Origin of the sequence: Paenibacillus anaericanus (assembly GCF_003994475.1) — a bacterium.
Taxonomy (GTDB): Bacteria; Bacillota; Bacilli; order Paenibacillales; family Paenibacillaceae; genus Fontibacillus; species Fontibacillus anaericanus.
Genome location: NZ_RZNY01000006.1, coordinates 115,344 through 173,014, shown reverse-complemented (window position 1 = coordinate 173,014; position 57,671 = coordinate 115,344). Strand labels below are relative to the sequence as shown.

General features: G+C 42.8%; 60 protein-coding genes and 1 pseudogene (2 of these 61 cut by a window edge). 41 read left to right on the top strand and 20 right to left on the bottom strand.

The annotated features are described in order from the left end of the window. Nucleotides 1-102, top strand: the final stretch of a protein-coding gene (locus tag EJP82_RS09775) for a class I SAM-dependent methyltransferase (RefSeq protein ID WP_127191943.1). Its footprint begins 654 nt before the window's first position; 102 of the gene's 756 nt are visible here — the last part of the coding sequence; its start codon lies beyond the left edge, outside the window; it ends in the stop codon at nt 100-102. Between the two features lie 133 nt (nt 103-235). Here the strand turns inward: EJP82_RS09775 and EJP82_RS09770 are convergent, their stop codons facing one another. The 4 genes from EJP82_RS09770 to EJP82_RS09755 form a co-directional block, all read right to left on the bottom strand. After that, complete coding sequence (locus EJP82_RS09770; protein ID WP_127191866.1) at nt 236-2,671, bottom strand: glycoside hydrolase family 94 protein; 2,436 nt, start codon at nt 2,669-2,671, stop codon at nt 236-238. 79 nt (nt 2,672-2,750) lie between these two features. Continuing rightward, nucleotides 2,751-3,803 (bottom strand): LacI family DNA-binding transcriptional regulator, encoded by a 1,053-nt coding sequence (locus EJP82_RS09765; protein WP_127191865.1) that lies wholly within the window; start codon nt 3,801-3,803, stop codon nt 2,751-2,753. Between the two features lie 141 nt (nt 3,804-3,944). Further along, nucleotides 3,945-4,853: a molecular chaperone DnaJ gene (locus tag EJP82_RS09760; protein WP_127191864.1), complete on the bottom strand. Its 909-nt coding sequence runs from the start codon at nt 4,851-4,853 to the stop codon at nt 3,945-3,947. Nucleotides 4,854-5,017: 164 nt separating this feature from the next. Continuing rightward, the gene (locus EJP82_RS09755) at nt 5,018-5,956 is read right to left on the bottom strand and encodes a C40 family peptidase (protein ID WP_127191863.1); all 939 of its coding nucleotides are present in this window, start codon (nt 5,954-5,956) and stop codon (nt 5,018-5,020) included. A 160-nt stretch (nt 5,957-6,116) separates the two neighbouring features. Between EJP82_RS09755 and EJP82_RS09750 the strand changes: the two genes are divergently transcribed. Together EJP82_RS09750 and EJP82_RS09745 are read left to right on the top strand one after the other, a co-directional pair. Beyond that, nucleotides 6,117-7,382: an MFS transporter gene (locus EJP82_RS09750; RefSeq protein WP_127191862.1), complete on the top strand. Its 1,266-nt coding sequence runs from the start codon at nt 6,117-6,119 to the stop codon at nt 7,380-7,382. Between the two features lie 101 nt (nt 7,383-7,483). After that, entirely contained in the window at nt 7,484-8,476 is a 993-nt protein-coding gene (locus EJP82_RS09745) for an aldose 1-epimerase (protein ID WP_127191861.1), read from the top strand. Between the two features lie 107 nt (nt 8,477-8,583). Here the strand turns inward: EJP82_RS09745 and EJP82_RS09740 are convergent, their stop codons facing one another. After that, nucleotides 8,584-8,940, bottom strand: coding sequence for a LytTR family transcriptional regulator DNA-binding domain-containing protein (locus EJP82_RS09740; protein WP_127191860.1), 357 nt, complete (start codon nt 8,938-8,940; stop codon nt 8,584-8,586). A 186-nt stretch (nt 8,941-9,126) separates the two neighbouring features. Between EJP82_RS09740 and EJP82_RS09735 the strand changes: the two genes are divergently transcribed. Next, nucleotides 9,127-10,215, top strand: a complete 1,089-nt coding sequence (locus EJP82_RS09735) for a lactonase family protein (protein WP_127191859.1) — start codon at nt 9,127-9,129, stop codon at nt 10,213-10,215. A 90-nt stretch (nt 10,216-10,305) separates the two neighbouring features. On the opposite strand, the gene EJP82_RS09730 is transcribed toward EJP82_RS09735, so the two are convergent. Beyond that, the gene (locus tag EJP82_RS09730; protein WP_127191858.1) at nt 10,306-11,385 is read right to left on the bottom strand and encodes a bifunctional 3-deoxy-7-phosphoheptulonate synthase/chorismate mutase; all 1,080 of its coding nucleotides are present in this window, start codon (nt 11,383-11,385) and stop codon (nt 10,306-10,308) included. 563 nt (nt 11,386-11,948) lie between these two features. Between EJP82_RS09730 and EJP82_RS09725 the strand changes: the two genes are divergently transcribed. Further along, nucleotides 11,949-13,025, top strand: a complete 1,077-nt coding sequence (locus tag EJP82_RS09725; protein WP_127191857.1) for an AI-2E family transporter — start codon at nt 11,949-11,951, stop codon at nt 13,023-13,025. Nucleotides 13,026-13,090: 65 nt separating this feature from the next. Here the strand turns inward: EJP82_RS09725 and EJP82_RS09720 are convergent, their stop codons facing one another. Then, entirely contained in the window at nt 13,091-13,612 is a 522-nt protein-coding gene (locus EJP82_RS09720; RefSeq protein WP_127191856.1) for a hypothetical protein, read from the bottom strand. A 259-nt stretch (nt 13,613-13,871) separates the two neighbouring features. Between EJP82_RS09720 and EJP82_RS09715 the strand changes: the two genes are divergently transcribed. From EJP82_RS09715 to EJP82_RS09690, 6 genes are all read left to right on the top strand, one after another. Beyond that, nucleotides 13,872-14,903, top strand: coding sequence for an FUSC family protein (locus EJP82_RS09715; RefSeq protein ID WP_127191855.1), 1,032 nt, complete (start codon nt 13,872-13,874; stop codon nt 14,901-14,903). A gap of 212 nt (nt 14,904-15,115) precedes the next feature. Next, nucleotides 15,116-17,461, top strand: coding sequence for an RNA polymerase recycling motor HelD (gene helD / locus EJP82_RS09710; RefSeq protein ID WP_127191854.1), 2,346 nt, complete (start codon nt 15,116-15,118; stop codon nt 17,459-17,461). Nucleotides 17,462-17,552: 91 nt separating this feature from the next. Beyond that, entirely contained in the window at nt 17,553-18,803 is a 1,251-nt protein-coding gene (bcbE, locus tag EJP82_RS09705) for a bacillibactin exporter BcbE (RefSeq protein WP_127191853.1), read from the top strand. A 125-nt stretch (nt 18,804-18,928) separates the two neighbouring features. Continuing rightward, nucleotides 18,929-19,615 carry a DsbA family protein gene (locus EJP82_RS09700; RefSeq protein WP_170220166.1) on the top strand — a complete coding sequence of 229 codons (687 nt, stop codon included), beginning with the start codon at nt 18,929-18,931 and terminating at the stop codon, nt 19,613-19,615. A 120-nt stretch (nt 19,616-19,735) separates the two neighbouring features. Then, complete coding sequence (gene rpiA, locus EJP82_RS09695) at nt 19,736-20,407, top strand: ribose-5-phosphate isomerase RpiA (RefSeq protein ID WP_127191851.1); 672 nt, start codon at nt 19,736-19,738, stop codon at nt 20,405-20,407. 211 nt (nt 20,408-20,618) lie between these two features. Further along, complete coding sequence (locus tag EJP82_RS09690) at nt 20,619-20,837, top strand: hypothetical protein (protein WP_127191850.1); 219 nt, start codon at nt 20,619-20,621, stop codon at nt 20,835-20,837. A gap of 119 nt (nt 20,838-20,956) precedes the next feature. Here the strand turns inward: EJP82_RS09690 and EJP82_RS09685 are convergent, their stop codons facing one another. Continuing rightward, nucleotides 20,957-21,316: a hypothetical protein gene (locus tag EJP82_RS09685; protein WP_127191849.1), complete on the bottom strand. Its 360-nt coding sequence runs from the start codon at nt 21,314-21,316 to the stop codon at nt 20,957-20,959. 170 nt (nt 21,317-21,486) lie between these two features. Between EJP82_RS09685 and EJP82_RS09680 the strand changes: the two genes are divergently transcribed. Then, nucleotides 21,487-21,921: a GNAT family N-acetyltransferase gene (locus EJP82_RS09680; RefSeq protein ID WP_127191848.1), complete on the top strand. Its 435-nt coding sequence runs from the start codon at nt 21,487-21,489 to the stop codon at nt 21,919-21,921. 115 nt (nt 21,922-22,036) lie between these two features. Here EJP82_RS09680 and EJP82_RS09675 read toward each other — a convergent pair whose 3' ends face one another. After that, nucleotides 22,037-22,711 (bottom strand): hypothetical protein, encoded by a 675-nt coding sequence (locus EJP82_RS09675; RefSeq protein WP_127191847.1) that lies wholly within the window; start codon nt 22,709-22,711, stop codon nt 22,037-22,039. Nucleotides 22,712-22,847: 136 nt separating this feature from the next. On the opposite strand from EJP82_RS09675, the gene EJP82_RS09670 reads away from it, so the two are divergent. The 3 genes from EJP82_RS09670 (at nt 22,848) to EJP82_RS09660 (ending at nt 25,044) form a co-directional block, all read left to right on the top strand. Next, nucleotides 22,848-23,444, top strand: a complete 597-nt coding sequence (locus EJP82_RS09670) for an HD domain-containing protein (RefSeq protein WP_246054027.1) — start codon at nt 22,848-22,850, stop codon at nt 23,442-23,444. Nucleotides 23,445-23,511: 67 nt separating this feature from the next. Then, the gene (gene gpmA / locus EJP82_RS09665; protein ID WP_127191942.1) at nt 23,512-24,261 is read left to right on the top strand and encodes a 2,3-diphosphoglycerate-dependent phosphoglycerate mutase; all 750 of its coding nucleotides are present in this window, start codon (nt 23,512-23,514) and stop codon (nt 24,259-24,261) included. Nucleotides 24,262-24,330: 69 nt separating this feature from the next. Then, nucleotides 24,331-25,044 (top strand): glycoside hydrolase family 73 protein, encoded by a 714-nt coding sequence (locus EJP82_RS09660; protein ID WP_127191845.1) that lies wholly within the window; start codon nt 24,331-24,333, stop codon nt 25,042-25,044. A 194-nt stretch (nt 25,045-25,238) separates the two neighbouring features. Here the strand turns inward: EJP82_RS09660 and EJP82_RS09655 are convergent, their stop codons facing one another. The 3 genes from EJP82_RS09655 to EJP82_RS09645 all read right to left on the bottom strand — a co-directional run bounded on the left by EJP82_RS09655 (nt 25,239) and on the right by EJP82_RS09645 (nt 26,235). Next, nucleotides 25,239-25,418, bottom strand: coding sequence for an aspartyl-phosphate phosphatase Spo0E family protein (locus EJP82_RS09655; RefSeq protein WP_127191844.1), 180 nt, complete (start codon nt 25,416-25,418; stop codon nt 25,239-25,241). Nucleotides 25,419-25,543: 125 nt separating this feature from the next. Further along, nucleotides 25,544-25,840 carry a phosphatidylinositol kinase gene (locus EJP82_RS09650; RefSeq protein ID WP_127191843.1) on the bottom strand — a complete coding sequence of 99 codons (297 nt, stop codon included), beginning with the start codon at nt 25,838-25,840 and terminating at the stop codon, nt 25,544-25,546. 167 nt (nt 25,841-26,007) lie between these two features. After that, nucleotides 26,008-26,235: a hypothetical protein gene (locus EJP82_RS09645; RefSeq protein WP_127191842.1), complete on the bottom strand. Its 228-nt coding sequence runs from the start codon at nt 26,233-26,235 to the stop codon at nt 26,008-26,010. 291 nt (nt 26,236-26,526) lie between these two features. On the opposite strand from EJP82_RS09645, the gene EJP82_RS09640 reads away from it, so the two are divergent. Further along, nucleotides 26,527-27,786 carry a hypothetical protein gene (locus EJP82_RS09640; protein ID WP_246054026.1) on the top strand — a complete coding sequence of 420 codons (1,260 nt, stop codon included), beginning with the start codon at nt 26,527-26,529 and terminating at the stop codon, nt 27,784-27,786. A gap of 238 nt (nt 27,787-28,024) precedes the next feature. Here the strand turns inward: EJP82_RS09640 and EJP82_RS09635 are convergent, their stop codons facing one another. The 4 genes from EJP82_RS09635 to EJP82_RS09615 all read right to left on the bottom strand — a co-directional run bounded on the left by EJP82_RS09635 (nt 28,025) and on the right by EJP82_RS09615 (nt 31,827). Continuing rightward, on the bottom strand, nt 28,025-28,468 hold the full coding sequence (locus EJP82_RS09635) for a carboxymuconolactone decarboxylase family protein (RefSeq protein WP_127191841.1): 444 nt from the start codon (nt 28,466-28,468) through the stop codon (nt 28,025-28,027). 140 nt (nt 28,469-28,608) lie between these two features. After that, on the bottom strand, nt 28,609-29,412 hold the full coding sequence (locus tag EJP82_RS09630) for an alpha/beta fold hydrolase (protein ID WP_127191840.1): 804 nt from the start codon (nt 29,410-29,412) through the stop codon (nt 28,609-28,611). An 875-nt stretch (nt 29,413-30,287) separates the two neighbouring features. Then, nucleotides 30,288-30,440 carry an aspartyl-phosphate phosphatase Spo0E family protein gene (locus EJP82_RS28630; RefSeq protein WP_127191838.1) on the bottom strand — a complete coding sequence of 51 codons (153 nt, stop codon included), beginning with the start codon at nt 30,438-30,440 and terminating at the stop codon, nt 30,288-30,290. A 718-nt stretch (nt 30,441-31,158) separates the two neighbouring features. After that, on the bottom strand, nt 31,159-31,827 hold the full coding sequence (locus EJP82_RS09615) for a site-specific integrase (RefSeq protein ID WP_170220165.1): 669 nt from the start codon (nt 31,825-31,827) through the stop codon (nt 31,159-31,161). A gap of 81 nt (nt 31,828-31,908) precedes the next feature. On the opposite strand from EJP82_RS09615, the pseudogene EJP82_RS28340 reads away from it, so the two are divergent. Both EJP82_RS28340 and EJP82_RS09605 read left to right on the top strand, forming a co-directional pair. Further along, nucleotides 31,909-32,118: pseudogene (locus EJP82_RS28340) on the top strand (M15 family metallopeptidase); the annotation flags it as partial. 287 nt (nt 32,119-32,405) lie between these two features. Continuing rightward, nucleotides 32,406-32,627 (top strand): phage holin, encoded by a 222-nt coding sequence (locus EJP82_RS09605; protein WP_127191835.1) that lies wholly within the window; start codon nt 32,406-32,408, stop codon nt 32,625-32,627. An 84-nt stretch (nt 32,628-32,711) separates the two neighbouring features. Here EJP82_RS09605 and EJP82_RS28145 read toward each other — a convergent pair whose 3' ends face one another. After that, nucleotides 32,712-32,840, bottom strand: coding sequence for a YjcZ family sporulation protein (locus EJP82_RS28145; RefSeq protein WP_211350072.1), 129 nt, complete (start codon nt 32,838-32,840; stop codon nt 32,712-32,714). A 402-nt stretch (nt 32,841-33,242) separates the two neighbouring features. Between EJP82_RS28145 and EJP82_RS09600 the strand changes: the two genes are divergently transcribed. The 4 genes from EJP82_RS09600 (at nt 33,243) to coaD (ending at nt 35,648) form a co-directional block, all read left to right on the top strand. Continuing rightward, a complete protein-coding gene (locus EJP82_RS09600) occupies nt 33,243-33,632 on the top strand; it encodes a YhjD family protein (protein ID WP_127191834.1) in 390 nt (129 codons plus the stop codon). A 21-nt stretch (nt 33,633-33,653) separates the two neighbouring features. Beyond that, nucleotides 33,654-33,923, top strand: coding sequence for a YolD-like family protein (locus EJP82_RS09595; protein ID WP_127191833.1), 270 nt, complete (start codon nt 33,654-33,656; stop codon nt 33,921-33,923). 613 nt (nt 33,924-34,536) lie between these two features. After that, nucleotides 34,537-35,133, top strand: coding sequence for a 16S rRNA (guanine(966)-N(2))-methyltransferase RsmD (gene rsmD, locus EJP82_RS09590; protein WP_127191832.1), 597 nt, complete (start codon nt 34,537-34,539; stop codon nt 35,131-35,133). Next, the gene (gene coaD / locus EJP82_RS09585; RefSeq protein ID WP_127191831.1) at nt 35,130-35,648 is read left to right on the top strand and encodes a pantetheine-phosphate adenylyltransferase; all 519 of its coding nucleotides are present in this window, start codon (nt 35,130-35,132) and stop codon (nt 35,646-35,648) included. The genes rsmD and coaD overlap by 4 nt, the downstream gene beginning before the upstream one ends. A 10-nt stretch (nt 35,649-35,658) precedes the next feature. On the opposite strand, the gene EJP82_RS09580 is transcribed toward coaD, so the two are convergent. After that, nucleotides 35,659-36,891 carry a nucleoside recognition domain-containing protein gene (locus tag EJP82_RS09580; RefSeq protein ID WP_127191830.1) on the bottom strand — a complete coding sequence of 411 codons (1,233 nt, stop codon included), beginning with the start codon at nt 36,889-36,891 and terminating at the stop codon, nt 35,659-35,661. Nucleotides 36,892-37,035: 144 nt separating this feature from the next. Between EJP82_RS09580 and EJP82_RS09575 the strand changes: the two genes are divergently transcribed. Then, nucleotides 37,036-38,061: a SepM family pheromone-processing serine protease gene (locus tag EJP82_RS09575; protein ID WP_127191829.1), complete on the top strand. Its 1,026-nt coding sequence runs from the start codon at nt 37,036-37,038 to the stop codon at nt 38,059-38,061. On the opposite strand, the gene EJP82_RS09570 is transcribed toward EJP82_RS09575, so the two are convergent. Continuing rightward, nucleotides 38,051-39,292 carry a nucleotidyltransferase gene (locus tag EJP82_RS09570; RefSeq protein ID WP_127191828.1) on the bottom strand — a complete coding sequence of 414 codons (1,242 nt, stop codon included), beginning with the start codon at nt 39,290-39,292 and terminating at the stop codon, nt 38,051-38,053. The genes EJP82_RS09575 and EJP82_RS09570 overlap by 11 nt on opposite strands. A 175-nt stretch (nt 39,293-39,467) precedes the next feature. Between EJP82_RS09570 and EJP82_RS09565 the strand changes: the two genes are divergently transcribed. From EJP82_RS09565 to rnc, 10 genes are all read left to right on the top strand, one after another. Next, nucleotides 39,468-39,983, top strand: a complete 516-nt coding sequence (locus EJP82_RS09565; RefSeq protein WP_127191827.1) for a YceD family protein — start codon at nt 39,468-39,470, stop codon at nt 39,981-39,983. A 48-nt stretch (nt 39,984-40,031) separates the two neighbouring features. Continuing rightward, nucleotides 40,032-40,205, top strand: coding sequence for a 50S ribosomal protein L32 (gene rpmF, locus EJP82_RS09560; RefSeq protein WP_127191826.1), 174 nt, complete (start codon nt 40,032-40,034; stop codon nt 40,203-40,205). A 202-nt stretch (nt 40,206-40,407) separates the two neighbouring features. After that, complete coding sequence (gene fapR, locus EJP82_RS09555; RefSeq protein ID WP_127191825.1) at nt 40,408-41,004, top strand: transcription factor FapR; 597 nt, start codon at nt 40,408-40,410, stop codon at nt 41,002-41,004. Continuing rightward, complete coding sequence (gene plsX, locus EJP82_RS09550) at nt 40,988-41,986, top strand: phosphate acyltransferase PlsX (protein ID WP_127191824.1); 999 nt, start codon at nt 40,988-40,990, stop codon at nt 41,984-41,986. Before fapR ends, plsX begins: the two co-directional genes overlap by 17 nt. Next, on the top strand, nt 41,983-42,972 hold the full coding sequence (locus EJP82_RS09545) for a beta-ketoacyl-ACP synthase III (protein WP_127191823.1): 990 nt from the start codon (nt 41,983-41,985) through the stop codon (nt 42,970-42,972). The genes plsX and EJP82_RS09545 overlap by 4 nt, the downstream gene beginning before the upstream one ends. Before the next feature lie 194 nt (nt 42,973-43,166). Next, the gene (gene fabD / locus EJP82_RS09540) at nt 43,167-44,105 is read left to right on the top strand and encodes an ACP S-malonyltransferase (RefSeq protein WP_127191822.1); all 939 of its coding nucleotides are present in this window, start codon (nt 43,167-43,169) and stop codon (nt 44,103-44,105) included. A 103-nt stretch (nt 44,106-44,208) separates the two neighbouring features. Then, nucleotides 44,209-44,958, top strand: a complete 750-nt coding sequence (gene fabG / locus EJP82_RS09535; RefSeq protein WP_127191821.1) for a 3-oxoacyl-[acyl-carrier-protein] reductase — start codon at nt 44,209-44,211, stop codon at nt 44,956-44,958. Nucleotides 44,959-45,024: 66 nt separating this feature from the next. After that, nucleotides 45,025-45,258, top strand: a complete 234-nt coding sequence (acpP, locus tag EJP82_RS09530) for an acyl carrier protein (RefSeq protein ID WP_019638123.1) — start codon at nt 45,025-45,027, stop codon at nt 45,256-45,258. 129 nt (nt 45,259-45,387) lie between these two features. Beyond that, nucleotides 45,388-46,626: a beta-ketoacyl-ACP synthase II gene (gene fabF / locus EJP82_RS09525; RefSeq protein WP_127191820.1), complete on the top strand. Its 1,239-nt coding sequence runs from the start codon at nt 45,388-45,390 to the stop codon at nt 46,624-46,626. Nucleotides 46,627-46,639: 13 nt separating this feature from the next. Further along, entirely contained in the window at nt 46,640-47,347 is a 708-nt protein-coding gene (rnc, locus tag EJP82_RS09520) for a ribonuclease III (RefSeq protein ID WP_127191819.1), read from the top strand. A 62-nt stretch (nt 47,348-47,409) separates the two neighbouring features. Here rnc and EJP82_RS09515 read toward each other — a convergent pair whose 3' ends face one another. Beyond that, nucleotides 47,410-48,834: a serine hydrolase domain-containing protein gene (locus EJP82_RS09515; protein WP_170220164.1), complete on the bottom strand. Its 1,425-nt coding sequence runs from the start codon at nt 48,832-48,834 to the stop codon at nt 47,410-47,412. Between the two features lie 190 nt (nt 48,835-49,024). Here EJP82_RS09515 and smc point away from each other — a divergent pair, with 190 nt between their 5' ends. From smc to rimM, 8 genes are all read left to right on the top strand, one after another. Beyond that, nucleotides 49,025-52,597 carry a chromosome segregation protein SMC gene (smc, locus tag EJP82_RS09510; protein ID WP_127191817.1) on the top strand — a complete coding sequence of 1,191 codons (3,573 nt, stop codon included), beginning with the start codon at nt 49,025-49,027 and terminating at the stop codon, nt 52,595-52,597. Between the two features lie 617 nt (nt 52,598-53,214). Beyond that, entirely contained in the window at nt 53,215-54,210 is a 996-nt protein-coding gene (ftsY, locus tag EJP82_RS09505) for a signal recognition particle-docking protein FtsY (protein WP_127191816.1), read from the top strand. Between the two features lie 36 nt (nt 54,211-54,246). Next, nucleotides 54,247-54,891 (top strand): PAQR family membrane homeostasis protein TrhA, encoded by a 645-nt coding sequence (gene trhA / locus EJP82_RS09500; RefSeq protein ID WP_127191815.1) that lies wholly within the window; start codon nt 54,247-54,249, stop codon nt 54,889-54,891. 126 nt (nt 54,892-55,017) lie between these two features. Then, a complete protein-coding gene (locus EJP82_RS09495) occupies nt 55,018-55,371 on the top strand; it encodes a putative DNA-binding protein (RefSeq protein WP_127191814.1) in 354 nt (117 codons plus the stop codon). Nucleotides 55,372-55,417: 46 nt separating this feature from the next. Then, nucleotides 55,418-56,797, top strand: coding sequence for a signal recognition particle protein (gene ffh, locus EJP82_RS09490; protein WP_127191813.1), 1,380 nt, complete (start codon nt 55,418-55,420; stop codon nt 56,795-56,797). A gap of 53 nt (nt 56,798-56,850) precedes the next feature. Next, nucleotides 56,851-57,123 (top strand): 30S ribosomal protein S16, encoded by a 273-nt coding sequence (gene rpsP / locus EJP82_RS09485; RefSeq protein ID WP_127191812.1) that lies wholly within the window; start codon nt 56,851-56,853, stop codon nt 57,121-57,123. A 22-nt stretch (nt 57,124-57,145) separates the two neighbouring features. Then, nucleotides 57,146-57,376, top strand: a complete 231-nt coding sequence (locus EJP82_RS09480) for a KH domain-containing protein (RefSeq protein ID WP_127191811.1) — start codon at nt 57,146-57,148, stop codon at nt 57,374-57,376. A gap of 177 nt (nt 57,377-57,553) precedes the next feature. Continuing rightward, nucleotides 57,554-57,671, top strand: partial view of a ribosome maturation factor RimM gene (gene rimM / locus EJP82_RS09475; protein WP_127191810.1) — the 5' end (the start) only. The gene runs 401 nt beyond the window's last position; the window shows 118 of its 519 coding nt (coding positions 1-118); its start codon is at nt 57,554-57,556; its stop codon lies beyond the right edge, outside the window.

Here is a 57,671-nt window from a genome sequence, read left to right as displayed (position 1 = left end):
AGTATTGGATACACAGAGGTCTCTATCAGCGCAGATTATTCATATGGAACTGCCCCAACGCATGCCGGTGGGATCATGACTTTTGAAGCAACAAAACGATAATCGGAATTATCGAAGAGTGGTATGTTCAGCATGATCTGAACTAACACAGGGAACCCCAGTTCCACTACCATCGATCGGTAGGGACTGGGGTTCCCTGTGTTAAGAAGTTTATTTACAATTTAGCGGTTGAGAGTTAACCAAGCACAACATGGACGTTATGAGTTCCGCCGTCACCAACAGGAGTAATAATGTTGCCTTCTACCAATACCCCGTCTATTGTAATACTCTTGATACCTTTAGATACATGATCAGGATTACTTACCTTGATCACGTAAGTATCGCCACGGAATACACGAGTAATTTCAAACCCATCCCACGCAGTAGGGATACATGGATCCACTTTGAGACCAGCAAAGTCTGCTTGCACCCCAAGAATGGATTGAGTAATGGCGACATAGTTCCAAGCGGCGGTACCTGTCAGCCATGAATTCTTCGCTTCCCCATGATTAACAGCATCTTTACCTGCGATCATTTGCGAATAGACGTAAGGCTCCGTCCGGTGAATTTCACTGATATCTTCCAAGTACGCAGGAGCGATTTTAGCATAGATATCAAACGCTCTATCTCCATGTCCAAGCACAGTTTCTGCAATCATGATCCATGGGTTATTGTGGCAGAAGATACCGGCATTCTCTTTGTATCCTGGTGGATACGTCGAAATTTCCCCAAGGTTTAAATAATATTTCGAATAAGGAGGCTGTTGCAGTACGATACCGTATTTTGTGTCAAGATGCTCTTCCACTGCAGTGAGTGCCTTTTGAGCTTCTCCGTTCTCCACACCGATACCAGCCATAACGCAAATACCTTGCGGTTCGATGAAGATTTGACCTTCTTCGTTTTCTTTGCTACCGATCTTATCGCCGTAATGATCATAGGCACGTAGGAACCAGTCTCCATCGAAACCATGTGTCAGTGTGATATCACGCATGTTGTCAATCTTATCTTCCGCATCAGTAGCAACATCATCAAGTCCACGCATCCGGCAAATTTCAGCATAGTCTGGGCCAACGAAGACAAACAGTCCTGCAATAAAGACAGACTCTGCCACACGACCTTCAATGTTTGCAGTTGTTTGGAAAGACTCTCCCGGTTCTTTGGAGAAGCAGTTCAGGTTCAGACAGTCATTCCAATCTGCCCGACCAATCAATGGCAAACCATGAGGTCCCAGGTTGTTAGTCACATGTTCAAATGAGCGCTTCAAATGTTCGAACAGGGTAGCCGTGTTATCTGGATTACTGTCGAACGGTACTTGTTCATCTAGAATGCTGGTATCACCTGTTTCTTTAATATAAGCAGATGTACCAAGGATGAGCCAGAGCGGATCATCGTTAAAGCCGGTTCCGACTTCATTATTACCCTTTTTCGTTAGCGGTTGATACTGGTGATAGGCACTACCGTCTTCGAACTGTGTTGCGGCGATGTCAAGAATACGTTCTTTCGCACGCTCTGGAATTTGATGTACGAATCCAAGCAGATCCTGATTGGAATCTCGGAAGCCCATACCGCGCCCAATACCGGACTCGAAGTAAGAAGCTGAACGAGACATATTGAAAGTGACCATGCATTGATACGGATTCCAGATATTGACCATCCGATTCAGCTTGTCATCTCCACTTTGAATCTGATACTTGGATAGGAGGTTATCCCAGTGAGCCGCTAGATCGGCGAGGGCAGCATCAACTTGGTCGTCAGTAGCGAACTTCTCAATCATCGCTAATGCTGGTTTCTTGTTGACAACGTTAAGGGATTCCCATTTGTCATCTTCTTCGTTCTCGATATAGCCAAGTACAAATATGAAACTTTGTTCTTCACCCGGTTCCAGCGTAATGTTCAGGGCGTGAGAGCCAATAGGGGACCATCCGCTAGCTACAGAATTGGTTGCTTCTCCGGCAGCTACAGCTTGTGGGTTGTCGAGTCCATTGTACATACCGACGAATGATTCACGGTCAGTATCAAAACCGTTGATAGGTTTGTTTACGGAATAAAAAGCATAATGATTTCTACGTTCGCGATATTCTGTTTTGTGATAAATAACGGAATCCTTCACTTCAACTTCCCCAGTGCTGAGATTGCGTTGGAAGTTGGTCATATCATCTTGCGCGTTCCACAGGCAGAACTCGGCAAAAGAGAAGAGTTTAACTGATTTCGATTCACTTCCAGTATTTTTAACGACGAGACGATGAACTTCTGCATTATGGCCAAGTGGCACAAAGGCCAATTGATTCACGGAAATCCCATTCCGTTCGCCAGTAATGGAGGTATATCCAAGACCATGACGACATTCGTAGAAATCGAGATCCCGTTTAACTGGCATCCAGCCAGGGGTCCAGAAATCACCATTATCGTAGAGATAGTAGTAACGACCGCCTGAATCTAAAGGAATATTATTATAGCGGTAACGTGTCAATCTGCGAAGTCGTGCATCTCTGTAGAAAGTGTACCCACCGGCCGTATTGGAGATCAGACCGAAAAATTGCTCGTTACCTAAATAGTTAATCCAAGGGTAAGGTGTCTTAGGGGTGTTAATAACATACTCTTTGCGAACGTCATCAAATGTACCAAATTTCATGGATAATAACTCTCCTTCCGTTTGTGAACGCGCGTTTATTTTGTTGCAAAAAATATACCTCTAACGAGGGGCCCGCATATTATATGGCGGGCGTCTTACAGGAATCCCTAACCACGAGACGAGTTGGAAAGCTAGCAGTACTGAAGGCAGACTGTCCAGACTGACATAGCTCAATGATTTTCTCGACCGCTGCTTTGGACATGTCATCAATTGGCAGTCGCACTGTGGTTAATTTCGGGCTGACATGAGAAGCAAGCAGTGCATCATCGAACCCAACGATGGAAATATCATCTGGAACGTGAACCCCATGTTCCATCAAGGCTTCCATAGCTGATACAGCCATCGCATCATTTGAACAGAATAGGGCTGTTGGTAATTTCCCAGAGTGCAGTAGATTCAAGACTTCACGATAAGCGCTTTCTTTCAGAAAGTCGCCGGCCAGAACGAAGTTATCCAGAATAGGGAGACCGTGCTTCATCATAGTGCTCTCATAAGCTAAATACCGCTCGCGTCCTGAGAATGTGCTCATTCGTCCCTTGATGATACCAATTTCGCGGTGACCTAGCTTGATCAAATACTCGATGGCTTCGACAGTACCTTCGTAGTCCCTAGAGTTAATGATCGACAAATGATTCTTATCGAGACGCTCCGCTATGATCTCGGTTATGTCATAGTCGATAAGTACCAATGGAGCGCCATGTCCCACCATATCAGACACGAAATTGATGTCTTTCTGCGTACCAACTAGAATGCCTCCGTCAATTCGCTTCTGCAAAAACGCCTGTTTTACCTTTTGGAAATCACCCGGTGAATAAATCGTATGAATCAGTACGTAGAATCCTTGGGCGTTCGCTGTATCGACGACGAGGTCGACAATAGGGGCGAAATAGCTGTTCTGGTAAATCCGGCTTGCGTCTGCATTTTCATTCATACTGATGGCGAACAAACCAATGGTGTCTGTACTTTTACCTGCTAACGCTCTAGCGAAGCTATTCGGTTCGTAATGGTGTTGCTCAATAACCTTAAGCACCTTATCCCGGGTAGCGGCTGGAACATTAGGGTAGTTGTTGATAACGCGGGATACCGTACTACGGGACACCCCGGCTAACTTAGCAATATCTTCGCTGCGCATGGTAGTCCTTCTTTCTATAAACGCGCGTTTATACCAGTATAATAGATGATGTAGTTCAATAAATCAATCACATATTTTCAGGGGAAAATAAATTATCCCAAAGCCAACTTTGGCTTTGGGATAGAAGGGATATATAAGATATTATTTCATATTCTCCAAATATCGCTGTGTGAATAGGAGAACATTATCCATTTTCTTCGGATCTACACGAACCGTAATGATCATGTTCTTATTGTTAATTGGAAGTTGGTTGGTTAGAGTGCTGTTAGTTACATCCACACCGTAAACATGATCCGAAGTGTCATCTTCTGTACGAGCTATAATTGCTGCGCCTGGAGGTAATAACGGCTTTAGGACGCCTTCGGCTTCCACATCGAGATGCTGTAAGGCACCGCTGTTGCTTAGCCATTCAAAGGAAGGCTTGTCCATAATATAAATATCTGGATCCTCAGTAGCCAACATAGCCATTGCTTTCTGTTGAAAGGCTAAGTCAGACTGACCGCCACTTTCACTAGAGGGAAGGTAGGTCAGTGTAACCTCCACCCGTTTGAATTCGGGAAATTGCGTTAGGAAGGCTTGCTCTAGCTCCTCCGTTTTCCCGCTGGAATCATTCGTCATAAAGTTACCAACATAAAGTATGGATAAATCGACTGGAGGAAGCGCCGCAAGTCTTTTTTGTTCTTCTCGGTGATCAATGAATGCATTTATTCCAAAAATAAGAACGATAATTGCTACTAGGCTAATGATGACACGAGCTTTATATATCCGGAAGAAATCATCTACTTTCTCAGCAGGACCAGCAAATTTACCCCATTTTCGATAACGCTCTCGATTCTTATCCTCTATGATTAATCGATCCTCATATTCAACAATTTGTTTATAGGCTTTGAGTTTTATGGTGTATTCACTTTCTTCTCCATCTTTCAAATTCGTCGTAGATTGGCGGTTTTTAGATTTTCTTAATTCGATTTCAAAGGCCTTCTCCACATCCGCTCTGGAAGCGTTCTCGGGAAGTCCCAGGGTTTCGTATGCCTGTTTCAAATTATCCATTATTATTCTCCTCTAGGTTCATTTCAGTATGTAATTTTATTATATAGAAAGTATTGCTTACATTCATTATACTGTGTAATTAGTAGTAAAGGAAATTTGTAATAAAAAGATAGAAAGGGGGCCAAGGGGCACAAAGCCCCCTGGTGATTAGGATTCTATCCTGATTATTTTGTTCGGCGCATGAAGAGGGTCACGTCCTTCCAATATCCAGAATCTAATGGGCTGATTTGGACTCCTGGATCTCCCCAAGTATGGATAAAATTTCCGTCGCCGATATAGATTCCGACATGACCGGGTATTTTGTCACTTTCGAATCGACCTTTAACTGTGAAGAAGATAAGATCTCCCGGAACTAGTTCGCTTCGATTTACTGGGGTACCTTCTTTGGCCTGTTCTCTCGCAAGTCTTGGGAGACTGCTGCCAAAGCGCTTGAACACATGTTGGGTGAAAGAGGAGCAATCAAATGTTTTAGATTTTTCATAAGGATCCGCTCCAAATTCATAGGGAACCCCCATAAATTTTTTGGCGTAAGTAACAAGTTCATTCCGGTTCTCAGCAATACCTAGAATACCGTATTTTTGCTCTGTTTGCTGTGGGGTATCTTCTACTTTACTATAATTATTGATTGGTAAGATCTGTAGTGAGTTTGTCCAGGAATCGACCCGAACCTGGGTTTGGAGTAGCTCAGATAGTGATTTCGCGGTGAGGTATACCTGACCATTCTGCACTATTGGGGCTTGAGATAATGTGATAGTGCGTCCATTAGAAATGGCGGAATTTTGACCGGGTTGTACCTGAAACATAACATCCGAAAACCCTATTTTTATCGAGTCTTTAGTTTCTTTCTGCCGGAGTCCCAAACTCTCGACTACTTGCTGAAGGGGAATCCAGGCCGTGTGACCGGTATTGGTCAGAATTTCAGTTGGAATCACGGTAATGGGCTTCTTATTTGTCGATTGGATACTCGGTTCATAAGGATCACGAGAATGGTCACGAATATCATACTGAGATTGAGATGACTGATTACTGCAGGCCACTAAAGCTATGAGTAGCGCTCCAGTTAACAAACGGGGAAATAACAATCTAATTCCTGAGCTATGCATTCTAAGCTTGCACTCCATTCTAAGAGGTTTAGTTACGGCCTAGAAAAACCGCATTATTTGAAGTATGCAAAACTTGCTGATTTTTATGTATGGGGAGCAAATATAATCGCTTTATCCGCAGGAACTCCCTTCGGCAAAGGCGGTAAAAGGAGTATGCAGCATGAGAGGCATCGTAAAAATGAGGCTTTTTAACAAACGTCGAAAAACTTCTCAACAGCGTAGGCATTTGACGATTGCAACTTTAGAAGGTGTTCCTTCAGTTATCTTTCAAACATTGCTCGGGGGACAATTTCTTACAGGATTTTTACTGTATTTAGGAGCTAACTCAGAGCAAATAGGTTTTGTGCTAGCGATCACAACATTTGTGAATATAGCTCAGCTAGCCGTTGCGTTTCTCATTCAGAGACTGAATAGCCGAAAATGGCCGCTCGTCTTTTTTGTTGGAATGCATAGGTTATTGTGGGGATTTACAGGACTAGTCCCTTTTCTTTTCTCGCAGGATAAGTGGGTACAAGCGTTTATTGTTTTTTATGTCGCAGCGTTTCTGTTCAATACAGTGGGAGCGGTGCTCTGGAACTCAACGATCAGTGATATGGTCCCACCTAAGGTTAGGGGGCGATATTTCGGAATTAGGAATACGATGCTTAACGCTCTCGGTACGTTGTTCATGTTCTTGGGGGGAATGATTCTAGATCATTATCCCGGTAGTCAAGGATTTCTGTATCTGTATATAATTATTTGGATTTGCATCACAGCGAATATCATTGTGTTCTTCTTCTATCCGGATATCCCATTTGAGCGTTCGACTGAGAGTAAATTTATACCCATGCTTAAGAAGCCACTTCGTGACTCGTCTTTTATGAAGCCGACGTTGTTTCTAGCTAGTTTTCTATTTCTACAAAATTTGGTTGTTCCTTTATATTCTTATGTCATGCTGGAACTGCTACATATTAACTATCAGACGATCTCATTGATCAATGTGACGCAGACGGTGTTTATGATGGCAAGTTTTTATGTGTGGGGTAACCTCAATGCTAGATATAGCAACAGGCGACTGTTGTTCTGGACACTACCCGTGATTGCGACTTCTATCTTATTATGGGGAACGTTATCGATATTTCCGTTACTTCCGATACTATTTACAGCTCAGATGATATTTGGAGTGGGTGTTGGCGGGTTTAACCAGCTTGCCTTTAATTTTATGATCGGTGACACACCAAAATCGGAGAGGCCGATGTATACGGCGATGTATTCTGCTATAACTGGGGTTGCTTCCTTCTTCGGACCTTTAATAGGTGGTAAGGTATATGGATGGATTGATCATTGGCCAAATTGGACTCAAATATATGGAATGCAGCTAGTGGTTGGTATTATTATGATTCTATTAATGATGAGTTTGGGACGACGTATTTTGCGTGATACATGAGATTGTTATATGTAAAGTAAGGTGAATTAAGAGATTGCCTATTACTCTAAGTGAGTGATATGGTACTTATTAAGCAACTATTGAAGGGAGAGTTTAGTTAGATGACAGACAATAAGGCTTATCAAGGATCTTTTCAAGGGGAGCAAGCAGTATGGTTACAATTTGGAAAATATGAAGCAGCTATTTTACCCGAAATCGGTGGGAATTTGATTGCATTTCGTGATCTTGAAAGCGGTTATAATTTTCTTCGTGAACCGGCAGAAGGCCAGATTGAAGACTTTAAGAGCAACCCTGGAATTTATGGTATTCCGGTGCTGTTCCCACCGAATCGCTATGAAGATGGAAAATTTCCATGGCGCGGTGAAGTGTATCAACTGCCAGTGAACGAGGAAGCTACGGGGAATCATTTACACGGCTTTCTACATACAACACCTTGGCTAGTAGAGGATTTCGGGACAACTCCATTTGAAAGTTATGTTACCGTCAAAGCTGTAGTAGATGAGAAACATGAATCTTTTAAATATCTGCCATTCAAGTTTACGATAAGATTGAAATACACACTCAGTGAGAACGGACTATCGCAGCATTTGTTTGTGCGTAATGAAGGTACGAATGAGATGCCTTGCTTACTAGCCTTCCATACTGCTATAAATGCACCTTTCGCACCAAATGGGGTGGCAGGAGACTATCTAGTGAAGGCGACCATTGGAGAGCGTTGGGAGTTAAATGAGCGCATGTTACCGACAGGTAAATTCCAGCCTTTGAGTGAAGAGGAGAAGGCGCTCCAAGGTGAAGGTGTGAATCCATTCTTTGCTCCATTGGATAATCATTATACGGTGGCACCACAGAACGGTAGAAATCTGATGGAATTACGAGATACAAAACATGGAGTAACTCTTGTCTATGACGTGGGTACTTCTTATAAGCAATGGATGATCTGGAACAATGGGGCGACGGAAGGCTTCTTCTGTCCTGAACCACAAATCAATTTGGTGAACGCACCAAAGGTGGATCTTCCAGCTGATGAGATCGGGTTGTTCAGTTTGGCTCCAGGCGAAATATGGGAAGAAACAGCTCGTATATATGTAAAATAGGGAATTGCATTCATAATATAGCGGATATGCAGAAACAGCAGCCTAGGAAGTCGATTGACTTCCCGGGCTGCTGTTTCTTTCCCGAAAATTTAAGCTGGAGTGTGGGATTAATGAATCCTAGATGCTAAAGCTCGATTGGTCCCTGGAAGTAGTCGTTTGACTCCCTCGATGTTGCGTCTGGAGACGTTAATTGTCTTAATCCCGTGGTACTCATCTCTAAACAGTAGAACATTGTCTTGAACAGCATGAACCTTAAATAAATTGACATAACAGTTCGTGCTAATTCGGTAAAACGAGGAGTCAGAGATTAGTTTGGATGTTTGTTCGGCGGATAATCTCTTTTTTAAACTATAATTCCTGCCATGAAAGCAAACAAGTCCACGAACCCCAATCTTGAAGAAATACGTATCATGTGGATCGAGATCCTCATAAACGTTTTGCTCCTCTACTACGGTATTCATCATTCCAAAATCCCCCTTCAGATGATTAATGGAAGCGCTTGCAGTATACCATATTTTTGATTGCTTGGGTAGGGGGTTGTTAAAAATTTAAATTTATTTGTAAATAGACAAGCTGGACTTTTGAGTGAAAATAGAGAAAAATAGAAGGATGAAACACCATAACACCAACGTTTAAAGGAGGAATATGCTTTGTCTGAACAACATCAACGTCTATTATTGTTTGTGGGCTCTTATGCGGAAGAAGCGGATCCCGGAATATATGTGTATGAATTAAATCAGTCCAGTGGAGAGTTGACTCTTCTTGATCAAGTATCTGGAATGAAGAACCCAACTTTCGTTAATGTGGACGGTCCGAACCGGAAACTCTATTCCATTGCAGAGACGAAAAATATGGAAGGGGAGAGAATAGGGGAAGTGATCTCCTTCGAGATTGATCCTACTCTAGGAAGTCTGACTGAATGTAACCGGTCATTGACCCTAAAACCCTCAACTTCTCATATACAAAGAGACAGAGAAGACAAATATCTAATATTGTCCGGTTACCATGGTGGTAATGTAGGTCTCGTTAAGCTAAATGATGAAGAAACAGTTGGTCAGTTGACGGATGAGAAGTTACATACAGGTCATGGGGCAGACTCGGTAAGACAAGACCGACCACATCCTCATTCGACACTGTGTAGTCCAGATAACCGATTTGTATTGGTATCCGATCTAGGCCTAGATATCATCAAAATTTATAGGCTTGATCAGGATAAAGATCAATTGATTTACCACGGAGAAACGCATACTCCGCCAGGATGTGGTCCTCGTCATTTGGCGTTCCACCCGAACGGACGTCTGCTATATTCCATCAACGAAGTGAATTCAAGCATTACGGCCTTCTCATATGATGCAGAGGCGGGTCAGCTAACAGAGATAGAGACGGTGTCAACTTTACCAACAGATTTCCTGGATGAGAATACGACAGCGGAAATTGCTATTTCTAAAGATGGATTATTTCTGTATGGCTCAAATCGTGGTCATGATAGTATCGTCTTGTTTACTATTAATCCGGATACCGGACAACTGACGTATGTAGAGCATGTGTCTACAGAGGGGGGACATCCCCGTCATTTCGCGTTAACACCAGACGGTAGTTATTTAATTGTGGCTAATCGGGATTCAAACGGGCTGAACCTTTTTAAAGTGGACCCGCTGCAAGGAAGATTAAGTTATACAGGTCAAACAGCGCATGTATCTAAACCTGTATGCGTACAGCCTGTCCTATTTAATTTGTAAAATGAAGTGTATGGAATATAAATTTAGAACACCCCTCTCCATGATCAGAAATGGATAGGGGTGTTTTGGATTGTTATAGGCTATAAATGATTATTCCTGTTCCTTGAACAGTCCGGATTTCCTTATACCTTCCCATAGTTGCTGGAATTGAGGGATGTCAAGCTGCTGAGCTGCATCTGAGAGGGCTGTTTGTGGATCTGGATGGACTTCGACCATCACACCGTCTGCTCCTGCCGCCAATGCTGCCTTTGCACAAGGTAGTAGGATATCCTTGCGACCCGTTGAATGACTGACATCGACAAGCACCGGCAAATGAGTCTCTTGCTTCAGCAGTGGTACGGCAGAAATGTCGAGTGTATTACGCGTCCATTTCTCGTAAGTACGAATGCCGCGTTCGATCAGCATGACATTAGTGTTGCCTTTAACAGCAATATATTCTGCTGCGTGAACGAATTCCTCCAAGGTAGCGGCGATCCCTCGTTTAAGTAACACTGGAATTTTCGCTTCTCCTGCAGCCTTAAGCAATTCGAAGTTTTGCATGTTTCTAGCACCGATTTGAATGATATCGATATACTGTTCGGCTAGCTCCATATGTGCAGGATGGACAATCTCACTGATCGTTGCCAATCCGAATTCATCGGCTACTTCCTTAAGCATACGGAGTCCTTCGACACCAAGCCCTTGGAAATCATAGGGGGATGTTCTTGGCTTGAAGGCGCCGCCCCGCATAATTTTCACTCCTGCATCTTTCAATACGGAGGCAACGCTTCGCAATTGCTCATATGATTCCACAGAGCACGGACCCGCGATCATCACTTGAGCGCTCCCGCCGATTAGGCAGTCTTGCACTTTGATCACGGTATTATCGGGTTGATTCTTGCGACTAACGATTAGTAACTTCTTGTGGTCTTCTTCCTGCAAATGGAGAGAGGCTTTAAAGATTTCTTTGAAGATATGTTTGATCTCTGCATCTTTAAATGGCCCGTTATTTTGACTAGTCAATTCCTCTAGCATGGCCCGTTCGCGCACCGGATCAAATTTCGGCACACCTTGCTTTTCTTTAATTTCGCCGATGTTACGTACGATTTCAGCGCGTTCATTTAACAGCTTCAGTAATTCCTTGTTAATTCCACCTAGTTTGACACGTAACTCTTCTAAATGATCCTTCATTTTTCTCTCTCCTTTAGTGTAGGAATAAGTACATTTCAATCAAATTAAACAGAAAAGGCCGCCTATCAAGGGACGGAATAATTCCGCGGTACCACCCTCGTTAGACAACCTTTAAGTTTCTCAGCTTAGACACAGATAACGGTGTGTGACCGGACTTCCCTACGTAACCACAGACAGTGGCATTTCAGGAGTCAACTCGGGAGTGAACTTCAGTTGGTACGATTCATGCGGTGTGCTCTCAATCTATGGCACCACCGTCCCTGTAAAGAACGCATCCACTTACTCTCTCCGTCATTGTCATTTGATTTATACGAAATTATATGCTGCACTTTACCAATTGGCAAGAACTTACATCTCAGTTATGCAACTTAGAAGCTGTGTTGTATTAAAGTGTTGGAGGTCAGATTGGTAGGAGTAATGTCCGACACGCTGTACATCAATAAAAAAATAGGCATTATATATTTAGAAAGAGGTGGATAGCTTCTTGCTTTGTTGCAAGTGCTGACATAATATTAATACATAGGTTTTGGTTCAGTCTATCATAAAGGAGCAGGTTGCTTATAATGAATTTTTTCAGAGAACTTTCTCAAGTTGCGGGGTTCCGCAGAATTCTTGCATTATTGTTTGTGGTATTGGTATTATATTTTTCCCGCAGCATGCTCGACATGATTCTGATTACGTTTATCCTGACTTATTTGATTAATCGTCTACATAACTCCATTAGTCGAAATGTACAAAAAGTTATACGCATTAATCGAAGAATCACGATAATTTTTATTTATGTTCTGATTATCTCGTTACTTGTGCTGGCAATTTATAATTATTTACCGATCTTTATTGCCGAACTTAATGATTTGGTGAATCAAGTTTTGTCATTTTATGATCATCCTCCCGAGAACCTTCCGGATAATATTCTACTTAACTTCCTAGTTGACTCAATGAAAGAAATTGATTTGTCAGCTTATATTGGCAGTGGCTTTGATTTCCTACTTAAGACTGTTTCTGATATAGGCAAGTGGAGCTTGAACTTGTTTGTTTCAATTGTACTGAGTTTGTTCTTCTTGCTTGAGAAAGAAAAGGTGACCAATTTCACCGCTAAATTCAAACAAAGCCGGGTAGCATTCCTGTTTAATGAATTAGAGTATTTCGGTAAAAAATTTGTGCTCTCTTTTGGTAAAGTTATTGAAGTGCAGTTTTTAATCGCATTGGTTAACGCTATATTATCCACGATCTTTTTGTGGATTTTCGGATTTCCGAATCTAATTGCTCTTGGAATCATGATCTTCTTACTCGGTCTCATTCCAGTAATGGGTGTTATCATTTCATTAATTCCGTTATGTGCTATTGCATTCAAAATAGGCGGATTATTAAAAATCGTTTATGTACTAGTGATGATCGCTGTTATACATGCTATTGAAACATATTTCTTGAATCCGAAATTCATGTCCAATAAGACGCATATGCCTATATTCTACACTTTTCTTATTTTGTTAGTCTCGGAGCATTTCTTCGGAGTATGGGGATTGATCGTAGGTGTCCCTGTATTTATGTTCTTACTCGACATTCTTGAAGTACCTGTTGGGTTACACCCACCTATTCCGTTACCGAGCCCTCCAACTCAGGTAACCAAGAAAGATTAAGTGAAAACTAAAATGGCAGGCCAAGGATTATCCTCTTGGTCTGCCATTTTTAATAAATTGGTTCTCTATTCGGACACATTCCATTGAATAGTATTGTTTTTATATTCAGAAACAGGATGTCCTGGAGGAGCACTTTTCCACGTACGATTGATTACAGTTTTTAATCTCGTAGGAAGGTCTGCTTTGATCTTTTCAGCTTGCTCTTTGGTGAGTTTTCCTTCTGCAACTACTTTATCAATATGCTGGAACGCCTTAACTGTCAGCTGCTGTAAATATTCTTTCTCGCTCCAGCCCTTCTTCGCATGTACGATTTGCAACAAGGTTTTCCCTTGTTCTAATTGTGCAAGCAGTAATTTGGGCTCGGTTCCAATTAAGCTTGCTGTATCTGTGATAATCGGACCGCCTTTGAGATGACCCTTGTGATGGTGCCGCTGTCCAGGCTCGCGATGTTCCGCGCGTGGTATTCCAGCCTGATTTGGATCCTGCTGGGGTTCCGCGTAGATGTTGCTTGTAGCTGTGATGCCTCCTGTAGCTAAGATGGATGCTACGAGAGTGCTTTTGATAATGAGACGCTTAAGCTTTTTCATTAGACATTTGTCACCCCTTCGTTTAAAATTATTGGGTCTTACTGTCATATAGTTTTGACAAGTAGACACCTATAATAAACAGGGTGACTAAAAATGATCCAATATATCCGCAAATTGGGTAATTAATAAAGATAACTGATCGACTGAACCAAATAAAGTGTTCTTGTCATTCCTATATCAAGTCTATATGGGATGCGGTTAGTATAAACTTTAGTACAACCTATAACAGTATATGGAGTTAGAGAAAGAGGGATTAGAAGTGACATTTGGCGCGAGAATGCTCAAAACAGGATTAGCGGTAACTCTTGCACTTTATGTAGTGCTTTGGTTTAATTTGCCTTCGCCCGTTATAGCGGCGGTTGCAGCCATATTTGCCATGCAGCCATCTATTTATCGGTCATGGCGCTATTTGATGGATCAGCTTCAGACGATTACGTTTGGTGCGATACTGGCGGTGTTAGGTGGGATGTTATTGTCCAATGAACCTATTGCTGTCGGGCTAGTATGTATTCTTGTCATCATGATTTGTCTTAAATTCAAAATGGGAGATACGATCGGGATTACGCTTGTAACCGTGGTTGCGGTAATGGAAGCTAGTGGTCAATGGGAATTTGCACTTAATCGCTTTGTGCTCAGCTTGATTGGTATCTTATCTGCGTTTATTATCAACATTATCGTATATCCACCGAAACCCAAGGTGCAGTATGATCAGCAAATCCGCCAAACATTTGAACAATTGTCATTGCTGCTACGCACAGCTGTTTCAGATGAGATTAAAGCAACGGTCTATCGAAGTGAAAAGCGTTCATTAGAAGAAACGATTGATTCGCTAAGTGACAAATATAAGCTTATGGATGAGGATTCGAAAAAATTAAAAACGGCTAAAGCTAGGTTCAGCGAAGGCCGTCAGCTTGTGGTTTACAAACAGATGCTTAAAGTTCTGCGCAAGGGATATGAGGTACTAGATGCAGTGGAGGAACATTATTTTCAAGCCGTTCGATCACCTGAGCTTAATGATGAGTTCGATATGCATTTGGAGAAAATGATCAAGTTTCATGAGCATATTATGTTGAAGTTTAACGATAAGCTGAAGCCGAACTTTTTGGAAGGTATGCAATTTGAGCAGGAGAATGACGAATTTATGCGAAGAATGCTGGATCGTTTTGCTGAACAGCGAGAAGGTGTATTACGTCTGTCGATTGTTTCTGCTGAAATGTATGAATATGGGCATCAGTTGGAAAGGCTAAACCGGCTGGCAGATCATTCTCCCGTTGCACATGGAGAGAAATAAGTTTATTACTTCAATCTAAAAAGTCCCGCCAGTCGGCGGGACTTTCATTATAAATAAAGGATAAAGCTAAGATTGTAATCCTTACGTAAAATTGTTATGATAATGACTGGACCTTAAAGGTTTATTCATAAATACACATCCTATAAAATTATATCATATTTAAATAATTTGGTCAACAATATATTTTTAGAAATCAAGAGGGGCGATTACAATTGAGTAGTTCGGATAATGCTTGGCAAGAAGAACAGCTACGAGTAGAGTATGTGGGCGACCAAATTGAATCGAGAATTACTAGTTTGGAGCAAGAAGTTGGCGTCGTTCGGGACGATGTAGTTAAGATGCGTAAGGACTACTGGGATGAGGTAACAGTTAACTTTGGTGAAGAGGATGATGTAGGGGAAACCTCGACCAGCTTACGGCAACAGTCGCAGGTGCTCTCAGAACGTGAGCGCAGTCATTTGCATACTTCGGCAGCACTAGGAAAGTTGAAACGGCTACGGCAATCACCGTATTTCGGGAGAATTGATTTTGCCGAAGAGGGTCAAGAAGCAGAATGTATTTATCTCGGGATTGCCTCGCTGATGGAAGAGGGAGATGAAACGTTTCTTGTGTATGACTGGCGTGCGCCGATTTCAAATCTGTATTACGATAGCGTCCCAGGACCAACATCTTACTCAACACCTTCGGGAACTATTCAAGGAAATTTGACGCTTAAGCGTCAGTTTGTTATACAGGGTCGAAAAATTAAGGTAATGTTTGATACCGGAGTAACGATAGGTGATGAATTATTACAGCAAGTGCTTAGTCGTAGCTCAGATGCTCAAATGCGGAGTATCGTGGCAACCATTCAACGCGAGCAAAATCGAATTATTCGCGACGATCGAAGTCGAATGCTGATTGTTCAGGGCGCGGCTGGCAGTGGCAAGACCTCTGCTGCATTGCAACGTGTGGCTTATTTACTCTATAAACATAGAGAGCATTTAAGGGCCGATCAAATGATCCTATTTTCACCTAATCCCATGTTCAATAGCTATGTGTCTACCGTTCTCCCCGAACTTGGGGAAGAGAACATGCGACAAACGACATTTCAAGAATACCTTGAACATCGGCTTGGCAGAGAATTTCAGCTTGAGGATCCTTTTCTCCAAATTGAATATGTACTATCTGGAGAAGAGGATGAGCACTATGCTTCACGTATTAACGGCATTCGTTATAAGTCGTCATCCATTTATTTAGATGCAATTAATCGTTATAAGGAACTGCTGGAGAAGGAAGGAATGCAGTTCAAGCCACTTAGGTTCCAAGGAAAAGAGTTCGTGAGTGCAGAGCGGATCAAAGATAAATTTTACTCGTTTGATTCAGCTATTCGGCTAGCTAATCGCTGTGAATTACTTAAGGATTGGCTATTGAAGGAGCTGGCAACCTTTGCGGTGGGAGAGTTGGAACTTCCTTGGGTCGAGGAGCAGATTCAATTACTCGATATCGATGATTTTCAGAAGGCCTATCAACGTTTGCGGCGCAAGCAACAACAAGGTAAAGCGGATTCCTTTGGAGAATACGAACAGGAGCGGGATATCCTCGCAAAAATGATTGTTAGCGATCGCCTGAAGCCGCTTCGAAAATGGGTGAAAGGTTTACGGTTTGTTGATGTGACTAATCTGTATGCTCAAATGTTCCGTAATCCCGATTTGATGTCAGAAATCAGCCCGGTAGGGTTACCGGAAGATTGGCAAGAAATCAGTCTGCAAACCCTGCAGAAGCTTGGCGAAGGTGAACTTTTTTATGAAGACGCCACACCATTCCTCTATCTGAAGGAGCTAATTCTAGGTTTCCGCTCAAATACGGATATAAGGCATGTCATTATTGATGAGGCACAGGACTATTCTCCATTCCAGCTTTTCTTCCTAAAAAGATTGTTTCCTCGTGCTCGAATGACAGCGCTAGGAGATCTTAACCAGGCGATTTATGCGCATGCTTCGGTGCTACAGCAATCAACAGTGCTGAGTGATCTTTATGGTGAAGATGAGAGTGAATTAATTACCCTCCATCAAAGTTATCGATCTACCCGTGAAATCGTTGAACTCACTAAGGGGATGATTCATGGTGGTGAGTCCATCATCCCGTTTAACCGAGCTGGTGAGAAGCCGGAAATACGGATTGTATCGGATAATGAGGCCCTGAATGCTCGTATTCAAGATGATATAGAATCACTTCGTGCCGAAGGATATGAGACTATAGCAGTCATCTGTAAGACGGCTGCTGAAAGCTTAGGGGCTTTTGAAATTCTGTCCCCTGAACTACCTGTCAAGTTGATCAAAAAGACAACTCTTTCGTTTGAAAAGGGAATCCACATCATCCCTGCGTATTTGGCAAAGGGTGTGGAATTTGACGCAGTGCTTATTTATGACGGTTCTAATCTGAAATATACCCGGGAAGCTGAGAGAAAGCTATTCTATACTGCTTGTACAAGAGCTATGCATCTGTTGCACATTTATTCAATTGGTGAGCCTAGTCGATTCATTCTGGAAGCAGATCCTTTGACTTACGTCCGTTGTTAATTCGCGGAGATAATTAAAGGCAGAATATTTTATTACATTTCAACCACACTAACGGTATCTCATGTTTACACGTTGGGAAAGGTGGCTGACGATGGATAATAAGAAAGGCGGCTTGTTTGCACTTGCATCCATTCCGCTTATTATGACTTTGGGTAATTCGATGTTGATTCCGATCCTACCGCAAATTGCTCGTGAACTGCATATCTCTTCTTTTCAGGTCAGTATGCTTATTACGGTGTATGCCGTTGTAGCTATTCTGCTGATACCGATTGCAGGTTATCTTTCGGACAAATATGGTCGCAGAGTCATCATTATCCCGAGTCTGATTATTGCAGGCATTGGTGGGGGCGTCTCGGGAGCGGCCTCGTGGATTGGGGACGGAATGACGGTATACTGGATCATCTTGGCAGGGCGATTTCTGCAGGGAATTGGAGCGGCTGGAGCTTTTCCCATTGTGATACCGCTCGTTGGGGATATGTTCGATGATGACGATGAAGTTAGTCAAGGCCTCGGTCTCATTGAGACATCGAATACATTTGGTAAGGTACTTAGCCCGATTCTGGGGGCACTTTTAGGTGCATGGATTTGGTACATCCCGTTTCTTGCTATTCCGGTACTTTGTTTAATTTCTTTATTGCTGGTTCTTTTCTTAGTGAAGGAACCGAAGGAAAAGGGGAAAGTAAAATCGCTCAAGGAATTCATGAATTCGGTGAAAGGTGTCTTTAAGGAGAAAGGACGTTGGTTATACGCTATATTTGCTATAGGGTGTATCTGCATGTTTTTACTTTTTGGTGTGCTGTTTTATTTATCAGAGCAGCTAGAAATGAAGCATGGTTTGAAGGGGGTTGTAAAAGGGTTGGTATTGGCCATACCGCTGGCCGCCCTGTGCCTATCCTCTTATATCACAGGTAAAAAGATGGGTAAGAACAAGAATTTGATGAAATGGTGTGGAGTGGTTGGATTAGTAATGTCTACCGCAGCTTTATTCGGGATTGGTTTCTTTAACAATATTTATTTCGTTATTGCTTGTCTTGTGGTGTGTGGAGCAGGCATCGGTATTGTTCTTCCAAGTTCAGATGCTCTAATTACCGAAGGTATTGACAAAGAACTTCGAGGTACCATCACTTCAATATATAGCAGCATGCGGTTTATTGGTGTTTCGTTAGGGCCACCAGTCATTTCTCTCCTGATCCCTGCAGGTCATATGACATTGTTCTTTGTGTTTGCAGGTGTCTCTCTAATTGCGGTAATATTGTTGCTACTAATGGTTAAACCTGAGTCAGGAAAAGGTAAAGATGGAGGTGTAGTCGCTAAAACACCAAAACCTATACATCAAACTTGATTATTTAAAAACACAATATTGTCAAAATGTGGTCTAGTTTCGCAGCTATTGCTTCTAGTATATAACCTCTTCAACACTTATAATCAAGGCAAATTGTATTTTTATGAGTGGTGAGGAGGAGAATTGTGAAGAGTAGTAAAAAAAGTAGTAAATGGTCGTTTTTCTTATTAGGGGGAGTAGTCGTATTACTGGTTGCCGTCCTGTTAGTCATTAAATTGACCTATGACAAAGGAGAAGGCGAAATTCTTACCCCTGCCAGCGTGCAAGAGCAGGTGTTGAAAGGATTTGAGACTTCAAATCAACCTTATATTGGAGATCCAAAGGCTCCTGTGGTAATCGTAGAGTTTGCTGACTACAAATGTCCGTCTTGCAAACACTGGACGGAGGACGTTTTCTCTCAGTTAAAGAAAGCCTATCTAGATACAGGTAAAGCAGTATTTTATTTTGTGGATCTTCCTTTCCTAGCCCCGGATTCCACAGTTGCGGCACTTGCTGGTGAGTCGCTATACCAACAGAATGTAGATTATTTCTGGACATATTATAAACTAATGATGGAGCAACAGGGCAATAAGAATGACACATGGGCTACTAAGGAATTTATAATGGATTTGGTGAAGCAGAATATCCCGGGTGTTGACTTGAAGCAGTTTGAGCAAGATTTGGATAGCCAGAAATATATCGGCAATATCAACGCTGATATCAAAATTGCGGATGATTCACAGGTTGGAGGGACACCAACGATATTTGTAAATGGGAACCCGGTGGAAGATGACAGTTTTGAAGGAATCAAGGCAGTTATTGAGAAACAATAATCATTGGGGGCATGTCCGTAACTGGACATGCTGTTCTTTTTATACTTGTAATTTGATATGATAGACGTTGAAACACCTCGAATACAAAAATAGTGATAATACATATAGGAGGGGTAAAATATGAATGCAAAACAAGTGGCGGGATACCGTGCTGCTGAGTTTGTTAAAGACGGGATGACAATTGGTCTCGGAACAGGATCTACAGCTTATTATGCGATCGAAAAGATTGGGGAAATGGTGAGTGGGGGTCTTCAAGTCCGTGCTATTGCTACTTCAAGTGCTTCGGAAGAGCTAGCTAAGAAATATAATATACCGCTTATAAGCGCCTCGGAAGTCGATCATTTGGATTTGGCAATTGATGGGGCAGATGAAGTTAACCCACAAATGGAACTGATCAAAGGCGGTGGTGGAGCTTTGCTTCGTGAGAAGCTGGTAGCCATGCATAGTGACAAATTTATTGTCATTGCGGATAGTAGTAAGGTGGTTGCTTCTCTAGGACAATTCAAATTACCGATTGAAATTGTCCCCTTCACCTATGAATGGACGTTAAAGCTACTGAGAAACCGATATGATGTTCCTTTTGAAATGCGGAAAAATGGCGACGATCTATATGTAACGGATAACGGGAATTACATTGTAGACGCTGCTTTTGGCGTGATCGAATCCCCGGCGACACTCGCTGAGGAACTCAAGGCGATAACGGGTGTTGTTGAGCATGGTTTATTCGTGGGAATTACGGATACGGTTATTATCGGTTTTGAAGACGGACGTACAGAGATTAATGAAAAATAATAAGCTCTTGAACAGTATAGTGAGGGGATCTCATTATACTGTTTTTTTTATATGTAATTACCATAAAGCACACTGGAATTATGAGAAAAGTAGGTATTATACTATGGGTTCACAAAAAAATCAATAGTTCATCCAACTTTATGTTGAGTTTTGGACGAGAATATAGTAATTTTAAATTGTTGGAATAATAATACAGAAGGGAGGAGAAACGATGGATAAAATGTGTATGCAAATGATGATGACCATGACTATGGACGAAATGATGTGTAAAATGAACAGTATGAAGATGATGATGGAATGCTGTTCTGAAATGAGCATGATGGACATGGAAATGGACATGGACATGATGATGGACAAAATGCAAGACTGCGATGAAATGATGACTATGATGATGAAGATGATGCGCGAAATGAAACAAACTTCCGTGTAATAACACATGTTAATTTGTCATAAATTTATATATTCATAGAATCTACTATGTTTCATGGCAATCCGTTAAATTGCTAGAAACGATTTCATCGGGCAGAGCAGTCAACTGCATGCCTTTTTCTATTCCTCAAACCATAAATCCTCTGTCTGAAAATAATCACTTTTGATTTGACGAGATATAGAGATCCTCTCCAACTTCAATCCCCACATTTGTTCTACTAATTGCTGTTTATAAACATTATCTTGTGTTTCGCGTATGGAATTAAACAACTCTACCAATGAAGTATTGATTTGATCAAATCGTCTCCAGAGCAGTTCATTTGCGTCGGACGTTTCCTGAAATGTCTTCGGCGTATTTAGCTTGCTCAGAGTCGCTACAATTTCCGCTTGCCATGATGTATCGCCTATTTGTTTGGCGTAATTTAATAAATCTAAATAATCATTAATTTGCTCAGTATTACTATGGAGTGTTTGATTCATGGTATCATCACCTTTACGCTATTATCACTGTATACCGATTATTATAGTCGGATTTAAATAAAATGCAAGAGTTAATTACATAATAGGTGGAGTTTAAAGCTCATTTATGATAAAGTGTCATGCGAACGTATTGAGTTTAAGAAATACCTGATATAGGAAGGAGGGATACATTGCTAACTCTAGTTACTTCGAAGATTGGTGAATTGCCTGTTAGGGAGCTCTTGGAATCTGCTGTTTTCTCTGATCCGGAAGCTTTGGAGCAAGCATTAAAACTATATGGTTCGAACGAAGATTATGAATTGTATGCGTTTGTTGACGAGGATGAGTATGTGGGCCTCATTGGTGGCTGCATGAATAGTGCACGTGAGCTGGAAATTATTCATCTTGCTGTTCGGCCAGAAGATCGGTTGAAAGGTTATGGTCGTGGCCTGATCTTAGAGATTATATTAGAAAAGAAACCTTCGGCAGTCTTTACGGTTACCGATGAAGAGGGAGCCGAGTTCTTCCGTAATGTGGGATTTCAGGTTATGAGTTCAACCCTTACTGACAGCGGCTTAGAACAGTTCCGTTGTCTCTATGAGGTTGATGAAGAGAATGAAGATTAATTACAGACCAGAGTGAGAGGGATAGCTAATTAACTCTCGTGCAGTATCATTTAAACGATGCGGCGAAGAATAAAATAGACCGTCAATCTCCGTTAAGGGAATTGACGGTCTATTTTTATAAGGACGAACGTTTAAAGAAGCTACGTAAGGCCCATTTCCGTTCGTGGCGTTTCTTATATTTCGGGAGAGTTCGGTAGATGGCAATGGATTCATCCAGTGCGCGTTTTGCTTCGACCTTTTGGTCAAGTGATTGATACAGCACACCAAGCAAATAAAAGGCTTCACTAGATGAGGATTGAATTTCGCCGAATTTGGCTGCATACTGCAACGCCTTCTGGGGATCGACAGTACGGTAAGCCGAAGCAAGATGTAAATAAGGCTCACCATATTTAACCCTCTCATTCAACTGGAGTGCATGAAGAATATGTGTCTCGCCTTCTTCGATGCGTCCCAAACCGAGGGATGCCGTTCCAAGATCATTCCAATATTCCGCCGACGATTCGGAGGACGCTTGCACCGCTTGTAAAAGATCATACGCTTCTGCAAATTTACGCCGTTCGAGCAGAAGTCTGGCGAGTTCGCGTTTGGAGGAGACGTCAAACTGATTTAGGGTTATTTGTTGGCGTAGTCGTGATATGTTTCGGGAACGACGGAATGGCTTGGAAATGCTGGGTAGTAAGCCAATAAAACGCCGATCAATAAAATACACAATTACGAGTACAATAACCAGTGCAAGCAAGGGGCTACCTGTTAGCCAGGATAAAAAAACTAGAACCATGAACTTACTCATTTTATCCTCCACTTTTCATTATTATTTATCATTATAGCACAGCCTAAATTAGGGGGATATATTCATGATTTCTTTCGTAGCGGAATGGGATCTGTGATATATTCGAATGATATTTATACAAAGGGAGAGATTACTAGTGAACGAATCAAACCGCTTGCATCGACAAATTGAATTTATAAGAGAAATTGACAAACTTAAGCATGTGTTGCGGCAATCCCTGTTAATGGATGCTTCTAGGCAAGAGAATGATGCGGAGCATACATGGCATATAGCCATGATGGGGATGATTATGTTGGAGCATGCAGTGGAGCCTGGACTAGACTTAAAGGTAGTATTAAAAATGTTGCTCATTCATGACATTGTTGAAATTGACGCAGGTGATACATTCGCATATGACGAATCCGGGCACGTCGATAAGTTTCAGCGTGAGCAGTTAGCGGCAAATCGAATATTCGGCTTACTCCCCGATGACCAAAGGGATGAATTGATTTCACTTTGGCTTGAATTTGAAGCCGGGGATACGATGGAATCTCGTTATGCTGCTTCGATCGATCGTCTACAACCTTTGTTACATAATTACTATACTTCTGGTGCCGCATGGCAAAGACATGGTGTTAGGAGTTCTCAAGTACTTGCGCGTATTACTAAAATGGCTATCTCTGTTCCGGCGCTCTATGATTATGCTGTCTGGCTTGTTGGAGATGCTGTTGCGAAAGGATATTTAGCAGAGTAAATGGATGGCTGAAGGGTGGGTTTTTATTATACGAGCAAATGAGATAAGGGAAGGGAATGAAGAGGAAATGTATAAACTGGTGCTGGTAAGACACGGAGAAAGTGAATGGAACAAATTGAATCTGTTTACAGGCTGGACGGATGTAGACTTGTCCGATAAAGGGGTCGCAGAAGCCACGGCAGCAGGGAAATTACTCAAAGATGAAAATTTAGTATTTGATGTTGCGTATACATCTTACTTAAAACGTGCTATCAAAACATTACATTTCATTCTCGAACCTATGAATTTGTTATGGATACCAACTCATAAAACCTGGCAGCTCAATGAACGCCATTATGGTGCTTTACAGGGACTTAGCAAGCTGAAGACTGCCCAAAAGTACGGAGAAGAACAAGTCATGCTCTGGCGGCGAAGTTATGATATCCAACCTCCGGCACTTACCAAGGACGACGATCGGTTTCCTCGTCATGAAGATAAATACCGAGATGTGCCCGATCAGTTGATTCCACTTGCCGAGAGCCTTAAGGATACGGTTGTTAGGGTGGAGGATTATTGGGAGAAGGAGATTGCACCCCAGATAAAGCAGGGCAAACATGTCATTATTGCAGCGCATGGTAACAGTTTGCGTGCGTTGATTAAGTATCTGGATAATTTAAGTAATGAAGAGATTACCGATCTTAATATTCCAACTGGAATTCCATTAGTATATACGTTAGATGAACAACTACGACCACTCGAAAAGTATTATCTTGGTAGTGATCAACATATTCAACATAAATTAGAGCAAGTAGCCCATCCAGATAATATATTAGAATAGTATAAAAATAGGGCGAGATGTACAAACCCTAATTCTCGTATCTTCATTTAATATAATGGAGGTGATGAGATGAATAGTGACGCTTTTATCGCCAAAATAGCACCGGCTGCAGTGAGGGATTGGCATGATAGTGGTGTTTCGGCCGCTTTAACTATTGCTCAGGGCGCTCTGGAATCAAACTGGGGTGCTAGCGGCCTTACCGTGCAAGCTAACAATCTGTTCGGAATTAAAGGCAGTGGTTCTGCTGGTAGTGTGATCATGTCTACGACCGAATATCGTGGGGGGAAACCCTATAAGGTTAATGCCGCTTTCCGCAAGTATAACTCTTGGGATGAGTCAGTGGCAGATCATACTCGGTTGTTAAAGAATAAGAGATATACTAATGTCCTTCGTAAAGGTGGCAAAGAAGCAGCAAAGGCAGTTGCAGCCGCTGGGTATGCTACGGACCCATATTATGCGAATAAGCTGATCGCCATGATGGATAAGTATAACCTTTATTCGTATGATGTGAAGGAGGGGGATGAGCCTATGACGGCGGAGGAGAAGAAGCAGTTTCAAGCTTTGCAGGATATGGTGACAAAACAAGCAGATCGTATCACCCAGTTAGAGAATAGAGATAATATGAGTACTCCAGAGTGGGCTACTGAGGCAATTGCGGCCGCTGTTAAATTCGATATCAAGAATCCGCTTATTAACACGCCCGCGAAGGGAAGTGTTCATTTTTACCGTTTGATTACAGTGTTATATCGTTTGGGACTATTTAATAAACCTAAAGTTGGATGATAGTTCTGGGATCGGTTAATAATATACTGTTAACACTTTTTTATTATATTTTAATATAGCGGTAATCTTATTTTAATATTATGAACCTATTATAGAGGTACCCCCCTTTTTGAATATATTATTTGCAAATACCCTTTCTGTAATAGATAGGGTATTTTTTATTGTTTCAGTGAGTATACTAATTTTGGATATTCCTAGTTAGATTTGTCTTTAGATTTCTTCTTCATTAGACCGTAGTACTCATTCAGTACAGCGTCTAACATTTGACTAGCAACTACGATCTCGGGATCTGTTAAGTTATTGTTAGTGTTCAAATTATTTAATTGTTGGCGTAACTGCTCTATTTGTAGGAGTAGTTGCTTAAGATCTTCCATTCCTGTTACCTCCTTGTGGGTTATCTATATCCTTCCCGCAAAGAGTGAATTTATGACAAAAGCACTTGGGAATACTTTTCCACAAGTGCTTTTGTCAATAAGAAAAGCGGTAAATTCCCTTTTATCTAAAAGAAGAAGGGAAGTAAGAATAAATCTCTAATTCCGAAAAATGGAATGCGGCGATGGAAGAATCTGCGTCTAGGGAAAAACCCTGGATGGAAACCAAACTGTCTATAAGTAGATTCCTCAGCGGGCATTCCTGTCAAACGATCTACCATTTCATCGGTTGGAATGGCAAGGGTCACATAATCCTGATCTACGTGAGCAATAAATCCATCATGTGACTTGCCATCGGTTGTTTGAATGCCTACATATTTGTTCATGCAACTCCAACTGACTTGTTGATAATAATTTGCGTCCATGGATAACCTCCTAGGTGAATGTAACTTAATTGCAGTTTATGGTTTTTAACCCATAGTGCTCACGGCAATAGCCCATTTCAAGTAAAAAAATCTAAGAGTGGACGTGTTAAAGCACTTGTGAAGAGATCTTCACAAGTGCTTTTGTCAGATGGTGATGATATTGAGAATTAAATCAAAGCTATTGCAAGTAAGGTGAACAGACTTAACGTCAAAATATCATTGGCGCCACCAAATGGGAAGAAAGCTGAAGTTTGCACGTCGCCTCTTGGACCCGTTCTTAAATAAACATTATTTCGGTCTACTTTTGTGATAACTCCTTCATGTTGCTCACCATGTATCGTCAAAATACGTACCCTTCTATTCATACAACGTAAGCAATTATAATAGGCTTCCACTAAGACATTCCTCCTTTTACTTATTAATTTATGGAGAAACGGACTAGGGGTAACGGCTATGTACCTAAGAGAGTTTAAAATATAAATTTGATTACAAAAAGTGAAGGAATTCCAACGTGTAACGAAAATCACTAATGTTTGATTTACTAAGGGCGGGGTAATGTCTGTTTATGAAGTTTACGGAACAGATAAATGCACGTTATGGTTTCACTATCCATACTCTATTAAATGAGTAATCATTTCTATAAAATGCGGGTAATCAATCCGTGGCGAACCGATGGAGGTGTATTGATGCTTAAAAAGGGTTATGTCAGTTCTATTAATACAGCTCTGCATAAAGTAAAGATCACGTTTCCAAATGATCATTCCGTTTCGATGGAACTTCCCTTTGCTTCACATTTGTCGCCCAATGTAAACGACCACGTCGTCGTCGCCTTTTCATCTTCAAATATGACAGAAGGCATGGTGATCGCTTCAGAAACGGAAACAGGCATGCGTATAAACCAAGGGTTATCTATATTTCCAGAGTGGTCTGACCAGGCTTATTCACCCTATAACTTTGCTGTCATTACAGGTGTTCGGGGTGGAGTGGCGTTTTCAGAGATGTGGATCTTAGTGAATGCTCGGTATGATTACACAACCAAAAAATTTAAGCGAATTAATGTTGATAATTTTAGTTTTGGATGGCAATACCAGGCAGGTGGTACGTATCCGGGGGAAGAGTCTATTGGTGATACTGTCAATCAGGGAATGAACCTGTGGAAGGCCAACGGTAAGAAAGCTTACGGTCCAAATGATCCTGCTAGAGAGAAAACGGGTGAGGATATAGGAGCGCTCCAACCAGACGGTTCATGGCGTGAGTTCGGTATCATGCTTGGTTGGAATAACCATTTCATGTGCGATGCTTATGGTGGTATGACGATAGGTGGATCTGGATTTGAGATTGATGGAAGTGGTACATCACCGTTTAAAAGGGTTTCTTTCGGGAAGTTTTCCGGTGGTAGCAAGGATGCAACTAAGAAATATACAGACTATGGATATGCTTACAATGGTACGATGTGGAATGCGCAACACGGCATGTGGAACATGGATGAACGAGGTTATAACTCATTTTATTGGGGGATGATCAGTCCGCTAGATTGGTACGACGGGGGTTATTTCAATCCAAATTCTGGACGAGCAAAACTCGAAGGACCTGGAACCGCGTGGGTATGGCGTAAACTGAATAAAAACACGGATCCGAAAGTCGAGAATTGGGCTGATATTGCGGCGATATCCGATGATGGCCATATGACTCTCATGGGTAAGACAGTGCCGGCCATGCTCGAAGTGAAGGCCGATGTAGTTAATGTAACTGATTTTAATATGGCATACCCTGATAGTACTTGGAATAAAACCAATACAGTCATTATTGCGGTTAAAGGTGTTCTCAAAAACGGTAGTCTCAAACAGATTGGTGGATTTACAGCCACCTTCACGGACTACGGAGCGTATGGTTACCTTGGCAACGATGGATTTGTCTCTGCTAAAATAATGATTTCGAAGGTTTAAATATGGTATACAACCAAAAGAGGGGAAGAAGCGTAGTTGCTCCTCCCCTGTAAAAATGTAATTAGCGTTGTAGCTACAAATATCCACTAATAGCCGATGTTCTGAGAAGCCTACCTTTACGGCTAACGTTTCACTAAGCGGATTCGGTCGGATCGTAGAAAAGTCAAAGGCGAAGTAGAGACATAGGTGTAGCAAAAGAAGAAAAAAATGAACACCCTAAGGTGTTCATTGAGAGTAATTATTTTTCAGTTGCTGTATTGCCCATTGCAATAGAAATTCTATTCCAACTGTTGATTTGATTGATAATCAGAACAAGGTCAACATATTGTTTCTCGTCATATTGTTCACGTACTCGTTTATATAGGTCATCAGGAACTCTTTTTGTAGGGATTAAAGTAATATGCTCAGATAGTTCGAGAGCAACCTTCTCTTCAGGTGTATAAAAAGTACATTCATTCCAAACATTTAAACAATAAATTCGTTGTTCCGTTTCACCCATTTTACGAGCTTCGGATGTATGCATATCTATACAGAAGGCACAACCGTTAATCTGAGAGACTCTAATTTTGATAAGTTCTCTTGTAGTTCGATTAATTGTAGACTTTTTGGTGTACATCTCCATGTCCATCATAATTTTCATTGCATCAGGTGCAACTTCATAGTAGGGAACTCTTTGACTCATTTGGCAAAACTCCTTGATGTTTTATTTATCAATATTATGCCACTATTATACCATTATTATTCAGATTATACGAACATTTGTGCTACGTTTTCGTTTGACATTCAAATCATTTTTGGAATGTCCTAGTAGAATCATTATGATCATATTCTTTTCGATAGGAAATCAAGAACTACTTGATTAAATTCACGCGGCGCCTCGATAAACGGGAGATGGCCGCAGTCTTGCATGATTATTTTAGATGATAATACTATACTTTTATGTAAGGTTTCCGCAGTTTCTTTGTTAAATGAATGATCTTGATCAGATATTATAATAAGGGTCGGTTTATTAATCTCGTGTAATCTATTAAAAGCATATGGTTTAACAGCAACTGAGAGACTCGGAGAGAATCTGCAAAAATTGTTAGGGTTCTCAATATTATTGATCAATTTTGTTCGAGCTTCTTCTTTTTTTATGGAAGGAATGAAGTACTGCCAGAAACGATTCGTTATGAATGACTCAATGGCTTTCTTACGTCCTTTCAAACGAAGATTGATATAATTTTTTGTTCCTTGCCACATCATATTCATAGGGTAAGGATTGCCGTTTATGGAGGGTGAAACCAAAATAAGAGCTTTGACTAGATGAGGATAAGTAAGAGTAAAGTCGATAGCAATGCCGCCACCCATGGAGGAACCTACTAAAGTAACGTTATGAATTTTCAAGGTATCAATCAGTGCTTTTAAATCATCTATATTGGAGAAGGAGGATTTTGGTGTACTGGAAAGGCCATATCCCCTTAAATCATATCGAATTAATTTATAATGTGTGGAAAATGAGTCAACTTGTTCATTCCAAATTTGATGATCATTAAAATTTCCATGTATCAGAACAACAGGATCGCCATTCCCTGAAACTTCGTAAAAAAGCAGTCCATCATCTAATTTTAAATTGCCTTCTAACATAACATGGGCCTCCCACACTTACTTAATCATAAGAAATCGGCGTTGTTAAGGTTATCTTCTATAATGGACCTTAGTATTTCGGAAACAGAATAATCCCCTCTGTGACAGTAGCGATCTATTTCTTCCCAGCATTCCTGCGGTAAAGTTAATGAAATTTTTCGAGTTGTTCCTATTGGTTTGCGACCTGCCCCTTTTCGCTTACCTCCTCTATTACCAGCTGAGCAATCCGTATTTTCTTTACTTATTAATTTCCTCATCTCATCACCCTACTCATGATTCCATAATAATTTCTCACAGTCAATTTATGCTACCTTAATCAAATGTCTAAATAGGAATTAGCTCATTCTTTACTACAAACAGGAACTAGCGAAAGTTTGAACATAATTAAGGGTATGATTAAACTAACGAGAAACGATAGTGGAATCATTGAAGCGGCAGACCAGGATTTTATTCTTGGTCTGCCGCTTTGTCATTAAATAGTTCAGTTAATAGGGCTTTTACTTTTTTTTCATTGTATACAGTATTGGGGTTTAACCAATATCCTAAGTGGTCTTTTTTCGTTAGAATGTTTGGGAATGTTTTTTTTTCACCAAAGTAAGTCATAAATCAAAAATGTGAAACCTGAAAATGAAAATAAAAACATAAAAATAGTAGCAACTTTACTCTCACCAACTTTCAATTCGACAAGTAATCGTATTCTTCCTGCAAATATTATGAGGAAGGAGCGCTAGTGGCCCCTAGTGGTCTTTGTTAAAGAAAAAAGTCCATACTACCAATCCAGCTGTGGGATATTTTTGTTCAATTCCTCTTTTTTTCTGCGCATTATGAGCGTGTTATTTCTATAATATAGGAGCCGCATCCGCGACTCCCTTATTTCATTTTGCTTGTTTACCTCTTTGGAGCTCATTTAACAATCTATCAAGTTTTTGGCTAAGAATTACTAACTCTTGGTCAGCTAGGCGTCCATACACAGCGAGTTTATTTAACTCCAAGCGGAGTTCTTCAATTTTGTTGTAAAGTTCACACAAATCGAACAGCCCCTAATATTTATATATCTATATTAGACGTTCGCTGTGCACCACGACCGTAAAGCGGAAACCCAGCATTGTCCCGTCCGCACCGGAATCAAATGTGGTATTATGAATTTCGGCAAATTAAGACAAATATCCTCCTTATAAGATAAAATATGTAAAACGATGTTGTGATTAGTAATTAGCGGTTTATTCCACTGTTCTGGATTGTAACGGAACCAGTAGACGTTATTTCGTCATTATTCATGCATTGGGGCATCAATTGGAAGGAATAAGGTCATTCAATCGGTTAGATTTTTTTCGGCGCTCAAAACTCAAAATATGGGCTACTAGTTCCCTTAGATTGATGACTGAATAATTAGGCGGCATCAAAAAACGCAGACCCTTAAGGACTGCGTTTTTTTTGTTAGAGCAGTATTATACAAAATGATTACAGGCATACGGAAACGATGACAAATGCCACCTAATTGCCACCCTGAATGAGTTTTAACTAAAATAAATCCAATAAAGCCTTGGTTTATATGGTATTTTCACACAAAAAAATTGGGCGCCCTTTGCAGAGCGCCCTCATGGGAGAAGAGAGGACTCAGTTATAAGGCTTTGCAAAACAGTGATAATAGATATGTTTTATTACGCTTCGATTATTGAATACTGTTAAACATTTTCGTGTTTTCTGAACCTTTATTATACATTTGGTCTACAATCAGTCTACAACTTATAAAGATGACTTGAATAATGTATCCAGTTTGTCGGCTGCGCTCTTATCTGCCGATTGTAGAGCATGTCCATAAACATTCATGGTGGTAGTGATATCTGCGTGACCTAATCGCTCAGAAATAATCTTTGCATGGACACCTTGATTAATTAACAAAGTCGCTGAGGTGTGTCTGAGGTCGTGAAACCTTATTTTTTTAAGGCCGTTATAATCAAGGAATTCAATCCACCACTTAGTTGGTCGGTTGAAGTATAATGCGCCTCCGTACGCGTTTGGAAAATCAAATTCATGTTCTTTCTCTTTCCAACGATCCATAATTCTCATTTTTTCTTGGAGGTAATGCATACGATACTTTTTCAGCATCTCTAAGTTGGAAGATGGTAATGATATAGTGCGAATTGATTTTTTTGTCTTAGGAGGTTTTATAACTGGTTTCCCATTGTCTTTAATTGAAATGGATTGTACGACTCTTAAAGTACCCTCGATTAAATCAATGTGACTCCACTCTAAAGCAATTAATTCGCCACGCCGCATGCCTGTAGAGATAGCCAAAGTGATTAACATTCGGAATAAAAATGGTTCATCATCTAGAGCTTTAAATAAAAGTTTGACGTCATTTTCATCATAAACCTGAATCTCTTTAGTTGGTATCTCCTTAGGTTTTTTCACGCCGTCCATAGGACTTTTTTTTATTACCTTCCACTCAACGGTTCTGAGAAAAACACTTCTTAGCACCCGATAGATGTACACAATAAGACGCTTAAGAGTTATCACATAGTAGGTCAAGCGCTGGACTTTGTGCCTGTCCTTGCTACAGGCGCTACAGATTATAACGGGTATGGAGCCGCGGGCATTAAAAAGGCAATAGCAGAGGCTAAGAGGTTGGGGTTTGAGTGGGGTGGCGATTGGGGTTGGGATAGCCCTCATTTACAATTTAATTACAAAGGATACGGTACTGATTTAAAGCTTGATATTACGAAGGAGGATGAAGAGATGACAGCAGCAGAAAAAGATGTGTCCACAGCCTTACAAACTACGGTAAAGGAACAAGCAAAGCAAATTGCAGCGCTAGAGAAGAGACTGAATATAACAGGCAAAGAAACATATGCATCCGGCTATGCAGAAGCGGTTGAGGCAGCCAAGAAATCCGGTGCTATTACCACTTCGTCGGATAAATCGAAAATCGATTTAAATATTATTCAAATGCTTCATAATCTCGGGCTTTTAAAGAAAGGGGCTAAATAATCATGAATAAGAAAAGATGGCGCAACTATGCCCTATGGGTAAGTGTTGTATCTCAAGCTTTGCTATTAGTCCAACTTGTTGGGCACCTGACAGAAACGTTTGAAGTTTCGGATATTATGCAACAAGACATTATGACGATAGTAAACGTTGTTCTTGGCCTATTAACAACCTTGGGGATCGTGTCGAACCCAACGAAGCCGAATAGTTCTGGGTTTAATTTATAAACTGACATAACCCCACAGGTATAGGCTAGTGGGGTTGTTCTTTATTTCATTATCCACATTAGACGTTAAAACGCTTTATCGGCATTAACAGCCAACACCGAGACCACCAACACCACCGAAACCTACACAAGCGCAAGAGACGATTACTAATAAGATGAACAATACAAGGATTGTACCTGTGTTTGTAAAAGCTCCACCAACTATACCGGACATATAAGCACCTCCCTAATTATAAGTACNTAAAAGCTCCACCAACTATACCGGACATATAAGCACCTCCCTAATTATAAGTACACGTTATGTTATGAACGCTGCTCTCCCTTTGATTGGGTGATTGTAACTGTGTATTGATATTAATAATGTTCTAATGGATTGACTGTTGCACTAACGGGACACAATAGCGCAATGGAAAGATCATAGGTAGAACCCCCAGCTGTTGCTCGCTGGAGGGTCTAACAATACTCTTTGGAGGTTGACGGGTAGGTGGTTGAAGGTGTCAATACTAGGATATGATTTGTATGAAATAATGGTGACAGGGTAGATTTTCTTCTTGAATAAAGAACGTACATTCGCATATAATACAAACAGATGTTCGTATTATTGGAGGCGTATGTAATGAGTAAGATTGCCAATATCATAACAGCCGAGGAACGCACGATGATTCGCGATTATATTTTGTTACCGCATCTGCAAAGTATGGTACAGAAGAGTTTAGATGATATCGAGTATTCAACCAACATTTTAAAACGTCTGTATCTGATGGCTGGGCAAAGGATACTTGATCAGATTATTAAAGACTCACGTAATTTAAAAAGGGAGTTAAAGCAGCGAGACATAAGAATTTTAGAAATCAAGTACGAGGACTTTGTAATAAATCACCACTACCACTGTAGGGGATATCAGGACGTATTTGGGATAACGCGCGATGCTATGAAATCAGAGATCAGTTTAAAGCTATCTCAATATATATCCGAGTTGGCTAGATACCTAAAAGGGCAATTGTAAATACAACCAGGAGGCGATCACATGTATTCTGTTCCAAAACCCAGTAAGAAGTATAAGGAATCAAGACCTAAGAGGGATTATCTGGAGCTAGAGGAATTAGCCGAAAGACTTACGGAGGCGAAAGAGAGTAACACGGTCCTGACGTTTTCTATTTGGCGTTGGGAGGACGACTTGAAAGGTACGATAACTAATATGGACTCACGTACTCAGAGCGTACACATAGCCGATGTAATAGGCGAGATACATAAAGTGCCGTTTATAGATATAATGGCGGTTGTTAATGCAGAGTAAAAGAATATACAAAATAAAAACAGACCGCTTTGGCGTTATGCCTCTACGGTCTGTTTTTGGTTCATTTACCCACAGCTTACCCACGAGTTAGTAGTTAAACGTAGTATTTTATCTTCCTCTACTTTCCATCCATGAACGGCCCTGTTTGAGTTTAACTAGAGTTTTTACTTGAAGGGGATGATACCTGCTATATTTCGTATCCGTGTTCTTTTAAATACAACTCACCCGCTTCGCATAGCTCCTCAAGCTCTCGAACGCCCATATATCTATTGTTCCAGGATATTGTCGATATTATCAGAAGAAAACCTTATGAATAAAGGGTTTGTTGAATTAAAAAATTGGGCGCCCTTTGCAGAGCGCCCTCATGGGAGAGGAGAAACCGGATGAAGAGCTTATGGGGAAACGTAAGTCTTCTCCGCGGTTGTCTACGACATTTGGTGATGTCGATAGTTTAAGTGTGTCCGCACTGTGCTGATTTATACCTTCAGAGCCTAAATAATGTTATAATGATTGCGTTTTTAAATCCGCTTTGGATTATGGTACGATATCGACAGTTGTGTTGGTGTAGGTTAGGTATTATAAAAAGTGTGTGTTCAAAAAGGGTGTGATTAGAATGAGAGTTATTTCAGGAAGTGCTCGGGGCAGGACATTAAAGGCTGTTCCAGGTACGGGGACTCGTCCGACAACCGATAAGGTCAAAGAGGCATTGTTCAGCATGATAGGTCCTTATTTTGAAGGTGGATCGGTACTTGATTTATTTGCGGGTACAGGTGGCCTTGGGATTGAGGCGCTTAGTCGTGGGATGGAACGGGCAGTCTTCGTTGACATGGAGTACAAAAGTATTGAGATTATCCGTTCAAATTTAAAGGCAACCAAGTTTGAAGAATGCTCTGAAGTATATAAGAATGACGCGGAGAGAGCTCTGAAAGCATTAGCTAAGCGAGAGATCACTTTTGATCTAGTGTTTCTAGACCCGCCGTATCGATTGAAACATGGGGACAAGCTTATGGAGCAGATGGATAGTCTTGGTTTGTTAGAAGATCAAGCAACGATCGTGCTCGAACATGAGTCGTCATTTGTATATCCGGATACTTTCGGAAAATTTGCGATATGGCGTAAAGCTGAGTATGGCGAAGTGGCTATTTCAATTTATGCATACGAACAAGAGAAAGAGTCGGTCTTGACCGAGCAAGGGGGAGTTTCAACATGAAGAAGCAAAATAATGAGATACGAGTGGCGGTATATCCTGGTAGTTTTGATCCGGTGACCAAAGGGCATATGGACATCATCCAGCGGGCTTCCCGGCAGTTTGATAAATTAATTGTGGCTGTTCTGAATAATACGAGTAAAAGTCCGCTGTTTACTGTTGAGGAGAGGAAAGAGCTTCTCACCTCTGCTACTAGTCATCTCGAGAATGTGGAGATTGACAGTTTTCGCGATCTTTTGGTCAATTATATGGTTTATAAACAAGCGGATGTTATTGTCAGAGGTATTCGCTCGGTAACAGATTTCGAATATGAACTCCAAATTGCTTCAACTAATCACAAGTTAAACAGTGAGGTAGAGACGATCTTTATGATGACGAATCCTACATATTCTTATCTTAGCTCCAGCATGGTGAAGGAAATTGCGAGCTTTCAAGGGAATGTAAGTGATTTAGTTCCGGCTGTGGTAGAGAAAGCGCTGAAGGATAAATATGACGGAAATCAACTAACTAATAATTAATTAAGTTAAGTTAGGTATCCATATGTCTCCTCCAGAAGAGACCCAACAAGAGAAATAAACCAACTAGTAAACCAAGTAACCAAACTTGCCATTCGAATATAGCCATGACTTGATTCCAATTTGGCAGTATGGCTTCGATACTTTTGGTCAAGACACCGCTACGTTCGATCTCTTTATTTACGGGTAGCACTCCTGTGAGTAAGGTTAGGGGCTTCCAAAGGAGTAATGTGAAAATATAGGCATAGATCCCATGGAGCATACGGTTGATTAGGAAATAACGTCCTTTGATTCCGATAGGTCCAAGAATGGCACGGACTTGAAGGGTAGCACACAAACCGCTCCACCCAAGCGCTGCACCCAGTAAGGCTGATTGTAAGGCGGGTGTCAAATCCAACTTGGTAGCACTATAAGCTCCGAGGTGGACCTCTAATAATCCTGCAATAGGGAATGCTAGTATTTCTGTAGGGAGAAATGAAGAGATCACTTGGATAACGACCGCAAAAATAAGCATAAACCCACCGGTGACCATCATGGTTTGCACGGCTGAGGTGACGGAGTCGCCTAATAGTTTACCGAAGCCACGACCGTCTTCTCTACGAACCTCTTCCATATTTCGTATAGCAAGTTTGAGCCTGGATGATGCTCGTTTGCTTTGTTCTTGAGTTTTAAGTTCTTTTGTTGTAGTTTTTTTTTGCTTTGAAGTCGTGAGGAAGTGTAGCGTCATTCCAGCAGCAAGGCCTGCAGCCCAATGCACAACCAGTAGGAGTAGCCCAAGTCCAGGAACACCTAGAAATCCCGTTCCGACAACAACAATGAGTAACACAGGGCTGCAAAAGTGCGCCGCACCAGCTAATTTCTCTGCCTCTAAGGTAGAGATCTTCCCTTGCTTGTAGAGCGTTGCTGTAGCTTCTGCGGCTGCTGGAAATCCCGCAGTCATACCAAGGGGAAGAACCCAACCGGCGATACCAGGTAAACCGAGTGCCTTCCTTGTAAAAGGATCCAGTAGCGTCCCGAGGCCTTGCGCAAAACCGCCAGCGAGCAATATTTGAGATAAAACGAGAAATGGCAGCATAGCCGGAAATACGATTCTCCACCAAATGGTCAGTCCTTGTCCAGATGCTTGGAAGGTCGCGGCTGGCGCATAGACGATACTGAAGACAAGCAGTGCAGCGATGGCCCCAAGTCCAATCGTCGTCGCTAAGGCTAAGCTGTGGCTGCCAGTTACGGAGTTATCACGATTCATGTGTAATTCCCCTCTTTTGTACAGACATTTTTCGTATATGTAAACGTAAGCTATAAGTACGACCTCTATTAGTACATGCTTATGCTTAACTCGGATTTAACAGACCAAGGGATACTCTACCTGCATGAAGGAGATGAACATACAATGCGCCAATCCAGATCAAGAATAATTAAATCCGGACTTTATGTGCTCACAATTATCATCCTAGTTTATGTGGTTGTTTATATGCCGACCCCTTATATGATTAACCAGCCGGGGACTGCAGAGGAGATCAAGCCAATGGTCACTGTGCAGGATGCAGATCCTGAGGAAAAAGGGACCTTTATGCTCACGACAGTGTCCGTCAGTTACGCCAATTTAGCGATGTTAGTTACGTCTCAATTTAATACTCACGCTGAGATCATCCGTAAAGAACCTGATCGAGACGAAAAGGAGTATGCAACAGAACAGAAATATTATATGAGCAGCTCACAGTCCAATGCGATTGTTGCAGCCTATAATCAAGCGGATGTTCCATATGAAATAGTTCCTGAATATGTATTTATCGTGGGGTTGTCCAAGACGATTCAAACTAAGGGGGATTTTCTTCCTGGAGATATTTTTACTAAAGTAAATGGAGCATCTGTAGGCCGTTTAGAGGATTTAGCATCTTTATTAAAAGGAAAAAAAGTGGGAGAAACTGTTTCTGTGGAGCTCAAGCGAGATGGAAAAATTTTGAATCAGCAGGTTGAATTAGTGGAGATTGGTGGGGATAGTGAGACTACCAAAGCGGGGCTTGGTGTTAGCATAGGAGAAGTTCGTAAAGTTATGCCTAATGAAAGTGGTAAAGAAGTCAAATTTGCTAATACCAGAATCGGCGGGCCATCCGCTGGGCTGATGTTTACGCTCGAAATCTATAATCAGTTGACTTCTGGTGATCTTAGTAAAGGTTACCGTATCGCGGGGACCGGTACGATGTCAGTAGATGGAACGGTTGGACCGATTGGTGGAGTCCAGTTCAAAATCGTTGCATCGGACCGAGAACACGCTGAAATATTTTTTGTGCCAGAGTCGAACTATAATGATGCCAAAGCGAAAGCAGAAGCAATCGGAAGTAAGATGACGCTGGTGCCAGTAAAAAATGTAGATGATGCGCTAAAATATTTAGAGGAACTGCCACCTAAAGCATGATAGGCGGCTGACGATAATCGCGAAATATGGAGTCTTGATCTCTCTCCTGCATGGCGTTAGCGTAGACGGAGGAGGCTTTGAGGTCAAGTTCCAAATGGGGGTGAGTTAAGTCAGCAGCTCTTGTGACGATGGGAAGCGACGCGCTTTTTCGCATGGTCTTGAGTAGCTTGCGTCCTTTGGCGCTGAATCCGAGGACACGAAGATAACCTGGACCCTCAGCAAGGGCTGACCTGGATAGCTCTGAGCGCTCATTCTGCAATAGTACATGAAGTAGCGTGCGCTGTAGCTTAGTTAGTGTATAACGTTTTGTTTTGAGTTGTTGGAGGAGCGCGCTGACGGTGGGCTTCTCGAGCTCATATAGCGTTTTTTTGATGCGAAATTGCAGGCCTTCGGTCATTTCGTGATGTCCAGCTAATTCTTGCGGAGAACTCAGTAGAAGACGGTGAAATAACGGCCTTGTGAAGCTTTCCCATGTTACTGGTCCGCGTCCAGCTGCAAATTCTCGCGCGAGAATATCTGCTGTGAAATGCGGAACGTAGGGGGCGATGGCGGCTAGTCCATCACTTTCGATGAGCCTCCGCACGGCGGTGGCACTAGCGATGGTCGCATTTCCTGGCAGGACATCGCCATAGTTCGAGCTGTTTCGCAGTACCGTGACGGGCGAGATGCGGCTTCTCAGTCTTCGTAGCGCGATTAGATATTGCAGGCCTAAGCTGTTGTTAGGCTGCGCTAACAACGCTACTATGGCTTCGCTGGAGGTATCTCCTCCAGCTGCGGTAAGTGTGGCTGCGGCCGCAGCGGCGTACGCAGCGGGATAGCTCGCCCCAGTGGCGAGCTGCTCGGCGAGAGCGGCCCTTAGTGCATCGCTCTCGTCTGCTAACTGCTCTGCGAGCGGTAGCAGCGCTTCAAGCTGGCCAGCTTCACTACCGAAGCACAGATCTGTGACGATGCCAGTGGCCTCTAGCAAGGCAACTGCGCCGTAAGCGAACCACTCTGCCGGCTGCGTCGCATAGGCAACTGGAAGCTCAAGCACGAGATCCACACCTAAGTGCAGCGCCATTTCTGCTCGCGCCCATTTATTTACGAGTGCTGGCTCGCCACGTTGTAGAAAATCGCCGCTCATGACAGCGATGACGCCATCGGCATTTGTGAGACGTTTTGCTTCTGCGAAATGATAGGCATGTCCGTTATGTAGTGGATTATATTCAACAATCAATCCCGTGATATTCAAAACAACTTCCACCTTTTTGCGACAGAGATTGTTACTCTTCGCCCGATTTGTGCAATAATAGTAATATAACACGAAGAAGTAAGATTTCTGAATCTGGATAGAAAACTATGCTTTGTTGTTGACAAAACTGGCTAAAAATCGGTATAATAAATTTTGTTTGTTTGGAGTGATATTCGTGAATTTTAATTTTCGTCAAGTAGCTACATCTGAAGGACCGGTGGAACTCCATCAGGCTTTGGATGTTAGCAGTTTAGTCGAAGAGCGTAAGGACATTATTGGTATGGGACCGCTTCAAGCCGATCTGCAGGCTAAATCTGCGGAAGGTGGCATTGTGGATGTCAGCGGCACCTTGTCTGTGGAACTCGATATGTCTTGTTCCCGATGTCTGAAGCCTTTGAAACGCGAAGTCGATATCGAATTTGAAGAAAGCTTCAAACATAGCGACACTCCCGTGACAAAATTGCAGGATGAAGAAGAGGAACTCCGGTATGTTACCGAAGACAGTGTGGACTTGACTCCATATATCGAAGAATCCTTTGTTCTAAATCTTCCGTTTGTCGCCGTATGTAGCGATTCTTGCAAGGGGCTTTGCGCAAATTGTGGGGTTGACTTAAACGAACGGGAATGCGACTGTAATAAAGATCGTATAGATCCGAGATTAGCAGCGCTAAGCGATTTTTTCAAAAAATGAGATGAAAAAATTACCGAATAGGTTTATTTGAATAAGGAGGTGGGAACCATGGCAGTACCTCAACGGAGAACGTCCAAAACGCGCCGCGACAAACGCCGCACGCATTTTAAATTGGCTGTGCCGGGCATGGTAAAATGTGAACAATGCGGAGAAATGAAGCTTGCTCACCACGTATGCAAAGTTTGCGGAACATACAAAGCAAGAGAAATCATCAAGCAGTAGTCTTGAGATATGTTTAAACTCAAAGTAGTACTTCATCTTCGGTGAGGTGCTACTTTTTTTTGTCTCAGAACGATTGTGCTTTCTTTTTGTGGACAGATGTTTTATACTAATTTTTAGTACCAGGTTCTAATATAAAACTTAAAAATGATAAAATTGTTTATATAAATAACTTATTCATCCGGAGGTGATATCCATCGAACGTTTGCCCAAAAGGGCGAGACAGCAGCAGCTCGTCAAAATGATTGAAGAAAATCCCTTTGTGACGGATCAGGAATTAACCCGGCAATTAAAGGTTAGTATTCAGACGATCCGACTTGATCGGATGGAGCTTGGGATACCAGAGCTAAGAGAACGAATGAAGCTTATGGCTGAACGCTCTTATGATCAGGTTCGTTCCCTTCCTTTGCATGAAGTAATCGGGGATATCGTTGACCTTCAGTTGGATAAGAGCGGGATTTCAATATTTGAAATCTCCAAAGAACATGTTTTCTCTCGTACAGGAATCGCGCGTGGACATCATGTGTTTGCACAAGCTAACTCCTTGGCGGTAGCTGTCATTAACGACGAAATCGCATTGACTTTTTCAGCGGATATCCGCTTCGTGAGATCTGTTCATCTGGGAGAGAAATGTATAGCAAAAGCATATGTTCGTCCTGTATCCGGCAATCGGGGAAAAGCCAAGGTTGAGGTCTTTACCTATGTTGGTGAGGAAATGGTGTTCCAAGGAAACTTTGTTATCTACCGATCAACCGGAGAAGAGAATCACGAAGGAGGAAGTCATCATGCGGATCGCCATTGATGCCATGGGCGGAGATCACGCTCCAAAGAGTACTGTGGAGGGTGCATTAGCTGCGGCCAAGGAATGGAGCGATATAGAGGTCATTCTGGTGGGGGACAAGGAAGCATTGGAACCATTAATTCTGGATGCGCCGCCTAATTTGCGGATTCATCATGCGGGGGAAGTGATTGAACCTGAGGATGAGCCGGTCAAAGCTGTTCGCCGGAAGAAGGATGCTTCCATGGTTGTAGCCGGACGTCTGGTCAGAGAGGGTAAGGCCGACGCAATGATCTCCGCAGGCAACACTGGGGCATTGATGACGACTGGCTTACTTGTCGTTGGGCGGATGGAAGGGATCGAGCGTCCCGCACTTGCGCCAATGATACCTACGGTGGATGAACGTGGTGTGTTGGCGCTTGATCTTGGGGCGAACATGGATGCGAAGCCCGAGCATTTGGCCCAGTACGCATTAATGGGGAGTATTTATCGCCAGAAAGTTCACGGTATTGCGAACCCACGTGTAGGACTGTTGAATGTTGGAACGGAACCAGGGAAGGGCAACGAACTGACAAAGGTTGCTTATCCGCTTATTCAGGAGATGCCGATCAACTTCGTTGGTAACGTAGAGGCTCGTGATGTATTAACTGGGGCTTGCGATGTACTCGTGTGCGATGGTTTTGCTGGTAATATCTTGTTGAAATCACTTGAGGGTACAGCGGGAACGATATTCTCACTTCTAAAAAAAGAATTCAGCAAATCATTAAAGAATAAGCTGGCCGCTGCGGTATTGATGCCTTCATTACGTAATATGAAGAAAACTCTTGATTATAAAGAACATGGTGGAGCTCCACTCCTTGGACTTAGTGGTCTTGTCGTTAAGGGACATGGTTCCTCGGACGGCGGTGCCATTAAGAATGCAGTACGGCAGGCTAGAACCGCGATTCAAGGACGTTTAACAGAGAGTATATCAAATGAAATTAGCGGGAAGAGAGTGACAGAATGATGAAATTACGTTCGGTGGGTATAGTTGGGACAGGTATGTACGTTCCCGAAAAGGTGTTGACGAACGCGGAATTGGAAACGATTGTGGATACCAATGACGAATGGATAGTATCGCGGACGGGAATTCGGGAACGACATATTGCTGCACCCGAACAAGCGACCTCTGATCTAGCGTATGAAGCCGCTATTCAGGCGCTGAAATCTGCTGGACTTGCAGCTGAAGATTTGGAACTAATTATCGTGGCGACGGTTACTCCAGATACAACTTTTCCTTCGACAGCTTGCATCTTACAAGAAAAACTTGGGGCTAAGAAAGCAGCTGCGTTCGATTTGTCTGCTGCTTGTTCAGGGTTTGTTTACAGCTTAGCTACGGCAAATGGATTCATTCAGACGGGAATGTATAACAACGCACTCATTATCGGGGCTGATACTTTATCCCGAATTACTGATTATACGGATCGTAACACATGCGTTTTGTTCGGTGATGGAGCTGGAGCTGTAGTTCTCGGCGAAGTTCCTGAAGGTCGTGGCTTCCTCTCTTTTGATCTCGGTGCTGAAGGAGCGGGTGGACCGCTGCTTAAACTCGAAGGTGGCGGTTCACGCTTACCTGCCTCAACGGAAACTGTTCAAGAAGGTAAACATTTTATTTATATGAACGGTAGAGAAGTGTTTAAGTTTGCGGTTCGTATTATGGGAACAGCGACTGAGGAAGTACTACGCAAGGCGGGTAAGACCAAGGAGGAAATCGATTTATTCGTTCCTCACCAAGCTAATATTCGTATCATTCAGTCTGCTATGCAACGGCTTAATTTGCCGGAAGAGAAATGTGTTGTCAACGTGGACAAATATGCTAACACATCAGCAGCGTCCATCCCATTAGCGCTTGTTGAGGCTGCGCAAGGGGGTCGCATTAAGGAAGGCGATACTGTCTTGCTTGTTGGCTTCGGCGGTGGTCTTACCTGGGGAGCCTCTGTGCTCGTCTGGTAGAGGTTGTTTAAAAAGTCATCTTTTGATCACGAAGGATATCGAGGTATATTCCGCTCCTCAGTCTCTAGCTTCATTCAACTGAGGAGTTTTGAAAAAACGCTTCTTCGGAAGCATAGGCTCTCGGTGCCGAAAAGCTGACTTTTTAACACGGATTAGTAGTAAAATCTACGACAGGATAAGGAGTCAAATATCGGATGAGTAAAATAGCTTTTGTTTTTCCTGGACAGGGTTCTCAAAGTGTAGGAATGGGCAGAGATCTTTATGAAGCTTTGCCGTCATCGCGGCGGTTGTTTGACATAGCTGACGAGGTTACTGGCCTGCCGCTTACCCGTCTGATCTTTGAAGGACCAGAGAGCGAATTGAAGCAAACGGCCAATACACAGCCAGCTTTATTAACAACTAGTGTGGCGTTATATGAGGCATTTGCTGCAAAGGGCTTTGCACCTGATTATGTAGCGGGTCATAGCTTGGGCGAATATAGCGCTCTGACAGCGGCTGGAGTACTTTCGTTCGAGGATGCAGTATCCATCGTACGTGCTCGCGGTCAGTTCATGGAGCAAGCGGTTCCTGGTGGAAAAGGTGCCATGGCGGCTGTTCTTGGTGGAGAGCGTGAAGCACTTGCTGGTTTATGCGCTGATATTACTGCTGGTGGCAATCCGGTTGAATTAGCTAATATTAATTGTCCTGGTCAAATCGTTGTCTCTGGTAGTAAGGAAGGCGTTGACCAGGTTGTTGAACGCGTCAAGGAGATCGGAGCGAAACGGGCGATCCTACTTGAAGTTAGTGGTCCATTTCATTCGTCCTTGATGAAATCTGCAGCGGAGCATTTAGCGGAGAAACTCAAGAGTGTTACAATCAAAGATTCCGTCCTCCCAGTCGTAGCGAATGTTACAGCCCGCCCAGTTCATAGCGGAGCCGATATTTCGCGATTGCTTGTAGAACAAGTGTATTCTCCTGTATTGTGGCATGACAGCGTTTCTTGGCTTATCGAGCAAGGTGTGGATACCTTTGTCGAGATTGGCCCTGGTAGCGTGTTATCCGGTCTGATCAAGAAAATTGACAAGAGTGTTCGTATCTTCAATGTAAACGGCCTGGAAAGTCTGGAAGCAACCGCAGCAGCACTGGAAATATAAGTTAAATTAATGAAAGTGATTTCGCTATCGTAGCAATCAAAACCAATAGTTAAACTATTTTAACAGTTAGCTTAAAGTTGACTTTAGGAAAGGAGGGGAAATTATGACGAAACCACTACAAGGTCAAACGGCATTAGTAACTGGAGCATCACGAGGCATTGGGCGTGGTATTGCCCTTGCGCTTGCTGAAGCTGGTGCTGATGTTTGCGTGAATTATGCAGGAAATGAAGCAGCTGCAGCGCAAGTTGTGAGTGAAATTGAGGCGCTTGGAGTCAAAGCTTATGCTGTTAAGGCACATGTCGGAAACACCGAGCAATTTGATGACATGGTGAAGGGGATCATCGATAATTGGGGTCGAATTGACATTCTAGTGAATAACGCTGGCATTACAAGGGATAATCTAATTATGCGGATGAAAGAAGCAGAATTTGATGATGTCATTGAGACGAATCTCAAAGGCGTGTTTAACGGTATCAAAGCTGTGACCCGTCCCATGATGAAACAACGTTCTGGTCGAATTATTAACATTTCATCGGTTGTTGGTGTGCTAGGTAATGCAGGACAAGCGAACTATGTTGCGGCTAAAGCAGGAGTGATTGGGCTAACTAAAGCCTCTGCACGCGAGCTGGCTTCACGTAATATTACTGTCAATTGTATTGCTCCCGGATTTATCGAGACGGATATGACGGATGAACTGCCTGAAGAGCTGCGGCAGGGTCTACTAAGCGGTATTCCATTGGCTCGGCTAGGCCGACCTGAAGAAATTGCCAAGGTTGCTCTGTTCCTAGCGTCTGACAGTGCATCTTATATGACAGGCCAGACATTGCATGTTGATGGCGGGATGTATATGTGAAATTGAATCTCGCTTCTGGCATTTTAACTTTAATTCTCGTATAATACCATGGAGGAGGTGAACCGGATGTCCGATGTATTAGAGCGTGTAAAACGCATTGTTGTGGATCGCCTCGGCGCTGATGAAGCCGAAGTTACCCTTGAAGCGTCTTTCAAAGATGACTTGGGAGCTGATTCGCTCGATGTTGTAGAATTAGTAATGGAATTGGAAGATGAATTTGATCTGGAAATTTCAGATGAAGATGCAGAGAAGATTACGACCGTAGGTGAAGTTGTTAACTACATACAATCTCATACCTAAAGTCATTTCGAGTCCCGTACCTCCATATAAGCAGGCGGGACTTCTCCTCATCTAGGCAAAGAATTTTTGTTGTTGTTGACACAGTTTATTTTTAATATTACACATGAAGTCTATATGAGGTGAATGTGTTTGAAGCATAGAGTAGTGGTAACTGGTATGGGGGTTGTAACTTCCCTTGGAAATGATTTAGATACGTTCTGGGATAACCTAGTACAAGGTAAATCAGGTGTGTCGCTTATTGAGGCATTCGATGTTAGTGGGTACACTACTCGAATTGCGGCAGAGGTTAAAGATTTTAACCCTGATGATTACATTGATCGTAAAGAAGCGCGAAAAATGGACCGTTTTGTGCAGTTTGCAACTACAGCTGCATTCAGCGCTCTGAAAGATAGCGGTTTAAATATCGCCGAGCAAACCGATCCAGAACGCGTAGGCGTGATGATTGGTTCAGGTATCGGTGGTCTTGGAACTTTAGAAGATCAACACAGTATTTTGCTAGAAAAAGGACCTAGACGGGTCAGCCCTTTCTTCATTCCGATGATGATTGCAAATATGGCTTCCGGTCATGTGTCGATTCTTACAGGGGCAAAAGGCCCTAATAGTACAACAGTTACGGCCTGCGCGACCGGAACTCATTCCATCGGCGATTCGTACAGAACGATTATGAATGGTGATGCCGACGTAATGATTTGCGGCGGTGCGGAAGCGACGATTCGTCCGACCGGGGTGGCTGGTTTTTGCTCTATGAGAGCTATGTCAACACGTAATGACGAACCGGAGAGAGCAAGCCGTCCATTTGATTCGGAGCGCGATGGTTTCGTTATGGGCGAAGGTGCCGGAATTCTAATTCTAGAGTCACTCGAACATGCACAAAAACGTGGTGCCAAGATTTACGCTGAAGTCATCGGTTATGGGTTAAGTGCAGATGCTCACCATATGACGGATCCTGATCCGGATGGGGCTTCACGTGCAATGAAAATGGCCCTTCGTTCTGCAGGGATTGAGCCAGAGGAAATAGATTACATTAATGCTCATGGTACATCTACACCTCCAGGGGATCGTTCGGAGACGACAGCAATTAAGTGGACCTTTGGCGATCATGCTTATAAGCTAGCTGTAAGCTCAACGAAATCAATGACAGGTCATTTGCTTGGAGCTGCAGGCGGTGTAGAGGCTGTTATTTGTGGGCTTACACTTCAGAATGGAATTATTGCTCCAACTATTAATCTGGAGAATCCGGATCCTGATTGCGATTTGGATTATGTTCCAAATGAAGCCAGACACAGTGATGTTAAAGTTGCGATGTCTAACTCTTTCGGATTTGGTGGGCATAATGCCACGATCATTCTGAAGAAATTCGAAGCATAAGGGAGTAAGTCTGTTGAGTGGAGATCTGAAGCAACTACAGAACAAACTTCAAATTGTATTCCAAAATAAAGGACTATTGAAACAGGCCTTTACCCATGCATCTTACGTGAACGAACATCGATTCAGTCAAAATGAGGATAACGAGCGTCTTGAATTTCTTGGTGACGCCGTCCTTGAATTGACGGTCTCGGAGCATTTATATCAACTATTCCCAGATCGACCAGAAGGTGAACTGACGAAGCTTCGTGCTGCGATTGTGTGTGAGCCCTCTCTGGTTAAGTTTGCGGAAAGCCTACAGTTTGGACAATATGTTCTGCTAGGTAAAGGTGAGGAGCTAACAGGGGGGCGAACTCGCCCCGCACTGTTGGCGGATGTATTCGAATCATTTGTAGGTGCGTTATATTTGGATCAAGGTTTGGATGCCGTCGTCGCTTTCCTTCATAGTTATGTTTTTTCTCAGTTCACTTTAAATGGTAGATTACAGACAACTGATTTTAAGACGGAATTACAGGAGTTAACCCAACATCACAATATGGGTATTCTTGAGTATCGTGTTATCGAAGAGCGGGGACCCGCTCATGAACGAGAGTTTGTCTCGGAAGTGTTCATGGAAGGTCTTGCACTTGGTCGGGGATCTGGACGTTCCAAGAAGGAAGCCGAACAGCAGGCTGCTGCTGTGGCGCTGGATCGGTTGAAGACAACACAAGAAAACAAACAATGAAATACGAAGTCCCCGTCTCTAATGAGTTCAAATTAGAGGCGGGGACTTTGTATGTTTAGGAATTAGTGAACGTTGTCTCGCACACCGTCGAGTAGATTCAGCATATCCATACCGGCATGGTTACCAAGTAGAATGATGGTAATGCCACCATCAGGTTCTCTTGAAAGGCCTGTAGAGTATCCTGTTCCGCTACCGTTATGAAAGACGATCTTATCGCCATCAAGGTTTTTAATCATCCATCCGTATCCATAATTTTTACTTGAATAAGGAGTGAACATCTGCTCAAGAGATTCTTGACTAAGTAATTGCTCGGTGTTTAGCGCATTATCCCACTTCAGAAGATCATCAACCGTAGAATATAGGGTGCCGGTTCCAGATTGTGAGACGTAATAGTCGGCTAGCTTCCATTGTCCTTTTGACTCCACATAACCTTTGGTGATGTTCTTAGTTGGAGTAGCTTCACCCGTGTGTGTCATTCCAAGTGGACTTATAAATGACTGATTCAGATATTCACCATAGCTAGTTCCGGATGTATGCTCAATGATGTAGGCAAGTAGCACATAACCACCATTGCTGTACTTGAAGTCAGTGCCTGGCTTGAAATCGAGATTTTTTTTCTTAAGCTCATCTACGGTCTGTTGAAGAGTCATACCTTTTGTTCGTGTGAAATTGGCTGGCGCACCAGATGTATGCGAGAGTAGCATATGTAACGTAATTTCTTTCCCACCAGGGAAACCAGGAACATAAGTCTCTAAAGTATCGTCTAGTCGTAATTTTCCTTCCTCAGTTAACTTCATGATCGCAGCAGCCGTAAAAGATTTGGTTAATGAAGCGATTCGCGTTTCTTTGTCGGGGCGGTTCAGTTTGTACTCATCCCCATAGCCATAACCTTTGCGTAGGAGAACCTCGCCGTTCTTGGCCACGAGTACCATTCCTGAATAGCCTTGTGTTTTTAAATAATTGTCCACGTCTTCGGTTTCCTTAGTTAACATTGAAACCGGATCCTGTGAAATATCGATTGTTTTAACGGGTTGAGTTGTATATTTGACAGTGGCCTTTAGCGCATCGGCTAACGACTTGAGAGGCACCATCGTGGTTCCTTGTCTAGTTAGGGAAACAGAGGGAGCTTGAAGTTTATATCCATTTACATCGAAGACAGCTGTTCCTGGTCGATGTAGTATGATGTCGCCATGAATGTTCAATTCTGACGCGCGATTTGCTGTATTCCATCGTATCGTTGCTCCAAGTAATTGTGCAGTTTCCCGCAGGGGGACATAGGTTGTTCCGTTAAGTACGAAAGGAGTAGTTGACCATTCCGGGATGCTGCCTTCTATCGACACTTCTATTGGAATTTCTCTAGCCAACTGGGTTTGACTTTGACTGGCTTGGACGGAAGCGGGAGCTACCCACATCGTGCAAATCGATATCATTGCTGCCGATAATACAGAAGAGAGTACACGCACGGTGTTATGCTGCAATTTGTTCATTATCATGGGCTCCTTTTGATGTAAAAAATAGTGTGGGAGGGCTTACAAGTTTGTTGTTTACCACACTAGCAAACCCGAAGATAGTTTTCAAGGGTGATAGAGTAGAAAAAGTAAGGTATAGGTGATTTCTTAGCATGTTCCATAGTGCTTTTAGTATGTTACAATAGTCTTTAGAGGTGATCGTGAACGTATGTTTTTGAAACGGATTGAGCTATCAGGTTTTAAATCTTTTGCCGACAAGACGGAAATGGAATTCGTACGCGGTATAACCGCCGTAGTTGGCCCCAATGGTAGTGGTAAGAGTAACATTTCCGATGGTATCCGCTGGGTTCTTGGGGAACAAAGTGCGAAATCACTACGCGGCGGGAAAATGGAAGACATTATTTTTGCGGGCAGTGATGCTCGTAAAGCGGTGAATTATGGGGAGGTCTCTCTTACTCTTGATAATACCGATCATGTGTTGCCGCTAGATTTTAATGAAGTAACGGTGACCAGACGGGTTCATCGCAGTGGTGACAGTGAATATTTGATCAATAAACAATCCTGTCGACTTAAGGATATTACCGAACTTTTTATGGATACGGGTATCGGCAAAGAAGCCTACTCGATTATCGGACAAGGCCGAATTGAAGAGATTCTTAGTACGCGGTCCGAAGATCGGCGGGGTATTTTTGAGGAAGCTTCAGGTATTGTGAAATATAAGAGCCGCAAACGGGATGCTCGCCGCAAATTAGACGAAACGGAAACGAATTTGCTGCGTATTCATGATCTTGTCAGTGAGTTGGAAGACCAAATTAATCCACTCAAGGAACAATCAGAGAAAGCATTGCGGTACAAAGATTTACGTGAGCAGTTGAAGAATAAGGAAATTTCCCTATATGTGTATCAGATCGAGCAGATTCACGAATCCTGGAGCGAAGCAAATGGCGTGTTGGCCACGTTACAGGAAGAGCAGCTAGCATTGTCTACGGTGGTATCTGCACATGATGCTAAGCTAGAGAGTGACCGGCTGGCATTGCGTCAATTGGAAGATCAAATCGAGATTTTACAAGGACAATTGCTAGAATATAGTGAGAGTTTCGAGAAAAGTGAAGGTTATGGAGAGGTACTGAAAGAGCGTGCCAAGAACTTAACTCAGAACCGGGATCAACTACAGAAGTCCTTATCTGTGAGTGAAGAGCGTTATACTCAGCGTGATGAAGAATTGAATGTGCTGGCCGAGAAATTTGCTGAAGCAGAGAAACGGTTGAAGGAACTGCAGACTGAGCTTTCAGCAGAGGAAGCAAAGCTTCTCGGAGTAACGGGAGGCATTAGCCAGGCGCAAGAAGAAGCTCTCAAAGGCCAATTACTTGAAGTTATGAATCAAATGGCACAAGCCCGCAATGAGATCCACTATACCGAGCAGCAAAAGGAAGGCGTTCTACGCCGGATGTCGCGTTCGGAAGAAGAAGGCACCAAATGGCGAGATGAACTCGAGCGCTTAAAAGGAAAGAAAAGCGAACTGGAGCAAGTTCTCGAAGTACTCAGTAAAGAAATTGCTAGTCTTCGTGGTAAATATATATCAGAAAGTGAACGTTACCAGTCGCTACAGAAGCTTACAGAAGATAATCAGAATGGAATTCGTAAATGGGAGCAGAAGCGTGAAGGTCTAGTATCTCGTCGTGATACGATGAAGGAAATGGAAGATGACTTTGACGGTTTTGTACTTGGTGTCAAAGAAGTTTTGAAAGCTTCGCGTAAATCGGCTCTTAGTGGTGTTCATGGAGCTGTGGCCGAGTTAATTCGTGTACCGGAGAAATTAGAATTAGCAGTAGAGACTGCTCTTGGTGCAGCAATGCAACATATCGTAATGGAGAATGAGACGGTCTCTCGGCAAGCCATTGCATTTCTGAAGCAGCGCCAATTGGGTCGGGCTACTTTCCTACCACTTGATGTTATCCGGCCACGGCAAATATCTGCTTCAGATAAGAAGCTCATGGAGGATGCAGAGGGCTTTGTAGGTATTGGGGCTGAATTGGTTAATTACGATGCTCGTTACGCTGATATTGTAGGCAGTTTGCTAGGTAATGTAGTATTTGCTAGCGATCTGGAATGTGCGAACAAAATGGCTGCGCGTTGTCAGTATCGATTCCGAATCGTTACGTTAGAGGGGGATGTCGTTAACGCAGGCGGTTCCATGACGGGAGGCAGTCAGCATCGCAAGAACAGTAATTTGCTAGGGCGCAAACGTCAGTTGGATCAACTTGCGACGGATATTGCTGAGAGTGACGATATGTTAGGTAAGTTGCGCAAGAGCTTGATTGATGTGCGCGAGCAAATGGAGCGTTCCGAAGGCGAACTAGAAAACTTGCGTACAGCCGGTGACCTTAAGCGGTCGGAAGAACAGACGGTGGCGAGCGAACTGAAGCAAGTGGAGCATGAATGGAGACATGTCTCGGAGCAATTTGAACTTTATGGTCAAGAAAAGGGTCATTACCTTAAAGAATTAGAAGAGCTCGAGAAAGCAAAGGTAGCAGCTGCTGCCAAACAGGTGGAACTGGAGAAAGAAGAACAAGCGATCCATCAATCGATTCATGCGGCCGAATTTGCTCGCAAAGCGAATGAGTCAGCCAAGGAAGAACTTCAAGATCTATTGACCGGACTCAAGGTCCGTGAGGGCAAGCTAGAACAAGAATGTTTCTCTCTTCGTGACCAATTACGTCGTTCTGAAGAAGATTGTGGTATTCAACAAGGTGAGTTGGAGCAGAATCAGAAAATTTTGCAATCCATCGAAGCTGATTTGAAGCATAATGAGCTTGAGACCGTTAAGCAACGCGAAGATATGAACGATCTTAAGCTAAAGAAAAACCGGACAAGTGAGAAACTCGAGATGGAGCGTGCTTCTCGGATTGTGCTGGTTAAGAAGCTAGAAGATGGCGAAAGTGAAACCAAAGAGCAGCGGCTTGAATTAAAAGCTGTGGAAGATAAGCTGCGTCAAATCGAAATTCAAGCGAATCGTCTGGATGTGGAACTCGATAACATCCTGCGTAAGCTCAGCGAGGAATATGAACTGAGCTTTGAATTAGCGAAACAGCGTTATGCGGTACCAGATGATATCCCACAAGTACAGGCCGACGTGAAGGAATTGAAGCGAAGTATCACATCGCTTGGGGATGTCAATCTGGGAGCTATAGAGGAGTATGCACGTGTATCTGAACGGTATGAATTCCTCAACGAGCAGAAGGATGACCTGATCGAAGCGAAGACGACATTGTATCAAGTGATTCGTGAAATGGATGAGGAAATGTCCAAACGATTCAAAGTGACCTTTGATGCCATTCGCCGTGAGTTCGGTATCGTATTTTCGAAGCTATTTGGTGGTGGGAGTGCAGATCTCATCCTGCTCGATCAGGAAAATCTGCTAGAGACAGGGATTGACATCGTAGCCCAACCTCCAGGTAAGAAGCAGCAAAACTTGCAGCTCCTTTCTGGTGGAGAACGTGCTTTAACCGCTATGGCATTGCTATTCGCTATCCTACAAGTTAAGCCCGTTCCGTTCTGTGTGCTTGACGAAGTTGAAGCAGCACTTGATGAAGCGAACGTAATCCGTTTCGCACAGTACCTACGTGAATTCTCGGAGCAGACCCAGTTCATCGTCGTGACTCACCGTAAAGGAACGATGGAAGAAGCTGACGTTCTCTACGGAGTCACCATGGAAGAGGGCGGAGTCTCCAAACTCGTCTCTGTCAGATTGGAAGACGAAGAAACCGTGGAAATTGCTTGACCCGTTCGAGTCTGTCATAATTAATACAACATAGACTCAGCATATCGCATACTTAGTAAATTCATATGTGCATGTGAGTAGCTGTATTATATTATGCAGTTACTTACATGCATTGTTGTTAACTACATTGCCTTAACGATCGTGTTGTATCTTGAAGCGTATCCCCGAAGGGGACAGCGCTACATTGCACGAAATAGCTATGATTGCCCTAAAAGCTCTAAGAACTTCAAGCGTTCCCCCAGAGGGAACAGCGACACATTGCACGAAGTAGCAATGTAGCACTTGCCCTTGCGGGAGCACAGTAGTAAAGCGTGCCCGAAGGGCGACAAGCGACTCATAGCAGAGAGCCGTTCGTCAAGGGAGCGCCGAAAGCAGCAGGATTATCCAACATGTTTACCTGGTAACACGGGGGCGCCAAAAGTAAGACGTACCCGAAGGGGGAAAAGCGTACCTCGTACCAACATAAAGCGCATCCCCAAAGGGGACAGCGTGCAGGAGCGCCTCTCTCCCTCCCACATTCATTAAAAGCGGGAGTCCAGAGGACAGCAGGCCCTTGGGGCCCTCCCTTACGATAAGGGAGGGTTTGGGAGGGATGGGAAAATCGAAGGAGGAAAACCATGAGTTTCTTCAAGAAACTGAAAGAAAGTATCGCAGCAAAAACCGAGTCAGTCACTAAACAATTTAAAGATGGATTAGAAAAAAGTCGTAAAGGGTTTGTCGAAAAAGTTACGGATCTAATTAGTCGCCACAAAAAAATAGACGAGGAATTTTTTGAAGAGTTGGAAGAGATCTTAATCGGAGCTGATGTCGGTGTAAACACTGTACTCAAGCTAATTGATGATTTGCGTGTAGAAGTGAAACGTCAGCGAATTGAGGATGCAGCGGCGTTACAACCGATTCTTTCTGAGAAACTGACAGAATTGCTACGTGGCGACGAAGACAGAGAACTGAATCTGAATCCGGACGGTATTACCGTGATTCTATTCGTCGGCGTGAATGGAGTCGGGAAAACGACAACGATTGGTAAACTTGCTCATTTCTATAAACAACAAGGTAAGAAAGTTATTATGGCAGCTGGAGATACGTTCCGTGCCGGTGCGATTGAGCAACTTGAAGTATGGGGTAAGCGAGTTGGCGTTGATGTCATTAAGCAACAGTCGGGATCTGACCCAGCGGCAGTTATGTTTGATGCCGTACAGGCAGCCAAACAGCGGGGTGCAGACATTCTGTTATGTGATACGGCTGGCCGGTTACAGAACAAGTCGAACCTTATGGAAGAACTGAACAAGATATACCGTGTTATTCAGCGGGAAATTCCCGGTGCTCCTCACGAAGTATTGATGGTACTTGATGCTACTACTGGGCAAAATGCACTAAGTCAGGCCAAAATGTTTGGCGAAAAGAGCGGTGTGACAGGTCTGGTTCTAACCAAATTGGATGGTACGGCCAAGGGTGGTATTGTCATCGCAATCCGTCAGGAACTAAGCCTACCCGTTAAATTTGTTGGACTTGGTGAAAAGATGGATGATTTGCAACCATTTGATTCAGAACAATTCGTCCATGGACTGTTTGCTGGTCTGATTCGAGACAATGAGGTAGCGGAAGAGGAATAATTCTCTTCTTCTCTTCACTAATTAGGAGGTGATAGCATGGCCAATACACATACTTATCCACGTAGGGAGGAAGTTGCTAATGCAATTACTCATGGAATTGGTGCAGTGCTTAGTTTGGCAGGTCTCGTGCTGCTGATTGTATTCTCCAGCCTCAAAGGAACAGCGTGGCATGTTGTTACTTTTACAATTTATGGAGTCAGCATGTTGCTACTGTATGCAAGCTCTACATTGGTTCACAGCTTTAAGGAAGGTAAAGTGAAGGATTTGTTTGAATTTTTCGATCATTCCTCCATTTATATTTTTATTGCTGGGACATATACACCTTTTATGCTGGTTGCTGTTCGAGGAACGCTAGGATGGAGTCTCTTTGGAGTTGTTTGGGGGATTGCTATCTTTGGAGTGTTGTTCAAAGCATTCTTCGTTAAAAAGTTCTTGTTCATGTCGACAATCTTTTATCTCATTATGGGGTGGTTGATTGTGATTGCATGGGGACCGTTAACGGCGTCGGTACCTTTTGAGGGAATTGTATTGCTAATCACGGGAGGTATTCTATATTCATTGGGTACCGTATTCTATGTTTGGCGAGCCTTCCCATACCACCATGCGGTGTGGCATTTGTTCGTGTTAGCGGCGAGTATTACTCATTTCTTTGCGATAATACTGTATCTGTTGCCGAGCTAATAAACAAAATTCTTGAGGTTAAAAGGATGTTAAGGGATTTCACTTGACATCCTACTTTTCTATAGGTTATGATAAGGGTCGTTGGTACGCTGTAAAGTGTTTTTCCTTGACGGAGGGAGTGCCCATATGAGTCAAGAGAATAAGCTTGAGAAGACTAATCGGATCAACCTGTTGTTTGATTTCTATGAGACATTGCTGACTGAAAAACAGCAAACGTTCCTTAAATATTATTTTCATGATGATTTCTCGCTTGGTGAAATTGCAGGAGAGTTTGAAATCAGCCGTCAGGCCGTTTACGAGCATATCAAACGTGCTGAAGGGATGCTTGAAGTATACGAAGAGAAGCTTGGATTACTTCAGAAGCATGAAGAACGGTGCGTATTACTTGCTAAGTTAGAAGAACTGTTGAATAATACCGAAATGTCACATTTACATAAAGAAACAATAAAGAACCTGCTCCGTCAGGCGGAGCAATTATAATATGAATTATTAGGGAAGTTAACTTTAAGACGGAGGTGACGGATAAATGGCATTTGAAGGATTGACGAGCCGGTTGCAAGGTGTATTTAGCAAATTGCGTGGAAAAGGCAAAGTATCGGAAGACGATGTGAATGCAGCGATGCGGGAAGTACGCCTCGCGCTGCTTGAAGCGGACGTCAACTTTAAAGTGGTCAAGGATTTTATCGCCAAAGTGAAAGAAAAATCCGTTGGCAGTGAGGTAATGGACAGCTTCACACCAGGCATGGTCATCATCGATATCGTGAATAAAGAGTTGACCGAACTGATGGGTGGTAGCCAAGCCAAGTTGGCCAAGAACAACCGTCCACCGACTGTAGTCCTGATGGCGGGTCTACAAGGTGCTGGTAAGACGACCACTTCGGCTAAATTAGCCAAGTTACTCCTTAAAGGTAATCACAGACCACTGCTTGTAGCAGGTGATATTTACCGTCCAGCTGCAATCAAACAGTTGCAAGTGCTTGGAGAGCAGATTAATGTACCGGTATTTACTTTGCCAGAAGGCAATAGTCCGGTAGAGATTGCACGGCAGGCGCTCCAGCATGCTAAAGATCACGGTAATGACTACTTGCTTATCGATACTGCAGGTCGCTTGCATGTTGATGAAGAGTTAATGGAAGAACTTCGTCAAATTCATGAAGTAACTAAACCTGATGAAGTATTGCTTGTGGTAGATGCTATGACTGGACAAGATGCTGTTAATGTGGCTGAAAGCTTCAATCAGCAGCTTCAATTAACCGGTGTGATCCTAACCAAGCTAGATGGTGATACCCGCGGTGGTGCGGCACTGTCAGTTAAAGCTGTTACCGGTTGCCCGATTAAGTTTGCAGCGCTTGGTGAGAAGATCGATGCACTTGAACCTTTTCATCCTGAACGTATGGCCTCTCGAATTCTCGGTATGGGCGATATGCTCTCCCTAATTGAGAAAGCTCAGGCGGGGATAGACGTTGAGAAAGCTAAGGAAATGGAACGGAAGATGCGTAATGCAGAATTTACGTTCGATGATTTCCTGGAGCAGATGGCTCAGGTTAAGAAGCTTGGACCGATCGATCAGATCATGGATATGATCCCTGGTATGGGTAAGATGAAGCAAATGAAGGACGTTAAGGTTGATGAGAAACAGATGGACCGAGTTGAGGCGATCGTTCATTCTATGACGAAACAGGAGAAACAAAATCCTGACATGATCAACCAGAGCCGTCGTAAGCGGATTGCTGCTGGTAGCGGTACGACACTTGCGGATGTAAATCGTCTGATCAAACAGTTTGATGAAATGCGCCGGATGATGAAGCAATTCTCAGATATGATGGGCCCTAAAGGAAAAGGCTCCAAAATGATGAAGCAATTGCAAGGTAAAGCTGGCAAAGGTATGAAGTTTCCATTCCGTTAATCCGGATGAAATGATAGCATTAAAATTTTGATTCTTTGAAGGAGGTGAATTTCGTGGCAGTTCGTATTCGTTTGAAACGTATTGGTGCTCATAAAGCTCCTTTCTACCGTATCGTGGTATCGAATTCTCGTTCCCCGCGTGACGGCCGTTTTATCGAGGAAATTGGTTACTATAACCCGGTTGCAGAACCGGCAGTAGTGAACATCGATGAAGAGAAGGCGTTGAAATGGTTGCAAGAAGGTGCGCAAGCATCTGATACAGTTCGCAACTTGCTTAGCAAAGCAGGCGTAATGAAGAAATTTCATGAGCTTAGACAGCAAAAATAATTGCTGATTCGGAGGGTCTCTTATGGAACAATTAGTCGGCGTTATTGCGAAGGCTCTTGTTGATCATCCGGACGATGTCCGTGTGGAAGTAGTGGAGAAAGAACACCTGATTGTATATGAACTGACCGTTCATCCTGATGATGTGGGTAAAGTGATTGGCAAGCAGGGAAGAATCGCCAAGGCGCTCCGCACGGTTGTGGCATCGGCAGCCGTAAAGATGGACAAACGGGTTACCGTGGACATCATGTCTTAATGATATACGAAAGAGGGTTAGGATGCTGTCCTAGCCCTTTTTCGTACATGCTGAAGCAGGGAGCAACCGGATTAAGAGGAATTCAATTAGCCTGGCCGCTAATATGTGTTATATAACGGGCTATAATAAGAAACTATAAATACGTTGAAAATACATTGAAGGATGGAGGAGGGTGTTATGTCTGAATCATTACTGACGGTTGGAAAGATCGTAAATACACACGGAATCCGGGGCGAGTTAAAAGTGCTCTTAAATACAGATTTTCCGGAAGTGCGATTTGCGCCTAAAAGCCGCC

Excerpts from the sequence above, each read along its gene's own strand:
- EJP82_RS09770 (WP_127191866.1), bottom strand. The coding sequence starts at position 2,671 with ATGAAATTTGGTACATTTGATGACGTTCGCAAAGAGTATGTTATTAAC.
- EJP82_RS09765 (WP_127191865.1), bottom strand. The coding sequence starts at position 3,803 with ATGCGCAGCGAAGATATTGCTAAGTTAGCCGGGGTGTCCCGTAGTACG.
- EJP82_RS09760 (WP_127191864.1), bottom strand. The coding sequence starts at position 4,853 with ATGGATAATTTGAAACAGGCATACGAAACCCTGGGACTTCCCGAGAAC.
- EJP82_RS09755 (WP_127191863.1), bottom strand. The coding sequence starts at position 5,956 with ATGCATAGCTCAGGAATTAGATTGTTATTTCCCCGTTTGTTAACTGGA.
- EJP82_RS09750 (WP_127191862.1), top strand. The coding sequence starts at position 6,117 with ATGAGAGGCATCGTAAAAATGAGGCTTTTTAACAAACGTCGAAAAACT.
- EJP82_RS09745 (WP_127191861.1), top strand. The coding sequence starts at position 7,484 with ATGACAGACAATAAGGCTTATCAAGGATCTTTTCAAGGGGAGCAAGCA.
- EJP82_RS09740 (WP_127191860.1), bottom strand. The coding sequence starts at position 8,940 with ATGATGAATACCGTAGTAGAGGAGCAAAACGTTTATGAGGATCTCGAT.
- EJP82_RS09730 (WP_127191858.1), bottom strand. The coding sequence starts at position 11,385 with ATGAAGGATCATTTAGAAGAGTTACGTGTCAAACTAGGTGGAATTAAC.
- EJP82_RS09725 (WP_127191857.1), top strand. The coding sequence starts at position 11,949 with ATGAATTTTTTCAGAGAACTTTCTCAAGTTGCGGGGTTCCGCAGAATT.
- EJP82_RS09720 (WP_127191856.1), bottom strand. The coding sequence starts at position 13,612 with ATGAAAAAGCTTAAGCGTCTCATTATCAAAAGCACTCTCGTAGCATCC.
- bcbE (WP_127191853.1), top strand. The coding sequence starts at position 17,553 with ATGGATAATAAGAAAGGCGGCTTGTTTGCACTTGCATCCATTCCGCTT.
- rpiA (WP_127191851.1), top strand. The coding sequence starts at position 19,736 with ATGAATGCAAAACAAGTGGCGGGATACCGTGCTGCTGAGTTTGTTAAA.
- EJP82_RS09690 (WP_127191850.1), top strand. The coding sequence starts at position 20,619 with ATGGATAAAATGTGTATGCAAATGATGATGACCATGACTATGGACGAA.
- EJP82_RS09685 (WP_127191849.1), bottom strand. The coding sequence starts at position 21,316 with ATGAATCAAACACTCCATAGTAATACTGAGCAAATTAATGATTATTTA.
- EJP82_RS09675 (WP_127191847.1), bottom strand. The coding sequence starts at position 22,711 with ATGAGTAAGTTCATGGTTCTAGTTTTTTTATCCTGGCTAACAGGTAGC.
- gpmA (WP_127191942.1), top strand. The coding sequence starts at position 23,512 with ATGTATAAACTGGTGCTGGTAAGACACGGAGAAAGTGAATGGAACAAA.
- EJP82_RS09660 (WP_127191845.1), top strand. The coding sequence starts at position 24,331 with ATGAATAGTGACGCTTTTATCGCCAAAATAGCACCGGCTGCAGTGAGG.
- EJP82_RS09655 (WP_127191844.1), bottom strand. The coding sequence starts at position 25,418 with ATGGAAGATCTTAAGCAACTACTCCTACAAATAGAGCAGTTACGCCAA.
- EJP82_RS09650 (WP_127191843.1), bottom strand. The coding sequence starts at position 25,840 with ATGGACGCAAATTATTATCAACAAGTCAGTTGGAGTTGCATGAACAAA.
- EJP82_RS09640 (WP_246054026.1), top strand. The coding sequence starts at position 26,527 with ATGCTTAAAAAGGGTTATGTCAGTTCTATTAATACAGCTCTGCATAAA.
- EJP82_RS09635 (WP_127191841.1), bottom strand. The coding sequence starts at position 28,468 with ATGAGTCAAAGAGTTCCCTACTATGAAGTTGCACCTGATGCAATGAAA.
- EJP82_RS09630 (WP_127191840.1), bottom strand. The coding sequence starts at position 29,412 with ATGTTAGAAGGCAATTTAAAATTAGATGATGGACTGCTTTTTTACGAA.
- EJP82_RS09605 (WP_127191835.1), top strand. The coding sequence starts at position 32,406 with ATGAATAAGAAAAGATGGCGCAACTATGCCCTATGGGTAAGTGTTGTA.
- EJP82_RS28145 (WP_211350072.1), bottom strand. The coding sequence starts at position 32,840 with ATGTCCGGTATAGTTGGTGGAGCTTTTACAAACACAGGTACAATCCTT.
- EJP82_RS09600 (WP_127191834.1), top strand. The coding sequence starts at position 33,243 with ATGAGTAAGATTGCCAATATCATAACAGCCGAGGAACGCACGATGATT.
- EJP82_RS09595 (WP_127191833.1), top strand. The coding sequence starts at position 33,654 with ATGTATTCTGTTCCAAAACCCAGTAAGAAGTATAAGGAATCAAGACCT.
- rsmD (WP_127191832.1), top strand. The coding sequence starts at position 34,537 with ATGAGAGTTATTTCAGGAAGTGCTCGGGGCAGGACATTAAAGGCTGTT.
- coaD (WP_127191831.1), top strand. The coding sequence starts at position 35,130 with ATGAAGAAGCAAAATAATGAGATACGAGTGGCGGTATATCCTGGTAGT.
- EJP82_RS09580 (WP_127191830.1), bottom strand. The coding sequence starts at position 36,891 with ATGAATCGTGATAACTCCGTAACTGGCAGCCACAGCTTAGCCTTAGCG.
- EJP82_RS09575 (WP_127191829.1), top strand. The coding sequence starts at position 37,036 with ATGCGCCAATCCAGATCAAGAATAATTAAATCCGGACTTTATGTGCTC.
- rpmF (WP_127191826.1), top strand. The coding sequence starts at position 40,032 with ATGGCAGTACCTCAACGGAGAACGTCCAAAACGCGCCGCGACAAACGC.
- plsX (WP_127191824.1), top strand. The coding sequence starts at position 40,988 with ATGCGGATCGCCATTGATGCCATGGGCGGAGATCACGCTCCAAAGAGT.
- EJP82_RS09545 (WP_127191823.1), top strand. The coding sequence starts at position 41,983 with ATGATGAAATTACGTTCGGTGGGTATAGTTGGGACAGGTATGTACGTT.
- fabD (WP_127191822.1), top strand. The coding sequence starts at position 43,167 with ATGAGTAAAATAGCTTTTGTTTTTCCTGGACAGGGTTCTCAAAGTGTA.
- fabG (WP_127191821.1), top strand. The coding sequence starts at position 44,209 with ATGACGAAACCACTACAAGGTCAAACGGCATTAGTAACTGGAGCATCA.
- acpP (WP_019638123.1), top strand. The coding sequence starts at position 45,025 with ATGTCCGATGTATTAGAGCGTGTAAAACGCATTGTTGTGGATCGCCTC.
- EJP82_RS09515 (WP_170220164.1), bottom strand. The coding sequence starts at position 48,834 with ATGAACAAATTGCAGCATAACACCGTGCGTGTACTCTCTTCTGTATTA.
- smc (WP_127191817.1), top strand. The coding sequence starts at position 49,025 with ATGTTTTTGAAACGGATTGAGCTATCAGGTTTTAAATCTTTTGCCGAC.
- ftsY (WP_127191816.1), top strand. The coding sequence starts at position 53,215 with ATGAGTTTCTTCAAGAAACTGAAAGAAAGTATCGCAGCAAAAACCGAG.
- trhA (WP_127191815.1), top strand. The coding sequence starts at position 54,247 with ATGGCCAATACACATACTTATCCACGTAGGGAGGAAGTTGCTAATGCA.
- EJP82_RS09495 (WP_127191814.1), top strand. The coding sequence starts at position 55,018 with ATGAGTCAAGAGAATAAGCTTGAGAAGACTAATCGGATCAACCTGTTG.
- ffh (WP_127191813.1), top strand. The coding sequence starts at position 55,418 with ATGGCATTTGAAGGATTGACGAGCCGGTTGCAAGGTGTATTTAGCAAA.
- EJP82_RS09480 (WP_127191811.1), top strand. The coding sequence starts at position 57,146 with ATGGAACAATTAGTCGGCGTTATTGCGAAGGCTCTTGTTGATCATCCG.